This is a genomic window from Acidovorax sp. GW823-FHT05D11 (assembly GCF_058795695.1).
This window is the reverse complement of record NZ_CM179502.1, coordinates 168108-222827: the sequence shown is the minus strand read 5'-3', so window position 1 is coordinate 222827 and position 54720 is coordinate 168108. Positions and strand designations below refer to the sequence as shown.

The 54720-nt window shown below is 69.2% G+C and carries 53 protein-coding genes (2 of these 53 running past the window's edge); 28 read left to right on the top strand and 25 right to left on the bottom strand.

Annotated features, from left to right (window positions below; genetic code table 11):
• The 5 genes from norR to AC3RCE_RS01040 all read left to right on the top strand — a co-directional run.
• On the top strand, nt 1-1517 hold the 3' portion of the coding sequence (gene norR, locus AC3RCE_RS01060; RefSeq protein WP_492254324.1) for a nitric oxide reductase transcriptional regulator NorR. Its footprint begins 49 nt before the window's first position; only the last 1517 of its 1566 coding nucleotides appear in the window; its start codon lies beyond the left edge, outside the window; it ends in the stop codon at nt 1515-1517.
• A gap of 112 nt (nt 1518-1629) precedes the next feature.
• Nucleotides 1630-2853, top strand: coding sequence for a threonine ammonia-lyase (locus AC3RCE_RS01055; protein WP_218296527.1), 1224 nt, complete (start codon nt 1630-1632; stop codon nt 2851-2853).
• Between the two features lie 80 nt (nt 2854-2933).
• On the top strand, nt 2934-3080 hold the full coding sequence (locus AC3RCE_RS01050; RefSeq protein WP_218296526.1) for a hypothetical protein: 147 nt from the start codon (nt 2934-2936) through the stop codon (nt 3078-3080).
• A gap of 81 nt (nt 3081-3161) precedes the next feature.
• On the top strand, nt 3162-3881 hold the full coding sequence (gene queC, locus AC3RCE_RS01045; RefSeq protein ID WP_492254323.1) for a 7-cyano-7-deazaguanine synthase QueC: 720 nt from the start codon (nt 3162-3164) through the stop codon (nt 3879-3881).
• A 306-nt stretch (nt 3882-4187) separates the two neighbouring features.
• Nucleotides 4188-6059: a phosphoenolpyruvate carboxykinase (GTP) gene (locus tag AC3RCE_RS01040; RefSeq protein ID WP_218296524.1), complete on the top strand. Its 1872-nt coding sequence runs from the start codon at nt 4188-4190 to the stop codon at nt 6057-6059.
• A gap of 182 nt (nt 6060-6241) precedes the next feature.
• Here the strand turns inward: AC3RCE_RS01040 and AC3RCE_RS01035 are convergent, their stop codons facing one another.
• The gene (locus AC3RCE_RS01035) at nt 6242-6682 is read right to left on the bottom strand and encodes a hypothetical protein (RefSeq protein WP_218296523.1); all 441 of its coding nucleotides are present in this window, start codon (nt 6680-6682) and stop codon (nt 6242-6244) included.
• Nucleotides 6683-6807: 125 nt separating this feature from the next.
• Here AC3RCE_RS01035 and AC3RCE_RS01030 point away from each other — a divergent pair, with 125 nt between their 5' ends.
• The 3 genes from AC3RCE_RS01030 (at nt 6808) to AC3RCE_RS01020 (ending at nt 9290) form a co-directional block, all read left to right on the top strand.
• Complete coding sequence (locus AC3RCE_RS01030) at nt 6808-7767, top strand: LysR family transcriptional regulator (protein WP_218296522.1); 960 nt, start codon at nt 6808-6810, stop codon at nt 7765-7767.
• 143 nt (nt 7768-7910) lie between these two features.
• Nucleotides 7911-8756 carry a metallophosphoesterase gene (locus tag AC3RCE_RS01025; RefSeq protein WP_492254322.1) on the top strand — a complete coding sequence of 282 codons (846 nt, stop codon included), beginning with the start codon at nt 7911-7913 and terminating at the stop codon, nt 8754-8756.
• 111 nt (nt 8757-8867) lie between these two features.
• Nucleotides 8868-9290, top strand: coding sequence for a universal stress protein (locus AC3RCE_RS01020; RefSeq protein WP_218296520.1), 423 nt, complete (start codon nt 8868-8870; stop codon nt 9288-9290).
• Between the two features lie 117 nt (nt 9291-9407).
• Here the strand turns inward: AC3RCE_RS01020 and AC3RCE_RS01015 are convergent, their stop codons facing one another.
• A complete protein-coding gene (locus tag AC3RCE_RS01015) occupies nt 9408-10031 on the bottom strand; it encodes a TetR/AcrR family transcriptional regulator (RefSeq protein WP_218296519.1) in 624 nt (207 codons plus the stop codon).
• Between the two features lie 153 nt (nt 10032-10184).
• Here AC3RCE_RS01015 and AC3RCE_RS01010 point away from each other — a divergent pair, with 153 nt between their 5' ends.
• Together AC3RCE_RS01010 and AC3RCE_RS01005 are read left to right on the top strand one after the other, a co-directional pair.
• Entirely contained in the window at nt 10185-11240 is a 1056-nt protein-coding gene (locus AC3RCE_RS01010) for a helix-turn-helix domain-containing protein (protein WP_492254321.1), read from the top strand.
• A gap of 297 nt (nt 11241-11537) precedes the next feature.
• Nucleotides 11538-12116: a midcut-by-XrtH protein gene (locus AC3RCE_RS01005; protein ID WP_492254320.1), complete on the top strand. Its 579-nt coding sequence runs from the start codon at nt 11538-11540 to the stop codon at nt 12114-12116.
• 18 nt (nt 12117-12134) lie between these two features.
• Here AC3RCE_RS01005 and AC3RCE_RS01000 read toward each other — a convergent pair whose 3' ends face one another.
• Nucleotides 12135-13055, bottom strand: coding sequence for a LysR family transcriptional regulator ArgP (locus AC3RCE_RS01000; RefSeq protein WP_218296516.1), 921 nt, complete (start codon nt 13053-13055; stop codon nt 12135-12137).
• Between the two features lie 120 nt (nt 13056-13175).
• Between AC3RCE_RS01000 and AC3RCE_RS00995 the strand changes: the two genes are divergently transcribed.
• A complete protein-coding gene (locus AC3RCE_RS00995; protein WP_492254319.1) occupies nt 13176-14513 on the top strand; it encodes a D-amino acid dehydrogenase in 1338 nt (445 codons plus the stop codon).
• A 45-nt stretch (nt 14514-14558) separates the two neighbouring features.
• Nucleotides 14559-15113 carry a flavodoxin family protein gene (locus tag AC3RCE_RS00990; RefSeq protein ID WP_218296514.1) on the top strand — a complete coding sequence of 185 codons (555 nt, stop codon included), beginning with the start codon at nt 14559-14561 and terminating at the stop codon, nt 15111-15113.
• A gap of 98 nt (nt 15114-15211) precedes the next feature.
• On the opposite strand, the gene AC3RCE_RS00985 is transcribed toward AC3RCE_RS00990, so the two are convergent.
• From AC3RCE_RS00985 to AC3RCE_RS00975, 3 genes are all read right to left on the bottom strand, one after another.
• A complete protein-coding gene (locus AC3RCE_RS00985) occupies nt 15212-15421 on the bottom strand; it encodes a helix-hairpin-helix domain-containing protein (protein WP_492254318.1) in 210 nt (69 codons plus the stop codon).
• A 282-nt stretch (nt 15422-15703) separates the two neighbouring features.
• The gene (locus AC3RCE_RS00980; RefSeq protein WP_492254317.1) at nt 15704-16462 is read right to left on the bottom strand and encodes a YdcF family protein; all 759 of its coding nucleotides are present in this window, start codon (nt 16460-16462) and stop codon (nt 15704-15706) included.
• A gap of 129 nt (nt 16463-16591) precedes the next feature.
• Nucleotides 16592-17380 (bottom strand): alpha/beta fold hydrolase, encoded by a 789-nt coding sequence (locus AC3RCE_RS00975; RefSeq protein ID WP_492254316.1) that lies wholly within the window; start codon nt 17378-17380, stop codon nt 16592-16594.
• Between the two features lie 188 nt (nt 17381-17568).
• On the opposite strand from AC3RCE_RS00975, the gene AC3RCE_RS00970 reads away from it, so the two are divergent.
• Nucleotides 17569-18090, top strand: coding sequence for a flavin reductase family protein (locus AC3RCE_RS00970; protein ID WP_029414219.1), 522 nt, complete (start codon nt 17569-17571; stop codon nt 18088-18090).
• Nucleotides 18087-18677 (top strand): MOSC domain-containing protein, encoded by a 591-nt coding sequence (locus tag AC3RCE_RS00965; RefSeq protein WP_218339225.1) that lies wholly within the window; start codon nt 18087-18089, stop codon nt 18675-18677. The genes AC3RCE_RS00970 and AC3RCE_RS00965 overlap by 4 nt, the downstream gene beginning before the upstream one ends.
• Before the next feature lie 87 nt (nt 18678-18764).
• On the opposite strand, the gene minE is transcribed toward AC3RCE_RS00965, so the two are convergent.
• The 3 genes from minE to minC all read right to left on the bottom strand — a co-directional run bounded on the left by minE (nt 18765) and on the right by minC (nt 20825).
• Nucleotides 18765-19031, bottom strand: a complete 267-nt coding sequence (minE, locus tag AC3RCE_RS00960) for a cell division topological specificity factor MinE (protein WP_015011987.1) — start codon at nt 19029-19031, stop codon at nt 18765-18767.
• A 3-nt stretch (nt 19032-19034) separates the two neighbouring features.
• Nucleotides 19035-19853 carry a septum site-determining protein MinD gene (minD, locus tag AC3RCE_RS00955; RefSeq protein ID WP_218296509.1) on the bottom strand — a complete coding sequence of 273 codons (819 nt, stop codon included), beginning with the start codon at nt 19851-19853 and terminating at the stop codon, nt 19035-19037.
• A gap of 204 nt (nt 19854-20057) precedes the next feature.
• Complete coding sequence (minC, locus tag AC3RCE_RS00950; protein ID WP_492254315.1) at nt 20058-20825, bottom strand: septum site-determining protein MinC; 768 nt, start codon at nt 20823-20825, stop codon at nt 20058-20060.
• A 295-nt stretch (nt 20826-21120) separates the two neighbouring features.
• On the opposite strand from minC, the gene AC3RCE_RS00945 reads away from it, so the two are divergent.
• Together AC3RCE_RS00945 and AC3RCE_RS00940 are read left to right on the top strand one after the other, a co-directional pair.
• Nucleotides 21121-22038 carry a DMT family transporter gene (locus AC3RCE_RS00945; RefSeq protein ID WP_492254314.1) on the top strand — a complete coding sequence of 306 codons (918 nt, stop codon included), beginning with the start codon at nt 21121-21123 and terminating at the stop codon, nt 22036-22038.
• Between the two features lie 490 nt (nt 22039-22528).
• Complete coding sequence (locus tag AC3RCE_RS00940) at nt 22529-23689, top strand: hypothetical protein (protein WP_492254313.1); 1161 nt, start codon at nt 22529-22531, stop codon at nt 23687-23689.
• A gap of 602 nt (nt 23690-24291) precedes the next feature.
• Here AC3RCE_RS00940 and pssA read toward each other — a convergent pair.
• Both pssA and AC3RCE_RS00930 read right to left on the bottom strand, forming a co-directional pair.
• The gene (gene pssA / locus AC3RCE_RS00935) at nt 24292-24918 is read right to left on the bottom strand and encodes a CDP-diacylglycerol--serine O-phosphatidyltransferase (protein WP_218296505.1); all 627 of its coding nucleotides are present in this window, start codon (nt 24916-24918) and stop codon (nt 24292-24294) included.
• A 42-nt stretch (nt 24919-24960) separates the two neighbouring features.
• A complete protein-coding gene (locus tag AC3RCE_RS00930; protein WP_492254312.1) occupies nt 24961-25884 on the bottom strand; it encodes a LysR family transcriptional regulator in 924 nt (307 codons plus the stop codon).
• A 113-nt stretch (nt 25885-25997) separates the two neighbouring features.
• On the opposite strand from AC3RCE_RS00930, the gene AC3RCE_RS00925 reads away from it, so the two are divergent.
• Together AC3RCE_RS00925 and AC3RCE_RS00920 are read left to right on the top strand one after the other, a co-directional pair.
• Nucleotides 25998-27935 (top strand): acyl-CoA synthetase, encoded by a 1938-nt coding sequence (locus tag AC3RCE_RS00925; protein ID WP_492254311.1) that lies wholly within the window; start codon nt 25998-26000, stop codon nt 27933-27935.
• A gap of 71 nt (nt 27936-28006) precedes the next feature.
• Complete coding sequence (locus AC3RCE_RS00920) at nt 28007-29011, top strand: Bug family tripartite tricarboxylate transporter substrate binding protein (RefSeq protein ID WP_492254310.1); 1005 nt, start codon at nt 28007-28009, stop codon at nt 29009-29011.
• A 281-nt stretch (nt 29012-29292) separates the two neighbouring features.
• On the opposite strand, the gene AC3RCE_RS00915 is transcribed toward AC3RCE_RS00920, so the two are convergent.
• From AC3RCE_RS00915 to AC3RCE_RS00880, 8 genes are all read right to left on the bottom strand, one after another.
• On the bottom strand, nt 29293-30312 hold the full coding sequence (locus tag AC3RCE_RS00915; protein ID WP_369641023.1) for a Bug family tripartite tricarboxylate transporter substrate binding protein: 1020 nt from the start codon (nt 30310-30312) through the stop codon (nt 29293-29295).
• A 40-nt stretch (nt 30313-30352) separates the two neighbouring features.
• Nucleotides 30353-30868: a MaoC family dehydratase gene (locus tag AC3RCE_RS00910; RefSeq protein ID WP_255590934.1), complete on the bottom strand. Its 516-nt coding sequence runs from the start codon at nt 30866-30868 to the stop codon at nt 30353-30355.
• Nucleotides 30869-30882: 14 nt separating this feature from the next.
• The gene (locus AC3RCE_RS00905) at nt 30883-32073 is read right to left on the bottom strand and encodes a CaiB/BaiF CoA transferase family protein (protein ID WP_492254309.1); all 1191 of its coding nucleotides are present in this window, start codon (nt 32071-32073) and stop codon (nt 30883-30885) included.
• A gap of 39 nt (nt 32074-32112) precedes the next feature.
• Nucleotides 32113-32901 carry a crotonase/enoyl-CoA hydratase family protein gene (locus AC3RCE_RS00900; protein WP_492254308.1) on the bottom strand — a complete coding sequence of 263 codons (789 nt, stop codon included), beginning with the start codon at nt 32899-32901 and terminating at the stop codon, nt 32113-32115.
• 15 nt (nt 32902-32916) lie between these two features.
• Complete coding sequence (locus AC3RCE_RS00895; protein WP_492255448.1) at nt 32917-33963, bottom strand: acyl-CoA dehydrogenase family protein; 1047 nt, start codon at nt 33961-33963, stop codon at nt 32917-32919.
• Nucleotides 33964-34099: 136 nt separating this feature from the next.
• Nucleotides 34100-35257 (bottom strand): acyl-CoA dehydrogenase family protein, encoded by a 1158-nt coding sequence (locus AC3RCE_RS00890; RefSeq protein ID WP_492244813.1) that lies wholly within the window; start codon nt 35255-35257, stop codon nt 34100-34102.
• On the bottom strand, nt 35254-36501 hold the full coding sequence (locus AC3RCE_RS00885) for a CaiB/BaiF CoA transferase family protein (protein ID WP_218296497.1): 1248 nt from the start codon (nt 36499-36501) through the stop codon (nt 35254-35256). Before AC3RCE_RS00885 ends, AC3RCE_RS00890 begins: the two co-directional genes overlap by 4 nt.
• A complete protein-coding gene (locus AC3RCE_RS00880; protein WP_218296496.1) occupies nt 36498-37469 on the bottom strand; it encodes a Bug family tripartite tricarboxylate transporter substrate binding protein in 972 nt (323 codons plus the stop codon). The genes AC3RCE_RS00885 and AC3RCE_RS00880 overlap by 4 nt, the downstream gene beginning before the upstream one ends.
• Nucleotides 37470-37597: 128 nt before the next feature.
• On the opposite strand from AC3RCE_RS00880, the gene AC3RCE_RS00875 reads away from it, so the two are divergent.
• Nucleotides 37598-38527, top strand: coding sequence for a LysR family transcriptional regulator (locus tag AC3RCE_RS00875; protein ID WP_218339232.1), 930 nt, complete (start codon nt 37598-37600; stop codon nt 38525-38527).
• Nucleotides 38528-38551: 24 nt separating this feature from the next.
• Here the strand turns inward: AC3RCE_RS00875 and AC3RCE_RS00870 are convergent, their stop codons facing one another.
• Nucleotides 38552-40627: an acetoacetate--CoA ligase gene (locus AC3RCE_RS00870; RefSeq protein WP_492254307.1), complete on the bottom strand. Its 2076-nt coding sequence runs from the start codon at nt 40625-40627 to the stop codon at nt 38552-38554.
• Nucleotides 40628-40733: 106 nt separating this feature from the next.
• Here AC3RCE_RS00870 and AC3RCE_RS00865 point away from each other — a divergent pair, with 106 nt between their 5' ends.
• The 4 genes from AC3RCE_RS00865 (at nt 40734) to ubiM (ending at nt 44692) form a co-directional block, all read left to right on the top strand.
• Nucleotides 40734-41339, top strand: coding sequence for a TetR/AcrR family transcriptional regulator (locus tag AC3RCE_RS00865; RefSeq protein ID WP_218296493.1), 606 nt, complete (start codon nt 40734-40736; stop codon nt 41337-41339).
• 250 nt (nt 41340-41589) lie between these two features.
• Complete coding sequence (locus tag AC3RCE_RS00860) at nt 41590-42507, top strand: alpha/beta fold hydrolase (RefSeq protein ID WP_218296492.1); 918 nt, start codon at nt 41590-41592, stop codon at nt 42505-42507.
• Between the two features lie 231 nt (nt 42508-42738).
• Nucleotides 42739-43170: a hypothetical protein gene (locus AC3RCE_RS00855; RefSeq protein ID WP_218296491.1), complete on the top strand. Its 432-nt coding sequence runs from the start codon at nt 42739-42741 to the stop codon at nt 43168-43170.
• A gap of 196 nt (nt 43171-43366) precedes the next feature.
• A complete protein-coding gene (ubiM, locus tag AC3RCE_RS00850) occupies nt 43367-44692 on the top strand; it encodes a 5-demethoxyubiquinol-8 5-hydroxylase UbiM (protein ID WP_492254306.1) in 1326 nt (441 codons plus the stop codon).
• 102 nt (nt 44693-44794) lie between these two features.
• Here the strand turns inward: ubiM and AC3RCE_RS00845 are convergent, their stop codons facing one another.
• A complete protein-coding gene (locus AC3RCE_RS00845; protein ID WP_492246182.1) occupies nt 44795-45607 on the bottom strand; it encodes a class I SAM-dependent methyltransferase in 813 nt (270 codons plus the stop codon).
• A 345-nt stretch (nt 45608-45952) separates the two neighbouring features.
• Nucleotides 45953-46675: a hypothetical protein gene (locus AC3RCE_RS00840; protein ID WP_492255447.1), complete on the bottom strand. Its 723-nt coding sequence runs from the start codon at nt 46673-46675 to the stop codon at nt 45953-45955.
• A gap of 198 nt (nt 46676-46873) precedes the next feature.
• Between AC3RCE_RS00840 and AC3RCE_RS00835 the strand changes: the two genes are divergently transcribed.
• The 4 genes from AC3RCE_RS00835 to AC3RCE_RS00820 all read left to right on the top strand — a co-directional run bounded on the left by AC3RCE_RS00835 (nt 46874) and on the right by AC3RCE_RS00820 (nt 51752).
• Complete coding sequence (locus AC3RCE_RS00835) at nt 46874-48163, top strand: solute carrier family 23 protein (RefSeq protein WP_218296487.1); 1290 nt, start codon at nt 46874-46876, stop codon at nt 48161-48163.
• Nucleotides 48164-48305: 142 nt separating this feature from the next.
• Nucleotides 48306-49835: a succinyl-CoA:acetate CoA-transferase ScpC gene (scpC, locus tag AC3RCE_RS00830; protein ID WP_218339235.1), complete on the top strand. Its 1530-nt coding sequence runs from the start codon at nt 48306-48308 to the stop codon at nt 49833-49835.
• Nucleotides 49836-50017: 182 nt separating this feature from the next.
• Nucleotides 50018-51169: an ABC transporter substrate-binding protein gene (locus AC3RCE_RS00825; RefSeq protein ID WP_492254305.1), complete on the top strand. Its 1152-nt coding sequence runs from the start codon at nt 50018-50020 to the stop codon at nt 51167-51169.
• 160 nt (nt 51170-51329) lie between these two features.
• Nucleotides 51330-51752, top strand: coding sequence for a hotdog fold thioesterase (locus AC3RCE_RS00820; RefSeq protein WP_218296484.1), 423 nt, complete (start codon nt 51330-51332; stop codon nt 51750-51752).
• Between the two features lie 196 nt (nt 51753-51948).
• Here AC3RCE_RS00820 and AC3RCE_RS00815 read toward each other — a convergent pair whose 3' ends face one another.
• Nucleotides 51949-52518, bottom strand: coding sequence for a cob(I)yrinic acid a,c-diamide adenosyltransferase (locus tag AC3RCE_RS00815; RefSeq protein WP_218296483.1), 570 nt, complete (start codon nt 52516-52518; stop codon nt 51949-51951).
• A gap of 189 nt (nt 52519-52707) precedes the next feature.
• Entirely contained in the window at nt 52708-53148 is a 441-nt protein-coding gene (locus tag AC3RCE_RS00810) for a hypothetical protein (RefSeq protein ID WP_218339236.1), read from the bottom strand.
• Between the two features lie 322 nt (nt 53149-53470).
• Here AC3RCE_RS00810 and AC3RCE_RS00805 point away from each other — a divergent pair, with 322 nt between their 5' ends.
• The gene (locus AC3RCE_RS00805; protein ID WP_369641013.1) at nt 53471-53833 is read left to right on the top strand and encodes a PLC family EF-hand domain-containing protein; all 363 of its coding nucleotides are present in this window, start codon (nt 53471-53473) and stop codon (nt 53831-53833) included.
• 151 nt (nt 53834-53984) lie between these two features.
• Here the strand turns inward: AC3RCE_RS00805 and AC3RCE_RS00800 are convergent, their stop codons facing one another.
• Nucleotides 53985-54720: the 3' portion of an amino acid ABC transporter ATP-binding protein gene (locus tag AC3RCE_RS00800; RefSeq protein WP_492254304.1), read on the bottom strand. 59 nt of this gene lie beyond the right edge of the window; the window shows 736 of its 795 coding nt (coding positions 60-795); its start codon lies beyond the right edge, outside the window; its stop codon occupies nt 53985-53987.

Genomic DNA, 54720 nt, shown 5'->3' with positions numbered 1-54720 from the left:
CTGTGCGCCTGCAGCGGCTGGCGGACCACCTGCGCACCCGCTTTCACTGCGGCGCCGTGGCCCTGCTGCAGCTGGAAGAAGACCACCTGCGCCCCGTGGCCGTGGAGGGTCTGGTGCGCGAGGCGCTGGGCCGGCGCTTCGTGGTCAGCCAGCACCCCCGGCTCGCGGCCATCCTGGCGCGGCGCGAGGTGACCTGTTTCGACCACGACAGCACCCTGCCCGACCCCTACGACGGCCTGCTCGACACCCTGGTGGGCGAGCCCCTGCCCGTGCACGACTGCATGGGCGTGAGCCTGTGGGTGGACGGCCAGCCCTGGGGCGTGCTGACGCTGGACGCACTGCAGACCGGCACCTTCGGCGAGGCCGCACGCGCCGCGCTGGCCGACTGCAAGGTGCTGGTGGAGGCGGCCGTGCGCATCTCGCGGCTGGAGCGCGAGGTGCAGGCGCTGCGCAGCGCCCCCCACACCCGCAGCGCCGACGACGAGCGCACCACCCGCGCAAGCGATGGCGACATGGAGATCGTTGGCCAGAGCGAGCCCCTGCTGCGCCTGCTGCACGAGCTGGAGGTAGTGGCGGGCTCGGACCTGCCGGTGCTGCTGCTGGGCGAAACCGGCGTGGGCAAGGAGCTGTTCGCGCGCCTGCTGCACCGCCAGTCCACGCGCCGCACCAAGCCCCTGGTGCACGTGAACTGCGCGGCGCTGCCCGAGTCTCTGGCCGAGAGCGAACTCTTCGGCCACGTGCGCGGCGCGTTCTCCGGCGCAGTGGCCGATCGGCCCGGGCGCTTCGAGGCCGCCGAGGGCGGCACGCTGTTCCTGGATGAGGTGGGCGAGCTGCCGCTGGCCGTGCAGGCCAAGCTGCTGCGCACGCTGCAGAACGGCGAGATCCAGCGCCTGGGCGCCGACCGCCCGCGCCGCGTGGACGTGCGCGTGATCGCCGCCACCAACCGCAACCTGCGCGAGCAGGTGCGCGACGGCGCGTTCCGCGCCGACCTGTACCACCGGCTGTCGGTGTACCCCGTGCCCATCCCGCCGCTGCGCGAACGGGGCAACGATGTGCTGCTGCTGGCGGGCCGCTTTCTGGAACTGAACCGCGCGCGCCTGGGCCTGCGCAGCCTGCGGCTGTCGGCCAGCGCACAGGACGCCCTGCGCCGCTACCCCTGGCCCGGCAACATCCGCGAGCTGGAGCACGTGGTCAGCCGCGCGGCGCTCAAGGCCCTGAGCCGGGGCGTGAGCCGCGCGGACATCGTGACGCTGGAGCCCGCGCTGCTCGACCTGGACGCCAACGCCGCCAGCGTGGCCCACGCCCCCCTGGATGCCGGTGCCCCCGCTGTGGCCACCACGCCGCCCACCCCCACCACCGCCGAAGGCCCGCTGCGCGACGCCGTGGATGCCTGCCAGCGGCACGCCATCACGCAGGCCCTGGCGCGCCACCAGGGCAACTGGGCCCAGGCGGCGCGTGCGCTGGAGGTGGACGCGAGCAACCTGCACAAGCTGGCGCGCAGGCTGGGCATCAAGTAGAGCTTCCATTTTGATAGCATTCAGCGCTTATCCCTCAAGCGCTGGCGGCCATTTTCTTCCCATGTCCATGCCGGGGGGCCTGCGGCACGCGGGCCTGCGCCACAATGGCGCCATGCTGACCCTCCAAGACATCCGAGACGCCGCCACCCGCCTGCAGGGCCAGGTGCTGGACACCCCCTGTGTGGAATCCAAGACGCTCTCGCAGATCGTGGGCGCGCAGGTATTCCTCAAGTTCGAGAACCTGCAGTTCACGGCCTCGTTCAAGGAGCGGGGCGCCTGCAACCGGCTCACCTTGCTGGTCGACGCGGAACGTGCCCGCGGCGCGGCGCCCGGAACGACGCCGGGTGTGGTGGCCATGAGCGCGGGCAACCATGCCCAGGGCGTGGCCTACCACGCGCAGCGCCTGGGCCTGCGCGCGGTGATCGTGATGCCGCGCTTCACGCCCGGCGTGAAGGTGGAGCGCACCCGCGGCTTCGGCGCCGAGGTGGTGCTGCACGGCGACACGCTCGAAGAAGCCCGGGCCCACGCCTACGGGCTGGCCGATGCGCAGGGGCTGACGTTCGTGCACCCCTACGACGACGAAGCCATTGCCGCGGGCCAGGGCACGGTCGCGCTGGAGATGCTCGCCGCCCAGCCCGATCTGGACATGCTGGTCGTCGCCATCGGCGGGGGCGGGCTGATCGCCGGCATGGCTACGGCGGCCAAGGCGCTCAAGCCCGGCATCGAGATCGTGGGCGTGCAGGCGGCGCGCTTTCCGTCGATGGTCAACGCCGTGCGGCACACGCAGCACCCCATGGGCACCTCGACCATCGCCGAGGGCATTGCCGTGGGCACCCCGGGCAAGATCACCCAGGAGGTGGTGCAGCGCCTGGTGGACGACCTGGTGCTGGTGGACGAAGGCGATATCGAGCAGGCCGTGCTGATGCTGCTGGAGATCGAAAAGACCCTGGTCGAGGGCGCGGGCGCCGCGGCCCTGGCGGCGCTGGTGCGCCACCCCGCCCGCTTCAGGGGCAAGCGCGTGGGGCTGGTGCTCTCGGGGGGCAACATCGATCCGCTGCTGCTGGCCGCCATCATCGAGCGCGGCATGGTGCGCTCGGGCCGGCTGGCGCGCATCAAGGTCAGCGCGCGCGACGTGCCGGGCGTGCTCGCGCGCATCACCGCCACCGTGGCCGACGCGGGCGCGAACATCGAGGAAGTGCACCACCAGCGCGCGTTCACCATGCTGGCCGCGCAGAACGTGGAGATCGAGCTGGTCCTGCAGACAAGGAGCAAGGCGCACGTGGACGAGGTGCTGGGCAAGCTGCGTTCGGCGGGCATGGAGGCCGACCTGATCTGACCCCCGGCACGGGGTTTTCAGCCCCGTGCACGCCGGCGCGGCTAGAATTGCGCAAGTTTTAAGCATCTGGAGCCCACACCATGTCCGACCACCACACTACGCACGCCCCCGAATCGCTCCCGCACGATCCTGTGGAAAACGTGGTTCACGTGATTCCCGTGGTGCTGCCCGTGGTCGGCGGCATCATGATGTTCCTGCTGGCCTTCATCGCCGTGTACATGGCCTGATCGATTGCCCTGGCACCGCCACAAGCCCCGCTGCGCGGGGCTTTTTTTCGCCTTGCACCACCCCCGTCACCAGGAGACCCCATGAGACCCGGACACGCCCTCGTCCTTTTTTCCGGTGGCCAGGACTCCACCACCTGCCTGGCCTGGGCGCTCACGCAGTTCGAGCGCGTGGAAACCATCGGCTTCGATTACGGCCAGCGCCACCATGTGGAGCTGCAGGCCCGGCAGGCCGTGCTGGCGGCCCTGCGGTCCCGCTTCGGGCCATGGCGTGACCGGCTCGGCGACGACCACATGATCGACCTGGCCGTGCTGGGCCGCATCAGCGACACGGCGCTGACCAGCGACGCCGAGATCCAGATGACCGCCGCCGGCCTGCCCAACACCTTCGTGCCGGGGCGCAACCTGCTGTTCTTCAACCTGGCCGCCGCCGTGGGCTACCGGCGCCGGCTGCACACGCTGGTGGGCGGCATGTGCGAAACCGACTTCTCGGGCTACCCCGACTGCCGCGACGACACGCTCAAGGCGCTGCAGGTCGCCGTGTCGCTGGGCATGGGACAGCGCTTCACGTTCGAGACGCCGCTCATGTGGCTGGACAAGGCCGCCACCTGGGAGCTGGCCCGCACCCTGGGCGGCGACGCGCTGGTGGATCTCATCATCACCGAGTCGCACACCTGCTACCACGGGGTGCGCGACACGCTGCATGCCTGGGGCTACGGCTGCGGCACCTGCCCGGCGTGCGAGTTGCGCAAGGCGGGCCATGCGCGGTGGCAGGCCGGCCAGACAGGCCAGCCCAGCACCTGAAGGGCGGGACAGAGCGGGACTGGGCGGATTGTGATGCATAACCTCATGCATCTTTTGCATGGTTTTAGCCCCAGTCTGACAGACAAGCGGTCGGCAGATTCATAAAATTGACACCCCAGCCGACCCGCGGAATCCGTGGAAATAGCCTCCACCCCGTGGGGCTGATCCACGCTCCCGCCCGCCGACTGAGCACGAAAGCCGTTTTTTCAAAGGCAGCGCTCAGCATCGCAACTGCGCCAGGCCTTGCCGCGATCCACCGGGTCCGCTTCCTTTGAAAAAACTGTTTTTCAACTTAGGAAGCTCCCGATGAACGCACCCACCATGCAGGGCCTGAATCTCAACGCCCCCGCTTACGTCAAGAACGCCCGGCTGCTCGCCTGGGTGGCCGACATGGCCGCCCTGTGCAAGCCCGACACCATCTACTGGTGCGACGGCAGCAAGGAAGAGTACGACCGCCTGTGCCAGCAACTGGTCGACGCCGGCACCTTCAAGAAGCTCAACCCCGCCAAGCGCCCCGGCAGCTTCCTGGCCTGGTCCGACCCGTCGGACGTGGCCCGCGTGGAAGACCGCACCTACATCTGCTCGGCCGCCAAGGAAGACGCAGGCCCCACCAACAACTGGATGGCCCCCGCTGAAATGCGTGCCACGCTGCAGCCCCTGTTCGACGGCTGCATGAAGGGCCGCACCATGTACGTGGTGCCCTTCAGCATGGGCCCCCTGGGCAGCCACATCGCCCACATCGGCGTGGAGCTGACCGACAGCGCCTACGTGGCCGTGAACCAGCGCCTCATGACCCGCATGGGCAAGGCCGTGTACGACGTGCTGGGCGTGGAAGGCGAGTTCGTGCCCTGCATGCACACCGTGGGCGCCCCCCTGGCCGAAGGTGAAAAGGACACGACCAGCTGGCCCTGCAATCCCAAGGTCAAGTACATCGTGCACTACCCCGAAACGCGCGAGATCTGGTCGTACGGCTCGGGCTACGGCGGCAACGCGCTGCTGGGCAAGAAGTGCCTGGCCCTGCGCATCGCGTCGACCATGGGCCGCGACCAGGGCTGGCTGGCCGAGCACATGCTCATCCTGGGCGTGACCAACCCCGCCGGCAAGAAGTACCACGTGGCCGCCGCCTTCCCCAGCGCCTGCGGCAAGACCAACTTCTCGATGCTGGTGCCGCCCGAAGCAGGCTTTGCCGGCTGGAAGGTCACCACCATCGGTGACGACATCGCCTGGATCAAGCCCCATGCCGACGGCAAGATGTATGCCATCAACCCTGAAGCCGGCTACTTTGGCGTGGCCCCCGGCACCAACATGCACACCAACCCCAACTGCATGAAGAGCCTGGACAAGGACGTGATCTTCACCAACGTGGCCCTGACCGACGACGGCGACGTGTGGTGGGAAGGCATGGAAAAGGACACCGGCAAGCTCCCGGACCACCTGATCGACTGGCAAGGCAAGGACTGGACGCCCCAGATCGCCAAGGAAACCGGCGCCAAGGCGGCCCACCCCAACTCGCGCTTCACGGTGGCCGCCACCAACAACCCGGCGCTCGATGCGCAGTGGGACGACGCCAACGGCGTGGCGATCGACGCCTTCATCTTCGGCGGCCGCCGCTCCACTACCGTGCCCTTGGTGACGGAAGCCCGCACCTGGACGGAAGGCGTGTACATGGCCGCGACCATGGGCTCGGAGACCACCGCCGCCGCCTTCGGCGCCCAGGGCGTGGTGCGCCGCGACCCCTTCGCCATGCTGCCGTTCTGCGGCTACAACATGAGCGACTACTTCCAGCACTGGCTGAACATGGAAGGCAAGATCGCCGCCACCGGCAAGGCGGTGCCCAAGGTCTTCTGCGTGAACTGGTTCCGCAAGGACGAGGCCGGCAAGTTCGTCTGGCCCGGCTACGGCGACAACATGCGCGTGCTCAAGTGGATGATCGACCGCATCGAAGGCCAGGCCCAAGGCCAGGAAACCATGTTCGGCGTGGCGCCCCAGTACGCCGAGATCAACTGGACGGGCCTGGATTTCAGCGCCCAGAAGTTCGACGCCGTGACCAGCATCGACAAGGCGGCCTGGGCCGATGAGTTCAAGCTGCACGATGCCCACTTCGAGCAACTGGCCTACCACCTGCCCACGGCCCTGCTGGATACCAAGGCCCTGCTGGAAAAACGCCTGGCTGCATAAAACCCTGTTCTTCCCAGTCCGAGAAACCGCCCCTTCTGCCGAACGGGCGGTTTTTTCATGGGCCGGCGCCAGGGGGAAGACAGGCCAGGCGCAGGACAGCCGGCCCATGAAAAAAGCCGTGGCGAGCGTTCGCCACGGCTTCAAGGGGATCGGGACGGCCGCGCCGGCCGCGCAGCGCGGTCTCAGTAGTACGTGCGGATATCGTTCACCGTGGGGATGCCCATTGCATGGTTCAGTTCAGCCATGATGCGGGGATCCTTCATGGCGACTTGCCAGGTGCGCTCGTCGTCCGCGGCGCGGCGGCGGTTTTCCGCCCAGGCGCGGCCTGCCACGCGCAGAGCGGCGCCAGCACGGCGTGCCGGGGCGGTCAGCAGGGCCAGGGCGGCGAACGCCACCAGCCACAGCACCATCCACGCGGCCAGCAGGTGGCCTTCGCTCCAGGTGTCGATGACCTGGTTGGCCACGACCAGCAGTGCCGACACGACGGCCGCGAGCAGCAGGGTGGCGGCACCACGGGCGCCGTCAAAGTTGGCGGCCACGCTCTTCAGAGCGGCGGCGGCGTTTTCGGCGCGGACCACGCCGGGGTGTTCAGTGGGGTAGTCAACGTGTGCAAAGCTGGTCATTTCGGTTTCCCTTTTCTAACGCTTGTGGCGAGATTGCCGGGCGATGGGGTGATATTAGGGTTTACCCTTTGCATGTTCAAGTTTATATTTTGAATCATTGATATTCATAATGGTGATGAATTGCCATGACACCCTTGAACTTCCGCTCGCTGGACCTGAATCTGTTGCGCGTCTTCGACGAGGTGATGGCCGAGCGCAGCCTCACGCGCGCGGCGCACAAGCTGTCCATCACCCAGCCCGCCGTGAGCAATGCCATGCGCCGGCTGCGCGACGTGCTGGGGGATGAACTGGTGGTGCGCAGCGGCCAGGGGGTCGAGCCCACGCCCCGCGCCTTGGCGCTGTGGCCCCCCGTGCGCGAGGCCCTGGCCCATCTGCAGGACTCCCTGGCGCCGGGGCGCTTCGAGCCCGCCACGGCCGAGTCCACCTTTGTGCTGGCCATGGCCGATGCCACGGCGGCCACGCTGGTTCCCGCCCTCGTGGAGATCATCGAGCGCGAGGCCCCCGGCATTTCGATCCGGGTGCTGCCCCTGACCACCCGCGACCCCCGACGCCTGCTCGACGAGGAAGCCGCCGACATGGCGGTGGGCTACTTTCCGGCCGTGCTGGCGGACCTCACGGCACGCGCGCAGTCGGGCGGGGCGGTCGCGTTCGAGAGCCGCCGCCTCTACGACGGGGAATACGTGTGCGTGATGCGCCAGGGCCACCCGCTGGCGGACGCGCCGCTCACCCTGGACGCCTATTGCGCTGCCCGGCACATGCTGGTGAGCTTTTCCGGCCGCCCTTTCGGTTTCATCGACGAGGCGCTGGCCTCCCTGGGCCGCGAGCGCAAGGTGGTGATCACGGTCAACCAGTTCTTCACCGCCGGGCGCGTGGTGTCGGGTTCGGACCTGCTGACGGTGCTGCCGCGCCACTTCGTGCCCGTCACGGGCATCTCCGACGCGCTGGTGCAACGGGCCCTGCCGCTGGACGTCCCGCCCGTGCACGTCGATGCCCTGTGGCGCCGCCGCGGCCCGCAGCAGGCGGCGATGACCTGGCTGCTGCACGCCCTGGCGCGCTCGGCGCGCCGCACCTTTCCCGAACCGTGAGGCCCGGGCGCGGGCATCCCGCCCACCCACCCCAGCGCGGCCTGCCGCGGCAGTGCCTTGCGGCGGGATCTGGCGCATTTCGGGGTGCCGCCAGGGCATTCGCTTCGCCCCTTCCCACCCCGAGCCCGTAGACTGCGCGCTCCATGAACATCCAGCTGCTGTCCGATCTGCACCTTGAGGCGCACCCCCATTTCATCCCCGAACCGGCCCCCGGCGCCGATGTGCTGGTGCTTGCGGGGGACGTGGGCTCCTACCAGCAGGGCTCGCTGCTGCAGGACGATGACTTCGGCCTCGCCCGGTTCTCGCCCCTGGCCCCGTACGCGGGCTGGCCCACGCCGGTGCTCTTCGTGCCCGGCAACCACGAATACGACGCGCAGGATTTCGATGCGGCCCACCAGCGGCTGCGCAGGACCTGCGAACGGCTGGGGATCACCTGGCTGGAGCGGGAGGTGGTCACTCTTCAAGGTGTCCGCTTCGTGGGCACCACGCTCTGGAGCGATTTCGACGCTTTGGCGGACCACGAAGGCACCACCGACCTGGTCAGGCGCCTGAAGCTGCGCGACAAGGCTTTCCGGGCGGCGAATTTCTATCTGCGCAAGACGGGCGGCACCCGCCATGCGCAGCCATTCCTCGCGGAGGCCGTGCGCGACCAGGCCCTGGCCTGCCAGCAGTGGCTGGCCGACGCGCTCGCGGTCCCGTTCGACGGGCCCACGGTCGTGGCCACGCACTTCGCGCCCAGCCTGCGCAGTGCCGACCCGCGCTACGGCATGGTGCCGGGCACGGCGGGCTTCTGCAACGCGCTGGACGCCCTGCTGCCCCGCGCGCAGCTGTGGCTGCACGGGCACCTGCATGCCCCGAGCGACTACACGGCACGGGGCCTGCGCGAGGACGGCACGCCGTGGCAGTGCCGCGTCGTGGCCAATCCGCTGGGTTATGCGCGCAAGGGCGAGCAGGCGGCGTTCCAGGCGCAGTGCTGCATCACCTTATGATCGGTGCACGGGGCCCTGCCGCCCCGCAGTGCAGAGGAAAAAACATGACCCAGGTCAAGACAACAGAAGTCCGCGCACGTTAGTCTGACCCATTCCTTTTCGGAGAACACCATGAACATCCTGCTTGCTGTCGACGGCAGCGCCTACACCAAGAAAATGCTGGCTTACCTGGCCACCCACGAAGAACTGCTGGGGGGCAACCACCAGTACACGGTGCTCACCGTGCAGGCCCCGCTGCCCGCGCGTGCCCGCGCGGCCCTGGGCAAGGAAGTCGTGGAGAACTACCACGCCGAAGAAGCCGAGAAAATCCTGGCGCCCGTGTGCAAGTTTCTCGCGCGCCACGGTGTGGAGGCCAAGCGCAGCGTCAAGGTCGGCACGGTGGGCGAGAACATCGCCAAGGTGGCCGACAGCGGCAAGTTCGACCTGCTGGTGATGGGCTCCCACGGCCACGGGGCCCTGGCCACCCTGGTCATGGGTTCGGTCACCACGCAGGTGCTGGCCCACAGCAAGGTGCCCGTACTGCTCGTGCGCTGAGCCCCGCCGCCCGGCGCAGGCCGCGCCCTGCCTCGGCAGGGTTTTTCGCCCGCAAGACAAGAAAGCCCGGCATGCCGGGCTTTCTTGCGAGGTGCGAAACGCCGGAACGGGCTGCCGCTACCGCGCAGCCAGCCCGTCGAAACAGGTGCGCACCACCAGATCCACGATCTGCGCATCCGAATACTGGCCGCCTTCCTTGAGGAAGCTCACCACCGGGTCACAGGCCCGCGCATACAAGGTGTACAGCACCACCAGCGGTGGCAGCGTGGGGTTGATCACGCCCTCGGCCTGGGCCTGGGTGATCCATTCGCCGATCTGGTCGCTCACCGCCACCAGGCCGTTGAGATAGTCCTTGTTGGCCATGAGCACCGCGCGCAGCGTGGAGTTGCGGCTGGGCAGCAGCGGCATTTCATTGCTCAGCAGGCGCTCCAGCGACCAGCGCACCAGCGCATGGAGCTTTTCGAGGGGTGGCGTTTCGGCGGGCAAGTCCGCCAGATAGGCCCGCACCCGCGCCAGGATCTGCACCATGGCGGCGCTGCACAGCTCTTCCTTGCTGCAAAAGTGCTTGTACAGGCTGGCCTTGGCAATGCCCACGGCGTTGGCCACATCGTCCATGGTCATGGCGTCGAAGGCCTTTTCGCCCAGGAGCTGGCAGGTGGACTGGAGGATGGCATCCTCGCGCGCCTGGTGCATCTGCTCCTTGAACGAGGCTTTGGGGGGCTGCGTTTGCATGGCGTCCATTTTATACATCACAGTAAAAAAATAAATGACCAAGTTGCAATGCAACTACGTCGTTCACGTTTTCTCCAGCAGGAATCGTGCCGCGGGCCTGGGCGCGAGGGCGGGCAATCTGCGCTGGTGCACTGCAGCACCCGCCCCCATAATCGCGCCGCCATGTCCACGCCGCACGCCCTGCCATCGACAGTTTTCACCACCGACCAGGGTTCCGGCGAAGAGCGCTTCGAGGCCTGGCGCAGCAGCATTTCGGTGGTCTTCGATGTCGCGCCGCTGGACCGCGATCCGCTGGAGAGCTTCAGTGCATCGGTCACCGCCAGCCACCTGGGCGCCCTGCTGGTGGGCGACCTGCGCTTTGGCCGGCAGCAGTTCTCGCGCGGTACGCCGCGCGTGGCGCGCGACGGGGTCAACCACTACCTGGTGCAGTGGTACCGCAGCGGCGGGTTCGTGGGCCAGCACGACGACGGCGTGGACATGCAGGTGCGCGCGGGCGACATCACCGTGTTCGACCTCGGCCGCACGCAGCGCACCTACGCCAGCCCCTCGCACGTCCTGTCCATCGTCGTGCCCCGCGAGATCGCCGACGAGGCCTTTTGCAGCCCCTCGGCCGACCTGCACGGCACGGTGCTGCGCGGCCACACGGCGCTGGGCGGGCTGCTCAGCGACTACCTGCAGTCGCTGCATCGGCGGCTGCCCACCGTCACCCTCCCCGAGGCGCCCGCCGTGGTGCAGGCCACCACGCAGATGCTGGCGGCCTGCCTGCGCCCGGGCCGCGACACCCTCGCCCAGGCGGAACCACAGATCCAGGGTGTCACCCTCGGACGCATCCAGCAATACATCGCGCAGCACCTGGGGGCCCCGCTCAGCCCCGAGCTGCTGAGCCGCACGTTCGGCGTCTCGCGCAGCATGCTGTACCGGCTGTTCGAGCCGCTGGGCGGCGTGGCGCACTACGTGCAGCAGCAGCGCCTGGCCCGGGCGTTCCACGCGCTGGCCAACCCGGCCAACCGCCGGCTGCGGGTGGGCGAGATCGCCACGCGCGCCGGGTTCACCAGCGAGGCGCATTTCAGCCGCGCCTTTCGCACGACCTTTGGCCTCACGCCCAGCGACGTGCGTGCCATGGGGCGCGGCTGGCAAGCGCCCCGCAAGGGCCCGGACGGCGCCAGCGGGCAGACCACCGCCGAATACGCGGACTGGCTGCGCGGCTTGAGGGTGTAGCACCCGCTTTTGCCGATCCCTCGGCGGCACGGGCAGTCAAGCGCCCTGAAACGCACAGTCAAGCCGCGGCGTGAATGCTGCCTAGCATGCGCGGCAGCCCTCCTTCGCTTCTTCTCCGTGCGCGCCACCATGTTCCTTGTCCGCGGCATCGCCGCCGCCCTTTTCGCGGCCAACCAACCGGCGCAGCGTGGGCTTGGCCTTGACCGACGGCGGCCCGGGTCCCGTCGCAGGGCTCGCGCGTCACTCCCAAAACAATAGCTACTCACCCTTTTAAAACAAGCGCTACAAGGCAATTTCATGCAAAAAAACCATCCCTCCCGTCACCCCGCAACCGCCCCACGCATCGCCCTGCTGTGGGCCGCCGCCGCTGCAGCCCCCGCCGCCTGGGCCCAGGGCGCGCCCGTGGGCGCGGTGGCCTATGCCCCGCTGGCGGCCCCGGCCGCCGTGCCCACGCTGTCGCAATGGGGGCTGCTGGTGCTGGTGCTGCTCCTGGCCGCCGCGGCCCGCCACCTGCTGCGCCACGCGGGGCACGGCGTGGTCCGCGCCATCGTGCCGGGGCTGCTGACCTGCGCGGCGCTGCTGTGCATGCCGTGGGGCGGACAGGCGATCGCGGTGCCCTCCAGCGATGTCCCGCTGGACAACCCGGCGGGGGGCGTGGCCGACATTCCCGACCACCCCGACCTGGAACGTGCATTCGCCGACTACCTGCACGCCTACGAGGTGCGCAACACCACGGACCGCCCCCAGCGGATCACCGCCGTGGGCGTGACCGCCGCGCACCGCATCCAGGGCCCGGGTGATGAGACCCGATGCACCGTGGGGCAGACGCTGGCACCCATGGCCTCGTGCCATCTCGTGGTGGGCCGGCCGCACTGAACGCAGCCGCCGCCCCGGCTAGGCCGCCGGCGCCTCGAGCGTGCGGGCGGCCGTGGCCGTGAGCGCGGCCGTGAGCGCGTCCAGCACCGCCGACTCCAGGTTCCAGCAGTGCCAGTACAGCTGGATCGGCAGCCTGCGGCCGGGCGCCAGGTCCACCATGCTGCCGTCGGCGATGGGCCCGCGCGCCAGCAGCTCGGGCACCACGCCCACCGCCCAGCCGGCGGCCACGGCGCGCATCTGCGCCTCCGACCCGGGCACGAACAGGTGGTTGAGCGCCACGCGCTTGAGGCCGAAGGCACGGGCCACGAATTCGGCGGCCATGTCGTCCTTGCGGTTGAACGACAGGAACGGCACTTCGCGGAAGTTGTGCGGCGTGAGCCCCTGGGGCAGGTGCTGCTGCGCATAGGGCGCAGACGCCACCGCCACGTAGTGCATGGCGCCCAGAGGCACCATCTTGCAGCCGCGCAGGGCCTGCTTGAGCGTGGTCACGCAGCCCAGCACCTGGCCGGAGCGCAGCCATTCCTGGGTGAAGTCCTGGTCGTCCACGATGATTTCGAGCGGCAGGCGCTGGCGCACCAGGTCGTGCAGCGCGCCCATGGCCCAGGTGGCGATGCTGTCGGCATTGATGGCGATCGAGATGCGTTCGTCCTCACGCGTGCCGCCGGGGGCGCTGGGCGCGAGTTCGTGCAGGTCGCGCTCCAGGTCGGCGCGCAGCAGTCGCAGCTGCTTGGTGTGCTTGAGCAGCAACTGCCCCGCCGAGGTGGGCCGCAGCGGACGGCTGCGCACGATGAGCACCGAGCCCACCTGCGCCTCCAGCGCGCGCAGGCGCTGCGACACCGCCGACTGCGTGACATTCAGGCGCTGTGCGGCGCGTTCGAAGCCGCCTTCCTCGACGATGGCGGCAAGGCATTCCAGGGCTGCGGGGTCGTAGGTGCTCATGGGGTCTTCCGGGGGGCTGAAAAGGGCGTGGCCAGGGTTGCTTTATTAGGTGGACTGATGTTTTTGCATCAAGTTTAATTTTGCTTTTAGTCCAACGCAATGTCGCGCACACTGCGCCCCATGAAAACCATCATCCTGGGCGCCGGCATCATCGGCATCAGCACCGCGTGGCACCTGCTCGAACGCGGCCACGAGGTCATCGTGGTCGACCGCCAGCCCGATGCGGCGCTCGAAACCAGCTTTGCCAACGCGGCGCAGATCTCGGTGAGCTACTGCGAGCCCTGGGCCAACCGCGAGGCACCGCTCAAGGCGCTCAAGTGGATGTTCGACAAAGAGGCGCCGCTGCTGTTCCGCCCCCAGATGGACTGGCAGCAATGGCGCTGGGGCCTGCAGTTCCTGGCGCAGTGCAACGACGCGGCGTTCGAGCGCAACGTGCAGCAGATCGTGGCGCTGGGCGCCTACAGCCATGCCGCGCTCAAGGACCTTGTGACCACCACGGGCATTGAGTACAACCGGCTCGAACGCGGCATCGCCCACTTCTACACCGACCAGAAGTCCTTCGACGCCGCGGGCCATGCGGTGGAGCTCATGCGCAAGCACGGCGTGCAACGGCGCCTGGTGAGCCGCGACGAACTGCTGCAGATCGAGCCCGCGTTCAAGGCCTACGGCGACAAGATCACCGGCGGCACCTACACCAGCACCGACGAGAGCGGCGACGCGCGCGTGTTCACGCAGGAACTCGCCCGCCGCTGCATGGCGCGCGGCGCGCAGTTCCTCTATGGCCACGACGTGCTGCGCCTGAACAAGATCGGCAACGCTATTGATTCGGTAGCTGTCATGGCACGCCAGTCCAGCGGCGGGGGCAAAAAAGACTTCATCCTGAAGGCCGACGCCGTGGTCGTGGCCTGCGGCTCCTACAGCGCGCCGCTGTTGCGCAGCGTGGGCGTGGACCTGCCGATCTACCCTGGCAAGGGCTACAGCGCCACGTTCCCGCTGCTCAAGCCCGAGGGCGCGCCCATGGTCTCCACCATCGACGACGGCAAGAAGATCGCCATGAGCCGCCTGGGCAACCACCTGCGCGTGGCGGGCACCATCGAACTCAACGGCTGGGACCTGACGCTGGACAGCACACTGGCCCGCGCACGCTGCCACATGCTGTCGCGCCGCATCGAGGCCATCCTGCCCGGCGTGTGCGACACCCGCACGCCCGAAGAAGGCGGCGACCCGCAGTACTGGACCGGCCTGCGCCCGGCCACGCCCACCAACATCCCGTTCATCGGGCAGACCCGCGTGGGCAAGCTGTGGGTGAATGCGGGCCACGGCACGCTGGGCTGGACGCACGGCGCGGGCTCGGGCAAGGCGCTGGCCGAGCTCATCAGCGGCGAACAGCCCGCGATGAACTTCGGCTTCCTGGGCGACGAACGCGTGCGCGCGCCCCGGGCCGTCGCCACGGCCTGAAGCCACTGCCAGCAGACACGGGCCGGGGCCGTTACGATCCCGTCCATGCCTGCACCGCACTACCTCTTTCTCACCACGTCCACCCGCGAGCCGGGCCACACCGGCAACACCGAGTGGCTCGCGCGCCAGGCGGCCGCCGCGCTGCCCCCGGGCACCGCGCAAACCTGGCACCACCTGGCCCGCATGGACCTGCCGCCCTTCGTGGACCAGCGCCACACCTCGGGCACCTATGCGCCGCCCGAAGGCGACATGAAGACGCTGCTGGACGCCACGCTGGCGGCCACGCACATCGTGTTCGTGGCGCCGGTCTACTGGTACAGCATTCCCTCGCCGCTCAAGACCTACCTGGACCACTGGAGCGCCTGGATGCGCGTGCCCGGCCTGGCCTTCAAGGAGCCCATGGGCGCGAAGACCCTGGCGCTCATCACCACCAGCGGCGACCGCGCCAAGGCCCAGCCCATGATCGACTCCGTGGAGCTGTGCGCCCGGTTCCTGTCGATGGCCTGGGGCGGCGCGCTCTGGGGCAAGGGCGGGCCGCCGGGGGCGGTGCAGGCCGACGCGCAGGCGCTGGCTGCGGCGCCGGACTTCTTGCTGGCGTAGCTAACCACAACGCCGTGCCGGCACGGCCCAGGGTGAGGCTGCTGCGGTCGCGGTGGGTGTGGCTTTCGCCACAGGGGCCGGGCCGCCGGCGAGAACAGCTAGGGCTGCCGGCTCCGGGCCAGCGCCACGATGGCGCCAATGGCGCCGCGCGCCTGGGGGCTGTTGTGCCAGCAGGTGGACCTCATCATCTCCGAGATGGTTCTGGTCACCGCGGCCACATCCGCGTCGACCAGTTCGGCCAGCGCCGAAAACCCGACCTGCTCCAGGCGCGCAATCACGGTGGCCCCCACGTCGTGCAGGGCCAGCATTTGCTCTTTTTCAGCGGCAGAAAAACCCATGTCACCCCACTGTGGGCATTGCAACGAGGGAGACTGTATCCGCCTGCCCGAGCGCCATCAGGTTCGCCAGGCTCTGGCGGCCCGCAGATCCATCCGGCACCGGGGCGTGCGCGGCGTCTCCCATGGCTGGGGCGCCGGCGCCCGGCGCGCCTTTCCACTTCGCTGTGCCGGCGGCATTGGCCTGCATCATGGGCAGCTCCCTCTCAAGAATGATGCACACGAGGCTATTGCCGGGCTGCTGACAACGTCGTGTCAGGAGCCCAGCCCCATCCGCTGCACCAGAATCCCCAGCCATTCGTGCAGCGCCAGGCTGCTGTCGGCCAGCGCGGAGGCGCGCGGCAACACCCGGTACAGCTTGCGGGCCTGCCCGCCCTTGAAGCCCATGGGCGCGGGCAGCACCTGCAGCCCCGCGCGCTCAAAGGCCCCGGCCGCGCGCACCATGTGCCAGCCGTGGGTGACCAGGGCTATGCGCTCGATGCCCGCGGCCTTGAGCAGCGCGGCGGATTTCTCGGCATTGCTGCGGGTGTCGAGCGACTCCACCTCCGTCCAGCGCACCCGCCCTTTGAACTCGCGCTCCACCACGTCCTTCATGACCAGCGCCTCGGCCCGCGTGCCGCCGGTGGAGCCGCCCGTCGCCAGGATGGGCAAGCCCGCCTGCTGCTGCAAGTACACGGCGTAGCGCACCCGCTCACGCGCGCCCCGGCTGAGCACGTCCACGCCGTATTCAGGCGCCACCGTGTCGGCGCCGCCGCCCAGCACTACGATGACCTGCACTTTTAACGAAGGCAACTCCTTGGGGACGACCGCCGGATAGCGCTCTAGGCTGCGCACCAGCGCGTCCGACACCGGTGGCCAGGACAGCACCAGCACCGACAGCAGCGACAGCACCACCACCGTGATGCCCGTGCGGCGGTGGTAGCGCGCGATCCACAGCCCCACCAGCGCCAGCAGGATGCTGGACACCGGGGGCAACAGCAGCGCAGACAGTATTTTCTTCAGGGCAAACCACATGGCAACAGAAGGAGAAAGGGAAGGAGCAATCAGGCCTGCACGAGCCCGCCCGGCGGCGCCAGGGCATGGCGGGGGAAAAAATGCACCGCTTGGACGGCCGAACCATCGGCCCTGCGGGATGGGGCAAGCTCAGTGCAGCACCCGCCGCTGCGCCAGAAAGTCCAGCAGCGCGGCATCGAAACCCTCGGGGTCCTCCAGCTGGGGCCAGTGCCCGACATGGGGCAGCATCAGGGTCTGCGCATCGGGCAGCACCTGGGCCAGCGCCTCCAGGGCCACGGGGGGTGTGCAGCGGTCCAGCGCGCCCCCCACCAGCAGCGTGGGCATGGCCAGGTGGGCCAGCGCGGCAGCCCCGCGATCAAACGTGGGCAAGGCCTCCAGCGCGCGCCGGTAGGCCCCCGGGTACACCTGGGCCAGCGCATGGCTGGCCAGCCGCACCCCTTCGGGCAGGGCGCCGGTACCGATGAACTGGGGTACCAGCGTCTGCGCCAGCGCCTCCATGCCGCCACCGCCATCCAGCGCTTTCAGGGCGCGCAGCCGGGGCGCCACCCAGTCTTCCACCGCCTGCGCATCGAGCGCCGGCCCGCCCGCGCACAGCACGAGGCGCCGCACCTGCGATGGGCCGCGCACGGCGGCCTCCAGCGCCACCATGGCGCCCATGCCGTGCCCCACCAGCGTGACCGGGCCACCCCGCAGGGCGTCGATCAGGGCCAGGCAGCTCTGCGCCAGCGCCTTGAAGGTGTAGGGCTCCACGGGCGCGCTGCGGCCATAGCCCGGCATGTTCCAGGCCACGGCGCGGTAGCCGACCGTGGCCAGCGTTTCCACCTGGGGGGCAAAGGTGAGGTGGTCGCCATCGGCGTCGTGCAGCATGAGCACGGTGGGGCCGGAGCCCAGGGCGGTGAAGGTAGGAAGAACGGCCATGCGGTGGAAAACGGAACAGGAATGACTTACGCAAAACAGGGCTCAGGCAGATAGCTCCCCCCCACGCCAGGTGGTGGTTGCATCCCGATTTGCGCAAGTCTTACGGAAGTAAACCCCGCAACAGCGCGGTGGTGGGTGGCGCCTGATAATAGTTGCTCCCCCCTGCTGCCACCGCTGGCACCGCTTTTGTGAACCCTTCGCCCCCCCGCCCCGCCCTCGCCCTGCCACCGAGCTTCTCCACACGCGAGTTTCGCGATGCACTGGGCATGTTTGCCACGGGCGTGACCATCGTCACGGCCCGCACGGCAGCGGGTGACCTGGTGGGCCTCACGGCCAGTTCGTTCAATTCGGTGTCGCTGGCGCCCCCGCTGGTGCTGTGGAGCCTGTCGCACGGCGCCAGCACCCTGCCCACCTTTGCCGACGGCTCGCACTACGCCATCCACGTGCTGGCCGCGGACCAGAAGGCGCTGGCCGAGCGTTTTGCCACGCGCGGCATCGATCGCTGGGCAGGCCTGGAACACCGGCCCGGCATCAGCGGCGCCCCGTTGCTGGCCGGGGCGGCTGCCACGTTCGAATGCTTCAACCGCAGCCAGTACAAGGAGGGCGACCACACCATCTTTGTGGGCGAGGTCGAGCGCTGCGAGCACCGCGAAGGCATCTCGCCCCTGCTGTACCACGGGGGCAAGTTCTACACCGAGCACCCGCTGTGACGACCCCCACCGTGGCCGTGCGCCACGTGAACATCGGCCTGGCCCGGCGCCTGAAGGTGGGCGAACGTTCGGTGCTCACCGCCATCGGCAAGGCGCCCGTCACCGGCCCGGTGGCCGTGGGCCCGCTGGGCCTGGCGGGGGACGAGCAGGCCGACCCGAGCGTGCACGGCGGCCTGGGCAAGGCCGTATACGCCTACCCCGCCGCCCATTACGCGTTCTGGCAGGCACAGCGCCGCGAACGCGGCGTGAGCCTGTTCGATGAAACCTTGCCGCCGGGTTTCATGGGGGAGAACCTCACCATCGACGGGCCGCTGGAAGCGGAGGTGTTTGTGGGCGACGAATGGCATTTCCCCCACTGCGTGCTGCGGGTGAGCGCCCCGCGCGAGCCATGCTTCAAGTTCAACGCCGTCATGGGGTTTGCGCAGGCGGGCCGCACCATGGCCCTGGCCGGATGCTGCGGCTACTACCTGGCGGTGGACCAGCCCGGCACCATCGCCGCCGGAGAGACCGCCACGCTGGTGCCCGGGCAGCGCGGGCTGAGCATCGCGCAGGCGCTGGCCGGCAAGTGGGCAAAGCACGCGCGCTAACCAGGCCCCACTGGATTCATCAATATTGATAGCTACTAGCGCTTACCAGATAAGCGTCAGAGCCCAATTTTGCTCGAAACCGAGCCTTCAACGCACCGTGTCGGGCAGCTCGATCTTGACCTCCAGCACCTCCAGGTTATCCTGGCGCTCCAGGTGCACCTTGAGGTCGTCGGGGTTGATCTTCACGTACTTGGAGATCACCGCCACCAGTTCGCGCTGCAGCGCGGGCAGGTAGTCGGGCTCCGAGGCATTGCGGCCGTTGCGCTCGTGCGCCAGGATGATCTGCAGCCGCTCCTTGGCGACGCTGGCGGTTTTCTTCTTCTCGCCGAGCAGGAAGGACAGGAAAGAAGCCATGGCTTATTTGCTCCCGAACAGGCGTTTGAAGAAGCCTGGCTTTTCCGCGTCGATGAAACGCAGCGGCTTGTCGGTGGCGCCCAGGAAGCGGTCGATCACGTCCTTGTAGGCCTCGGACACATCCGAGTCCTTGGCGTGGATCGCGGGCGTGCCCTGGTTGGACGACTGCAGCACCACTTCCGACTCGGGGATCACGCCGATCAGCTTGATGCGCAGGATGTCCTGGATGTCTTCCAGGCTCAGCATCTGGCCGTCCTGCACGCGGCTGGGGTTGTAGCGCGTGATGAGCAGGTGCTCCTTGATCGGCTCGCCGCCTTCGATCGCGCGCTTGGTCTTGCTGCCCAGCATGCCCAGGATGCGGTCCGAGTCGCGCACCGACGACACCTCGGGGTTGGTCACCAGCAGCGCCTCGTCGGCGAAGTGCATGGCCATCAGCGCGCCGCTTTCAATGCCGGCGGGCGAGTCGCAGACGATGTACTCGAAGTCCATCGCGGCCAGGTCCTTGAGCACTTTCTCGACGCCGTCCTGCGTGAGCGCGTCCTTGTCGCGCGTCTGGCTGGCGGCCAGCACGAACAGGTTGTCGCACTGCTTGTCCTTGATGAGGGCCTGGTTCAGGTTGGCCTCGCCCTGAATCACGTTGATCAGGTCGTACACCACGCGGCGTTCGCAGCCCATGATGAGATCGAGGTTGCGCAGGCCGACATCAAAGTCGATCACGGCGGTCTTGTGGCCGCGCAGGGCGAGGCCGGTGGCAAAGCTGGCACTGGTGGTGGTCTTGCCCACGCCACCCTTGCCGGAGGTCACGACGACGATTTTGGCCATGTGTTGGGGTCTCTTGAGGGGTTTGATGATGAATGAAGTATCAATTTTCGTGGCGCATGCACCGGGGCGACGCTTGACGCGGGCGTGGCCCACACCAGGGCTCCCGCGCAAGGGCCGCCCCGCCGCGCTGGGAGCGTCCCCCTGCCCGCTGCGCGCAGCGCTGCGAGAGCGGGGGGAAGGAGCGAAGCGACATAGGGGGGTGTTTCACTTGAGAGCTTCGATGATGAGCTTCTCGCCGTCGAGCCGGACCTGGGCCGGCTTGCCGTGCACATCGGCGGGCAACTCGGTCTCGGTGGTGCGGTAGATGCCCGCGATGGACACCAGCTGGGGCTCCAGGCAGGTCGAAAAGATGCGCGCTTCGGTGTTGCCGCGCGCACCGGCAATCGCGCGGCCGCGCAGCGGGGCATAGACGTGGATGTTGCCGTCGGCGATCACCTCGGCGCCAAAGCTCACCACGGCCATCACCACCAGGTCGGCGCCACGGGCATACACCTGCTGGCCCGAGCGCAGGGGCTTGTCCACCACCACGGTGCCGGGGCCCGGCATGGGCACTTCGCGCACCACTTCGACCTCGACCTCGCGGATCACCTCGCGCACCACTTCCTGCACCGGGGTGGCAGGGGCCTCGGCGCGAACGGGCGGTGCATCGGGCGCCGCGGCCAGCCCGGCCGCGCGCGCGGCATCCATCTGGGCAGGGCTGCCGCCGCGGACCGCCACGGGCAGGGTGCTGTGGCTGCGCAGCAAGGCCGTGATGGCCGCGAAATCGATGGGTTCCTGCGCTTCGCGCACAGGGGCCAGATCGATCAGCACCGGGTCATTGTCGAAGAAGCCCGGGGCGTCGGCCACGCGCTCGGCCAGGTCGGCGGCAAACAGCGCGGCGTCGGTGGTCTTGAGCACCACGGCCACCACGGGCAAAGAGGCGCTCTTGAGGTCAAAGCTGGTGCGGGACTGCGCCGCCGTCGTAAGGGCCATGAATGAGGGGTGGAAAAGACGCTCGGGAACGGGTTTCAGAAGGCGCAAAGTGTACCGTGGGCCCGTGTAAGAACCTGTTCGCGCTCCCCGGGCGCCCTGCGCGGGAACACAAGGGGAAACGCGCGGCGCCTCGCGCGTGGCGCCGTGCCCCTCCCTGGGGAGCCCGTGCCTTCATCGGAAACCGGGCCAATGGCCGCCAGGGTCGCGAGGGGCCGTGAAGCCTTCCGCCCGCGCTCCGGGGCGCCTGGATGCATGGGCGACGGGCCGCCGGGCAAGGGTCTTTGATAATCGACCGATGTCTGCTCCCCGCAAAACCCACATCGATTCCCTGGCCATCGCCCTGCTGCTGGCCTGCTGCATGTTCTGGGGCTTCCAGCAGGTGCTGGTGAAAGCCACCGTGGGCGAGGTGGCTCCCGTGTACCAGGCCTTTCTGCGCTTCGTGCTGGCCACCGTGGCGGTCGCCGCCTGGTGCGCGTGGCGCGGCGTGCCGCTGTCGGGCGCGGCCGAGCCGGCCGGGGCACCGCGCGCGGGCCTGCTCGCCGGGGCGCTGTTCGCAGGAGAGTTTGCCTGCATCTACCTGGGGCTGCAGTACACCACGGCGTCGCGCCTCACGGTGTTCCTCTATGCCGCCCCGTTCTGGGTGGCCCTGCTGCTGCCGCGCTTCATCCCCGGGGAGCGCCTGCAGGGCTGGCAGTGGCTGGGACTGGCCGCTGCCTTTGTGGGCGTGGGGCTGGCGCTGGGCGACGGTCTGCTGGGCCCCGCCAACGCCGCCCTGCCCCGTGCCTGGCTGGGCGACCTGCTGGGCCTGGCCGCGGGCCTGATGTGGGCGCTGACCACGGTGGTGATCCGCACCACGCCGCTCGCGCGCGTGGCGCCCGCCAAGCAGCTGCTCTACCAGGTGGGCGTGAGCGCCGCCGCACTGCCCTGGCTGTCGCTGGCCCTGGGCGAAAGCTGGACCTTGCAGTTCAGCACCTTCGCCTGGGGTTCGCTGCTGGTGCAGGCACTCGTGGGTGCATTCGTGAGCTATCTGGCCTGGATGTGGATGCTGGCGCACTACCCGGCCACGAAGATCTCGGTGTTCGTGTTCCTCACGCCCGTGTTCGCGCTGCTGTTTGGCACCTGGTGGCTGGGCGAGCCCGTGACGCCCGGACTGGTGGCGGCGCTGGTGCTGGTAGCGGCGGGGATCGTGCTGGTGAACCGGCGCGCGAGCTGATCATTTGTATCAAATGGTGCTACTGCGCCTACTCACTTGGCACTGGCAGCTATCATTTTCATGGCACTTGTTGTCGAAGGTGCCCAGTCCAACCAGGCATGTGGGAAGAACACATGGGGACGATTTGAATCACCGCTGCAAAGTACCACCACAGGTACGCGAGCACCGTTTACCGCTTCCTGAAAAAGCACCCATGCATCACAACACAATGACTTTTGCACCCGAAGCTGCCCACCAATGGGCCCCACGTGCCTTGCCGACCTTGCGAGCCGCACTGGCCTTGAGCTGTGCCGCACTGGCCTTGGCAGGCTGCGGTGGCGGCTCAGGCTCCGCAGAGCCAGGCCAGCCTCCCGTCACCGGCGCGCTGGCCGCCCCAGAGAACTTTGAGAACGGTGGGGCCCTGAGTTTTTCGTGGAGCGCCACGCCGGGCGCCACCCGCTATGAGCTCTTTGCCGACACGGATGGCCCAGGGCCTCAAACGGAAGTGCAGATGGGCGAGGCGCAAGGCCTCAGTTTCTACTCCACGACTCAACGACAGTTCGGCTACCTGAATCTCGCCCGGCTGCCTGACTTCATCAACGCCACCTTCCGTCTGCGGGCTTGCAACACCGATGGCTGTGGAGCCTTCACCGCAGCGAAGGCGCTGGACATTCCCAAAAGCATCAGCCATGAATTCCCATCGGGGCGTGCGCCCCTCAAATCATCAGCGAGCAATTTCGATCCCATATCCCAGGACGGCCTGACTTTGGTCCTGCGCGGTGCCAGCGGTTCGACAAGCACCTTGTTGGTGTTCGCGCGCACGGCCATCGACCAGCCATGGCAGCAGCAAGCCGAGTTCCCCACGCGCGCGTCCCGGATCGCGCTGTCTTCGGACGGCACCACCCTGGCGGGGGCTGAAGACGACAAGATACAGATCTACCACCGCGGCGGCGCAACCTGGGGCCTGCAAGCCACGATTACATCGACCCAGACGCCTGCCGCATGCCCCCAGCCCTGCCAGTTGGCCTCCGTCCCCGGCAAGCTGGCACTGTCGGCCAACGGCAACCTGCTGGCCGTCACGGGGATCTATGGCGCTGCCACTAACACCCCCAACGCTGTTTTCACCTACGTGCGCACCGGCACGACCTGGGCACCCCAAAGCCATCTGGCGCCGGGAGGCAGCGTCGTGGGAACGGCCCTGGCCCTGTCCGGCGATGGCAGCACGCTGGCGTTGAACAGCGGCGCCATCACCCGCAGCGAGAGCTTCGCACCACCACACCTGCATGTTTACGCGCAAAGCGGAGGCGGGACGTGGAGCGAGCAAGCGCGGCTGCCCGTGGGCATCGTGAATTTCCTGGACATTGCGGCATCGCGGTACAGCGCCTTGGCGCTCTCCAACGAGGGCGCCACGCTGGCCGTCGAAGCCCTGAACGCACCCAACTCGTTGCCGGCAGAGTTCCACATCACTGGTGCAGACCTCACATGCGCAGGCACGGGGAGTGCGGCGCCCGGGTGGCACATCGCCTTGTTCGCCCGCGAGGGTGCTACATGGCGCAGGCAGGCCGTCATAGCGCGCGACGCAGCGTCCTGGGCCCTGGCAAACGACGGCAACGCCCTCTTCTTCGGTGGCGAGCTGTTCAACCGCCGCAGCGGCGCCTGGACGTGCCCTTAGGGTTACGCGCCGCCGGGGGCCTGAAGCCCCGCGAGGATGGCCACCTCCAGCCCCCCTACGGACCGTGCCCCGCGGCAATGAAGCCGGGAAAAACAAGGCCTACCGCCATATAGCAAGCGTATGTAGCTTCTATTTTTATAGCAAAATGCAGGTCAACCGGGGGCATGGCCTCATGGCGCCAGGGATGCGCGCACCCAGCGCAGCACCTTCATCGTCGTCCAGGCGCGTGAACTGCCGGGACCAGGTTTCGGACTGCGCAAGTTTCGAATACTGGGGCGGTTCGCCCACAACCAGTCCGGGTGGGTGGCCCAGGGCTTCGCACGAAAGCATGCAGGTGTACCCTGTAGTACAAGGCAGTGCGGGGGTTTTGGTCCCCGGGGATGGGCCAGCGGGTTTAGCGCGTCGTTGCCCGCATCGCAGTCTTTGAGGCAGTCACCGGCGAGCTGTCGAGCAGGGCCCGGCCCGTGGTGGTCGCCAGGCACGACCAACGCGCCAGCTCTTCGGGCGTCAGCTCGCTGCGTTCCCAGACGGGCACATGACCGCCGTCGCTGCGGTGGTTCATAGGCCGCACGAGCAGGTCGACCGTACCGCCAGCCAGTGGCTCAGAGCTTGGGAATGCGGATCCGGCTGATCATCAGCGAACCCGACAGCGCGAACAGCAGCACCAGCGGGTGCAGCGTGAAGCCGCCGATGAGCACCTTGCCGAACCACAGGCTCTCGCGCACCGCGCCCAGGTAGGCCGCCAGGGCCAGCAGGCCCACGAGCACGATGGAGGTGGGGATGGGCGTGCCCTCGAAGTACTTCACCTTGCCGTCGTCGCCCGAGAGGGTTTCGGCCGTGACGTTGTAGCGCGCCAGGCGCGAGACGCCGCAGGCCACGAAGTAGGCCAGCACGATGCGGTCGTACAGGCCCTGCATGCCACAGCCATAGGCGATGATGGCCGGAGCCACGCCGAACGAGATCACGTCGGCCAGCGAATCGAGCTCCCGGCCCATGGCCGAACTCTTCTGGCGCCAGCGCGCGATGCGGCCGTCCAGCACGTCGAAGATGAGCGCGGCCAGCACGAGGGCGGCGGCGAAGTAGACGTGCACCACGGCGCCGGTTTCCAGGTAGGTCATCGACGAGAACAATGCGCCCACGCCGCAGACCGCGTTGCCCAGCGTGAACCAGTCGGCCAGGTGGAATTCGCGGATCATCGAGAAACGCTTGGGATGTCGGGGAGTGTTCATGTCAGGAGCTCCGGTCGCGCCATGGTGGATGAGAACGCCCCATTATGGGTGGCCAGGTGCCGGGCTTCTTGTAGGCACACCGCCCGCCCGCTCGAGGATGAAATCAATGAGCGTGCGCACCGAACTGGTCTGGTAGCGGTTGGGCATGTACAGGAGGAACATCTGCGTGCCAAAGACGCTCAGGCTGTAGTCGTCGAGCGCGGTGACGATGCGCCCCTCGCGCACCGGGTCCGCCACCACGTAGTCGGGCAGCAGGCCCACGCCCAGGCCCGCCAGGACCGCGTCGCGCAGGAAGGGAAAATGCTCGGACAGCAGGGTGGGCCGGGGCAGCACTTCCTCGCGCTGGCCGTCGGGCCGGTAGGCGGCCACGCGCAGCTCGCGCCCGATGAAGCCCGAGGTGAAGAGCGGCACCGTGGCCAGGTGCTCCAGGCGCGTGGGCAGGCCGTGCTCCTGCGCGTACGCGCGGGCGGCGCACACCACGTAGCGCACGGGCCCCAGGGCCCGCGACACCAGGGCCGGCGGCGGCTCGGTCATGATGCGGATGGCGATGTCCACGTCCTCGCGCACGAGGTCGCTCACGCGGTTCTCGAACATCACTTCGAGCACGATCCCCGGGTACAGACGCTTGAATTCGATGAGCCAGCCGGCCATGACCATCTGGCCGTAGCCCAGGGGCATGCTCAGCCCCACGCGCCCCTGCAGGCTCTGGCCCAGCGTGGCGATGGTTTCGCGCGCCGCCAGCATCTCGTTCATGATGCTGCGGCCGTGCTCGTACAGGCGCAGCCCGACCTCGGTGGGCTCCACGCGCCGCGTGGTGCGGCGCACCAGCTGCACGCCCACCGACTTCTCCAGCTGGTGCAGGTGGTAGCTCACGTTGGCGCGGCTCATCTTGAGCTTGCGCGCGGCCAGGCTGAGGTTGCCGGCGTCCAGGATCTCCACCAGCAGGGTCAGTGCCGAGAGGTCCACGTGGCGCGCTCCGCTTGTTTGTCAAAAATATTCATACAGAGTGTCAATCCTTCATGTAATTGTCAAGAAATCCTGTCGGCACAACAATCCCGGGTCTGCCCGCACTTCCGTCCATGACCGCTCCCGCACTCCATCCGCCCTTTGCCCGCACCGCCACCACCCTCCGCGGCCTGCGGGATGTCGAACAGCTGGAAGCCACGCCCCTGGCCGAGGCGCTGCCGGTGCGAAGCACCTATGAAATCCTGCGCAATGCCGCCCATGCGTTCGGCGGCAAGACCGCGCTGACCTTCCTGCCCACGGCCGATCCGGCGGACGCGCCCATCCGCTGGTCGTACGCGCAGCTGCTGGCCGGCATCCACCAGACGGCCAACCTGCTGCACACACTGGGCGTGGGCCCCCGGGACGCCGTGGCCGTGCTGCTGCCCGGCTGCCTGGAATACCACCTGGCCCTGTGGGGCGGCGAGGCGGCGGGCATCGTGCAGCCCCTGAACCCCATGCTCACCGACGAGAAGCTCGCGGCCATGATGGCGCTGGCGGGCGCCAAGGTGCTGATCGCCTACGGCGCGGAAGGCGACGCGGGCTACTGGAGCAAGGCCCTGCGCCTGCGCAGCCAGGTGCCCACGCTCGCCACCGTGCTGCGCGTGGCCCCGCACGATGAGGCGCCCTGCGCCGCCGGCGCGCTGCCCGAGGGCGTGGTGGACTTCGCGGCGCGCCTGCGCCAGCCCGCCGGCCAGCTGGTGAGCGGCCGGCGCATCGCGCCCGGCGACATCGCAGCGTACTTTCACACCGGCGGCACCACGGGCGCGCCCAAGATCGCGCGCCACAGCCATGGCGCGCAGGTGTTCACCGCCTGGGCCAGCGTGCAGATGCAGGGCATCACGCCGCAGGACGTGGGCATCAACGGCTACCCGCTGTTCCATGTGGCGGGCGTGCTGCCCGGTTCGCTCGCGGCGCTCTCGGCGGGGGTGGAGACCATCATCCCGACGGCGGGCCTGTTCCGCAACCGCGAGGTCATCGCCAGCTACTGGCGGCTGGTCGAGCGCCACCGCTGCACCTACCTGTCGGCCGTGCCCACGGTGCTGGCCGCGCTGGCCAACGTGCCGCTCGATGGCGCGGACATCTCGTCGCTGCGCTACTGCCGCACGGGCGCGGCCATCCTCGCGCCGGAGCTGGCGGCGCGCTTTGAGCGCCTGTTCGGCCTGCATGTGCACGAAAGCCTGGGCATGACGGAGATGGCGGGCATCTCCACCATCACGCCACCGGGCGTGCACGCGCCCGCCGGCTGCGTGGGCTGGCGCCTGCCGTACGCGCGGCTGCGCATCGTGGCGCTGGACGCGCACGGCAACGCGTCCGGCCAGGACATGCCGCCTGGGCAGCCGGGCATGGTGCTGTTCCAGTCGCCCAACCTGTTCTCGGGGTTTCTGGATGCGGCGGACACGGCCAAGGCCTTCACGGCCGACGGCTGGCTGGCCACCGGAGACCTGGGTTTCGTGGACGCCGAAGGGCGCCTGCACCTGAGCGGCCGCTCCAAGGACCTCATCATCCGCAGCGGCCACAACATCGATCCCAAGGTGATCGAGGACGCGCTGGGCGCCCACCCCGCCGTGCAGCTCGCCGCCGCCGTGGGCGCGCCCGACGCCTATGCGGGCGAGCTGCCCGTGGCCTTTGCCACGCTGGTGCCCGGCGCGCAGGCGACCGAGGCCGAGCTGCTCGCCTTCACCGCAGAGCGCGTGGACGAGGCCGTGGCCCGCCCGCGCTGGGTGCGGGTCCTGGGCACCATGCCCGTGACCAACGTGGGCAAGATCTACAAGCCCGCGCTGCGCCTGCAGGCCGCCTGCCACACGGTGCAGGCGCTGGCCGACGGCGTGTGGGCCGAGACCCCCGGCCTTCCCCGCCCGCAGGTGCAGCCCGAAGGCGAGAGCGCCGTGCGCGTGACCCTGGAGCCCGGCCCGGGCGCGGCCGCGCTGCAGGCCCGGCTGCGCGAGGTGCTCGCGCCCCTGCCGCTTGCCGTCACCATCGCCCCGGCGCCAGGAAGTCCCCAGCCCGCCTGAACGAGCCCCGGCCCGCCACCGCGCAGGGCCGGGCCAGCCTGATTTGCAATACCCATGACAGGAGACGACACATGCCCCACCACCCCCCGTCGATGACCCGCCGCCACTGGCTGGGCGCCGCCGCCCTGGCCGCCGCCGCCGCGTGCACCGGCCCCGCCGCCCTGGCGCAGGCCTACCCCAGCAAGCCCATCAAGGTGGTCGTGCCCTTTGCCGCAGGCGGCGCCACCGACGTGCTCGCGCGCGTGCTGGCCGAGAAGATGGCCGCGGGCCTGGGCCAGCCCATGGTCATCGACAACAAGCCCGGCGCGGCCGGCATCATCGGCACCGACGCGGTGGCCAAGGCCGCGCCCGACGGCTACACGCTGCTGCTGGCCTTGAGCAACTCCATGCTCACCAACCAGTTCCTGTACACCAAGCTGCCCTACAGCCCCGAGCGCGACATCGCGCCCATCTACCAGATCGCCATCGCGCCGCTGGTGCTGGTGGCCCACCCCGGCGTACCCGTGGCCACGGGCCCCGAGCTGCTCAAGTACGTGGTGGCGAACAAGGGCAAGGTGGCCTACGGCTCCTACGGCACGGGCGCCTACCCGCATCTGGCCGGCGCCTACATGAGCCTCACGCAGAACGCCGACATGAGCCACGTGGCCTACCGCGGCGAGGCGCCCATGGTGCAGGACCTGCTGGGCGGCCAGATCCAGATCGCGTTCGCCAGCGCGCTGCAGGCCAAGCCGCACATCGACGCGGGCAAGCTCAAGGCCATCGGCGTGAGCGGCGAGCGCCGCATGGGCGCGCTGCCGGGCGTGCCCACGCTGGCCGAACAGGGCCTGAACGACGAGGCCTACCGCGTGGCGGGCTGGCTGGCCTTTGGCGCACCGGCCGGCACGCCAGCACCCATCCTGGAGCGCATTGCCGCCGAGGTGCGCAAGGCCACGCAGTTGCCCGACGTGGCGCAGCGCATCGCGGCCATGGGGTTCGATGTGCAGAACAGCTCGCCCGCGCTGTTCACGGCCGCGATCGCCAAGGAGCGGCCGGTGTGGGAGCGATTGATCAGGGCCTCAGGCGCGAAGCTTGACTGACCCCCTGAGCGGTTGCCAGAAACAGCTGCTCTTCGGTCATGTCCAGGCCTGCGCAAGCAGGCTTGGAGCCGCAGCCCTCAGCCCCTGAAGGGGGCCGTCGCCAGCGCGGCGGGGCGGCCCTGGCATGGCGGCGCGCCGGTCACAACAGGTGGCAGGAAGCAAAAAGGCCCGCGAGGGCCTTTGAGGCCAAAATGGGCCCCAGCGCCTGTCCATCAAGCGCAAGCAGCTATCATTTTTGAAGCACTGTGGCGCCGCACCACGGTGCAGGGGCCCCGCCGCGTTCAATCGAGGGTCACGCCGGTCGATTTCACCACCCCGGCCCAGCGCTGGAGTTCCTTGCCGACATAGGCGCGGTACTCTTCGGGCGTGGAGCCCAGCGGCTCGGCGCCCTGCACCGCCAGCCTGGCACGCACCTCATCGCTTTGCAGCGCCTTGTTGATCTCGGCGTTGAGGCGCTGCACCAGCGCCGCCGGCGTCCTGGCGGGCACCATCACGCCCTGCCAGGCGCCCGCCTCAAAACCGGGCATCACGGTTTCCCCCAGCGTGGGCACGTCGGGGTACAGGGACATGCGCCTGGCGGTGGTGACCGCCAGCAGCTTCAGGCGCCTGTCCTTCACGAAAGGCATCACGGAATTGATGGTGTCCGTCATGAACTGGATCTGCCCCGCCACGAGGTCGACATCCGCGGGGGCGCTGCCCCGGTAGGACACGTGCGTGGCCTCGATGCCCAGGCTCCTGGTGAACTGGAAAGCCGCCAGGTGGGTCACATTGCCATTGCCTGCCGAGCCATAGGAGAGCTTGCCCGGGTTGGCCTTGGCGTAGTCGACGAACTCGCGCACATTGTTGACGGGAAGGCTCGGGTGCACGACCAGGGCCAGCGGCACCACGGCGGTGAGGGCCACGGGCGCCAGGTCTTTCTGCACGTCATAGCTCAGGTTCTTGTAGAGCGCCGGGCTCAGGGTGATGGACGAGGTGTTGTAGAGCAGCGTGTACCCGTCACCCGCCGCCTTGCTGACCTGGGTGCCGCCGATGTTGCCGTTGGCGCCGGGCTTGTTGTCCACGATCACGGACTGCCCCATCTGCTCCGTCAGCTTCTGCGCCAGCACGCGCGCCACCTGGTCGGTGGGCCCGCCTGGCGGAAAGGGCACCACGAGGGTGATCGGTTTGGAAGGGTAGGCCTGCGCATGTGCCAAGCCCATGGGGGCGATGGCCGCCACGCCGGCCGCGCAGCCGAGCATGGCCAGGCATACACGCCGGACGCCGCTGGGTCGCGAAGACGTGCGGGAAGTGCTTTTTTTCATGGTGCTTGTCTCCTGGGTGGTTGTAGTTGGGGAAATCTGTTCACGAACGCCCGGCGAGCAAGCGGGTGGCCGTGTAGGTCATGACCGGTACCCCCTGCTGGTTGAAGACGTCGATGCGCGAGGTCACGACCGCGCGGCCACTCCTGGAGGTGGGCCGGATCTCCGTCACCTCCACCACCGCCTCGATGGTGTCGCCCACCCGCACGGGCGCGAGGATCTTCTGGTGCAGCTCCAGCATCGCAAGGCCCGTGCCCTGGATCATGGTCTGCAGGATGAAGCCCTCGATGAGCGCATAGGTCAGCGCCCCCGGCACGGGCCGCCCCGCCATGGCGCCGCCCTCGTAGCCGTCTTCGATGAAGATCGCCTCCAGCATGCCGGTCACGCCGATGAAGCTGACCAGGTCCGTCTCGGTGACCGTGCGCCGGAAGGTGCGAAAGCGTTGTCCCACGCTCAGGTCCTGCCACACGAACCCCTGTCCAAGGCGCGGCAAATGGCGGTCCACGCCAGCGGGGGCGGCAGGGCGGAGGGTGTCCGCAGAAGGCGTCTGGGGGATCATGGAAGGTGTCCTTGTCAAGAAGAGGGGCCCACGGCTGCGCGGGTGCCCAGCAGTGCCTGGATCTGTGCGCCGCCGAGCCCGGCCTGGGCCAGCAGCGTCTCGGTGTGTTCGCCCAGCCGGGGGGGCATGGCGATGGCGGGGCGCTGCCCGTCAAAGCGCACCGGCACGCCCGGAAAGCGCACCTCGCCCAGGGCGGGGTCGGAGAGGGTTTCGAAGAAATCCGTGGCCACGAGGTGTGGATCCAGGGGCAGGTCTTGCAGCCTGGCCACGGGCGCGGCGGGGATTTCCAGCCGCTCGCACACCGCGATCCAGTGGGCCGTGGTGTGGCGCCCGGTGAAGCCCGACGCAAGCTCCAGCAGTTCGGCGATGTGCCGCGTGCGGCTGGCGATGCCGGCGAAGCGCGCATCGCGCGCAAGGTCCGGGGCACCCACCTCGGTGAAGAAGCGCTGCCAGTGCAGGTTGGTGTACGGCATCATGGCCACCGCCCCGTCGGCCGTGCGGTAGGGCCGGCGCCAGGGGGCCAGCACACGCGGGTAGCCCGGTGGGGACAGCGGCGGCTCGAAGTGCTGGCCGTAGTAGTGCTCGACCAGGTTGAAACCCACCATGGACTCGAACATGGGGATTTCCACGAAGGCCCCCCGGCCCGTGCGCTCGCGCTGCCACAGCGCGGCCAGGATGGCATGCGCGGCCACATGGGCGCAGGTCTTGTCGGCGGCGATGGTGGGCAGGTAGCGCATCTCCCCGCCCTGCCGTTCCATCAGGTCGGCGAGCCCCGACATGCCCTGGATCACGTCGTCATACGCGGGTTTGCCGGCATAGGGGCCAGGCAAGAAGCCCACCAGGCTGGCGTACACCAGGCGCGGAAAACGCTCGCGCAGCGCCTCGGGCGCGAGGCCCAGGGCCGCCAGCTTCTGCGGCCGCATGCTGTGCATCAGCACATCGGCCGTGGCGATCAGTGCGCCCAGCGCCTCCTGCGCACCGGCCTGCTTGAGGTCCAGCGCCACGCTCTTCTTGCTGCGGTTGGCGCCCAGGAACATCGCCGCCATGCCCGCCTCCCGGGCGGGGCCGGTATGGCGCGTCGAGTCGCCCTCGGGCGGTTCGATCTTGACCACCTCGGCACCGTAGTCGGCCAGGACCTGGCTGGCCAGGGGGCCGAAAATCACGCTGGACAGATCCAGCACGCGAAGGCCTTGCAAAGGCGTCATCTCACATCCTTCCGAAGGCGGGTGGGCGGGCACGGTGCCTCACTGGAACTTCGGCGCGCGTTTTTCAATGAAGGCGGTCACCGCTTCCCGGTGGTCTGCCGTCTTGTGCGCGATGGCCTGGTAGCCCGCCGAAGTCTCCAGCAGCGAGGCCAGCGAGGCGTTTTCGCCCTCGCGCAGCAGGCGTTTTGTCATCCGCATCACGGCGCCGGGGTTGGCCGCGATCCTGGCGGCCAGCGCCCGCGCGGCGGGCAGCAACTGGTCCGCCGCCACCACGCGACTCACCAGGCCGCAGGCCAACGCCTCCTGCGCGCCGATGGCCTCGCCGGTGAACGCCATCTCGGACGCCTTGGCCCTGCCGACCGCGCGCGGCAGCAGCCAGGCACCACCGTCGCCGGGCACGATGCCCACGCGCACAAAACTCTCGGCGAAGGTGGCCGCCTCGCTGGCGATGCGGATGTCGCACATGCAGGCCAGGTCCAGCCCCGCGCCGATGGCCGGGCCGTTGACGGCGCAGATCACGGGAACATCGAGCTGGTACAGCGCCTGGGGGATGCGCTGGATGCCCTGGCGGTACTCCTCGCGGATCAGGTCGGGCGTGCACGCATCATCAAAGAAACGCTTCATGTCCTTGACGTTGCCGCCCGAGCTGAAGATGGGGCCCGCGCCCGTGAGGATCAGCACCTTGACGCCGGCATCCCGGCGCACGTCCTCGCAGAGCTGCACGAACTCGTCCACCGCGGTGTTGCCGGTGAGCGCGTTGCGCGTTTCGGGCTGGTTCATGGTGGCGGTGAGGATGCCGCCGTCGCGTTCAATGGTCAGAAAGGCCATGGCAAATGTCTCCAGTCAGCGAAGTGGCACTCGGGCCGGGAATTCGACGTCGGTGATGCGGCGCACCAGGTCGAGCGTGATGCCGCTGTGCTGCAGCAGCGCCTCGCCGGCCACGGTGTGCCAGTACCCCTCGCTGCCGGCCGTCTGGCGCCAGGCATGCAGGCGCCGGGTGAAGAGCTGCAGGTCATGCTCCTCGGTGAAGCCGATGGCGCCGTGGATGGCGTGGGCGGCTTCCGACACGGCCAGCGCGGCCTCGCTGCAGCGCGCCTTGGCGGTCGCCACGCGCAGTCGGTCGGGCTGGACGCCCACGCCGCCGCTGCAGCCGAGCTGCGCGGCCATGCGCGCGGCAAACACGTGTTCGCTCATCACGGCCAGCTGGTGCTGGACGGCCTGGAACTTGCCGATGGGGCGGCCGAATTGCTGGCGTTCGTTGGCGTACCGCAGGGTGCGCTGGAACACGCTGCTGAGGGCGCCGGCCATCTGCGCTGCCACCACCGCGGCCTGCAGGGTGCGCACGTCCAGCGCGGCATCCACGCCCACCGTGGGGGCGGCATCGCACTGCGCGGCCGACCAGGTCAGCGCCGCGTCCAGCGCCAGTGCATGCGCATGGGCGTGGGCGCCATCGACGGGAAGCAGGTGCCAGGCGCCGCCGGCCTGCACCAGCACCGCATCGGCCACCTGGCCGCCGCGCACCAGCGCGCAGTGCAGACCGCCGCCGGCGCCACGCTGGCCGCGTGCCAGGGCGATGCTGCCCTGCGGGCGCACCAGCCCTGCCTGGGCCAGCAAGGCCCGCGCGACCATGGTCTCGGCCAGGGGCAGCGGCAGTGCGTGGGCACCGCATTGCTCCAGCACGCCAAAGGCCTGGTCCAGTTCCAGGCCCGCCCCCCCCTCTTCTTCGCCCAGCAGGGCGTCGGCCAGGCCGGTGGATTCCAGCTGCTCCCACAGGCCCCGCGCGGCATCCGCCGCGCGCCCGCCGCACTCGATGGCGCGCACCACGGCGGGGGTGCACCGGTCCGCCAGCACGTCGTGCGCGGCATCGGCGAACAGGTCGTTGTCATTCATGCTCATGTCGGTCATCCATTGCGTTGCACACACTGCCCCCCGGCCCCTGGCCGAAGCGCGGCCCGGTCGGAGGCGCCAGGCACGGTCCCCACGCAGCGCGCGCGCGAGAGATGCCGCGCAGCAGCCCAGGGGTGTCTCATCTCAAGCCCAGGCCGCGGGCGATCATTCCGCGCAGGATGTCGCGCGTGCCGCCGCGCAGCGAGAAGGAGGGCGAGGCCTCGGTCACGTACTTGAGCGTCATCAGGAGCTCCACGGGCACGTCCTCGGCCTCGCGCGCGAACAGGTCCTCGGCAATGGCCGCTGGAATCATCTGCTCGAGGGTGGTTCCAAGCTCCTTCACCAGCGCCGCCTCGACGATGGGGCTCGCGCCCTGCGTGAGTTTTTCCTGCACCGACACGGACATGGCGCGCAGCGGCGCCAGCTGCGTGAGCACCTTGCCCGCCAGCCGCACGGCCGAGTCGGTGCGTCCCTGGGGCGTGCGCACGTAGCCGAGCCACTGGTCGAACAGCACGATGGAGGAGAACAGGCGCTCGGGCCCGCTGCGCTCGAACGCCAGCTCCGCGGTGACCTGCTCCCAGCCCTGGCCCTCGGCGCCAATGAGCGCATCCAGCCCCAGCTGCACGTTGTCGAAGAACACCTCGCAAAAATGGCTGTCGCCAGAGAGGTCTTCGATGGGGCGCACCGTGACCCCCGGCAGCGACAGGTCCACGATGACCTGCGACAGGCCCTGGTGGCGGTCCTCGGAGGTGCCCGAGGTGCGTACCAGCGCGATCATGTACTGGCAGTGGTGGGCGTTGGTGGTCCAGATCTTCTGGCCGTTGAGCACAAAGCCTTGCGCATTGGGCACGGCGCGCGTCTTCACGCTGGCCAGGTCCGAACCCGCGTTGGGTTCGCTCATGCCGATGCAGAAGAACGCCTCGCCCTTGCACACGCGCGGAATGTAGAACTGCTTTTGCGCCTCGGTGCCGTACTTCAGGATCAGGGGCGCGCTCTGGCGGTCGGCGATCCAGTGCGAACCCACGGGGGCGCCGCAGGCCAGGTATTCCTCCACCAACACGTAGCGCGTGAACGCGCTGCGCCCGCCCCCGCCGTACGCCCTGGGCAGCGTGATGCCGATCCAGCCCTTGTCTCCCAGCCGGCGGCTCAGAGCGCTGCTGTAGCCGCCCCAGGAGCGCGCGCGGATGTGCGCGGGCAGGTCGGCAATGGCCTCCTGCAGGAAGGCGCGCACCTCGGCGCGCAGTGCCTCGTCTTCAGCGGGAATGCGCGTGAGCGCCAGTGAATCCAGGGTGCTCATCCCAAAACTCCGTCGTCCTTGTAGGCCTGCAATTGCGCGGGCGAAAAACCCAGGTAGCGGGCCAGCACCTCGTCGGTGTGCTGGCCCAGCTGCGGGGGCGTGTGGCGGTAAGTGACGGGCGTGTCCGACAGGCGGATGGGGCTGGCCACCAGAGGCACCTCGCCCGCCTGCGGGTGCGGCATCGCGATCCGCAGGCCCCGGGCCTGGACCTGTGGGTCCTCGAACACGTCGCGCACGGTGTTGATGGGGCCGCAGGGCACGGCGTGCCGCTCCAGCAGAGCGATCCAGTCGCGCGTGGTGCGCGCCACCGTGGCGGCGCGGATGCGGCCGACCAGTTCCTCCCGGTGGGCCAGGCGGCCGGCGTTGCACACGAAGCGTTCGTCCTGCGCCCAGTCCGGTTCGCCGATGGCATGGCAAAAGCGTGCAAACTGTCCGTCGTTGCCAATGGCCAGGATCATGTGGCCGTCCTGCGTGGGGAAGTCCTGGTAGGGCACGGTGTTCGGGTGCGCATTGCCCATGCGCTGCGGCACCTTGTCGCCGTACAGGTAATTCATGCCCTGGTTGGCCAGGCAGGCCACGCCCACGTCGAGCAGCGCCAGGTCGATGTGCTGACCCCGGCCCGTGTGCTCGCGCGCCTGCAGCGCAGCGAGGATGGCCGTGCTCGCATACAGCCCGGTGAGGATGTCGGTGAGCGCCACGCCCACCTTCATGGGACCGCCGCCGGGTGCCCCGTCGGGGTGGCCGCTGATGCTCATGAGCCCACCCATGCCCTGGATCAGGAAGTCGTAGCCCGCGCGGTGCGCGTAGGGGCCGTCCTGGCCAAAGCCGGTCACGGAGCAGTACACCAGGCGCGGGTTCAGCGCGCTCAGGCTCGCATGGTCGAGCCCGTACTGCGCCAGGCCGCCGGTCTTGAAATTCTCGATGAGCACGTCGCACCGCGCCGCGAGCTCGCGCACGATCCGCTGACCCTCGGGCCGGGTGAAGTCCACCGTCACCGACTGCTTGTTGCGGTTGGTGCACATGTAATAGGCCGACTCGCCGGTGGGCTGGCCCGCCGCGTCCGTCACATGGGGAGGGCCCCAGGCGCGGGTGTCGTCGCCGGTGCCCGGGCGCTCGACCTTGATCACTTCGGCCCCCAGGTCGCCCAGGGTCTGCGCGGCCCAGGGTCCGGCCAGCACGCGGGACAGATCGAGCACCTTCACATGCTGCAGCGCACCCGGCTGCACGGCGGGAGCACCGCTCATTGCAGCGGCACCTTGGCCTGGGTGACGATGCGCTTCCACAGCACGATCTCGTTTTTCTGGAACTCGTGCATCTGCGCGGGCCCACCGGTCATGGCGGTGGCTCCGATGCGCTCGTAGAAGGCACGGGTCTCGTCCATCCTGGAGATGGCGGTGAACAGCTCGGCCAGCCGGGCGGTTTCGGCGGCGGGGGTCTGGGCGCTGACCATGGCGCCCACCCACGTGTAGGCCTCGAAGCCCGGCAGGCCCGCTTCCGTGGCGGTGGGCACGTCCGGCGCCGCGGCCACGCGCTTGTCGGACGCCACGGCCAGCACCTTCACGCGGCCGCCCTTGGCTAGCTCCTGCACGGCGGTCACCTCGGCGAAGGTGTAGTCGACGGTGCCCGAGGCCACGGCCGTCATGGTCTCGCCGGCGCCCTTGAAGGGCACGTGCACGGTGTGGATGCCCGCCGTGTCGTTGAGCAACTCGCCCATGAGCTGGTAGCCGGCCGAGCCCGCGCCGAAGTTCACCTTGCCCGGGCTGGCCTTGGCATAGGCGATCAGGCCCTTGAGGTCGCTGTACGCCGCCTTGGGCATGGCCGCGATCATGGCGGGCGAACGCATCATCATGGTCAGCGGCGAGAAGTCCTTCACCGGGTCGTACGGCAGCTCCTTGAACAGCGCGGCGTTCACCGCCAGCGTGGAGTTGCTGCCGATGAAGACGGTGTAGCCGTCGGCCGGCGCCGACAGCACTTGCTTGACGGCGATGAAGCCGTTGGCGCCGGGCTTGTTTTCCACCACCACGGCCTGGCCCGTGAGGTCCTGCAGCTTGCGCGCGAAGTAGCGCGCCGAGGTGTCGGTGCCGCTGCCGGGGCCGAAGGGCACGACGAACTTGATGGTTTTGGCAGGGAATGCCTGGGCTTGCACGGCGGGGGCCAGGGCCGTGGCGGCAAGCGCCAGCAGCGCGCCGGCCACGGTTCTACGGGATTGCATCACGGTGTCTCCTTCATGGAATTTTTTTGATCGTCAGGCCCTGCCCAGGCCTGCAGGCGAATGTAGGCAGCGGGCACCCATGCTGTCTAATATTAAAAATTCACAAACCGATATTTGTTTGGTATCCCATGAACCTGCGCCAGCTGCGCCAATTCGTCACCCTGGCGGAAACCGGCAACTTCCACCGCACCGCCGAGCTGCTGCACATGGCCCAGCCGCCGCTGTCGGTGTCCGTGCGCAAACTGGAGGAGGAACTGGGCAGCCGCCTGTTCGAGCGCCACAGCACTGGCGTGCGCCTGACGGCCGAGGGCCAGGCCATGCTGCCCGAGGCGCACCTGGCGCTGTTTCATGCGGAGCGCTGCCGCCAGGCCGTGGCGGACGCGCGCGAGGGGCTGGGCGGCCTGCTGCGCCTGGGCATCATCGGATCGGCCACCTATGCCCTGCTGCCGGAGCTGATCCCGTCCGTGCGGGCGCGCTACCCGCAGATCGAGCTGGAGCTGTCGGAGGCCACATCGACCGAAATCCTCGACGGGCTGCTGGCGCGCCGCTTCGACGTGGGATTCGTTCGCTACCCGGTTCTGCACCCCGAGCCGTTCGAGCTCCTGCCCATGGACCGCGACGATTTCGTGCTCGCCGTGTCCGCGCACGGCCCGCTGGCGAAGCGCGACGCGATCGCGCTCTCGGAAGCGGCGGGCGAGCCCTTCATCATGTACCCGCAGGACAAAGTGCCCGGGCTGTCCGCCCTGGCGCTTCTGCGCTGCCAGCTGTCGGGCTTTTCACCCCGCGTGGCACAGGAGGCCATGCAGGTGCAGACCATCATGAGCCTGGTGGCCGCGGGCCTGGGCGTGGGACTGGTGGCCGGCGTCGCGCGGCTGGTGGTGCCGCCCGGCGTGAAGTGCCTGGCGCTCACCGACAACCCGCCGGGCTTCAAGGTGGGCATCGCGCTCGCGCGGCGCGCGGGAGAGGCCAGCCGGCTCGTGGAGCGCTTCATCGAGCATGCGATGGGCTTTTCCAGCGTGCCCCGACCCGGCCCGGATATGGATCAAACCGGGCTGTAGCGTACAGCCCGCAAGCGCGGGCAGCTATGTATTTTGCACTTCTGCCGCGCGCTCGGCGGCAAACGCCACATACCAGTCCAGGCAGCCCGGGTTGGCCATGGCGTCCTTGTTCACCACCTTTTCGATGGGCTGGCCCAGCAGCAGTTTCTTGATGGGCAGCTCCTGTTTCTTGCCGCTCAAGGTGCGCGGCACCTCGGCCACCGCGAAGACGTCGTCGGGCACGAAACGCGGGCTCAGCGCCGTGCGCACCGCGCCGTTGATGCGGGCGCGCAGGGCCTCGTCCAGCGCGTGGCCGGGGCGCAGCACCACGAACAGCGGCATGTAGCTTTCGCGGCCCAGGTATTCCAGGTCCACCACCAGGCTGTCGAGCACCTCGGGCAGGGCTTCGACGGCGCTGTAGATCTCGCTCGTGCCCATGCGCAGGCCATGGCGGTTGATCGTGGCGTCGCTGCGGCCGTAGATGACACAGCCGCCGTTGGCGCCGATCTTGAGCCAATCGCCGTGGCGCCACACCGCGCCCATGCGCGCGGGGCCATCGCCGCCGCCGGGCTGGCGGCCGTGGCCAGGCGGGTACATGTCGAAGTAGCTCGACAGGTAGCGTGAACCGTCCTTGTCCCCCCACAGGTACAGCGGCATCGACGGGATGGGCTGCGCGCACACCAGCTCGCCCACCTCGTCCATCACCGGCACGCCCTCGGCATTCCAGGACTCCACGGCCGCGCCCAGCATGCGGCATTGCATCTCGCCGGGCACCTGGGGCATCTCGCGGTTGCCGCCGATGAAGGCGCCGCAAAAGTCGGTGCCGCCCGAGATGTTGTTCCACCAGATGTCGTGCGTGCCCAGGGCCTCGAACTGCGCCGTGCCCCATTCCTGCACCTCGGGCGACAGCGGCGAGCCGGTGGTACCCAAGGCGCGGATGCGCGTGAGGTCGCCGTATTCGGCCAGCGTGATGCCCGCCTTCATGCAGTTGGCAAAAAACGCCGCGCCCGCGCCGAAGAAGGTCACGCCCGTCTCGGCCGCGAAGCGCCACAGCACGCCCCAGTCGGGGTGGTCCTTGCTGCCGCCGGGGTTGCCGTCGTAGATCACGCAGGTGGTGCCCGACAGCAGGCCCGAGAGCTGTGCGTTCCACATCACCCAGCCCGTGGAGCTGTACCAGTGGTAGCGCTCGCCGAAGCTGTTGGGCTCGTAGCTGCAGCCGATGTCGTTGTGCAGCACCTTGAGCTGCAGCGCCACCAGCACCGTGCCGCCGTGGCCGTGCACGATGGGCTTGGGCAGGCCCGTGGTACCGCTGGAATACACGATCCACAGCGGGTGGTCGAACGGCAGCCACATCGGCTCGAAAGCTTCAGTTGCAGCATCATTTCGGGCTGTAGCGCTCGTCCAGCTTGCGTAACCAGCTATCGAAACAGAAGCATCCAGATTGCCCAGCAACACCGCGTGCCGCACGCTGGGCAGCGCCGCGCGCAGCTCGGCCAGCACGCCGGTGCGGTCGTGGTCGCGCCCGCCGTAGGTCACGCCGTCCACGCCGATCAGCACCTTGGGTTCGATCTGGCGGAACCGGTCGAGCACCGCATGGGTGCCCATGTCGGGCGCGCAGATGCTCCACACGCCGCCGACGCTCACCGTGGCGAGGAAGGCCACCATCGCCTCGGGCACGTTGGGCAGGTAGGCGGCCACGCGGTCGCCCGGCTCCACGCCCTGGGCCTTCAGGTGCAACGCCAGCGACGCGACCTGGCGGCGCAGCTCGGGCCAGCTCATTTCGCGGTGGTGGCCCTTTTCGTTGCGGCTGATGATGGCCGGCAGGCCAGCGGCATGCGCCGCATCCACATGCCGCAGCGCCTGCCGCGCGTAGTTGACCTGGGCGCCCGGGAACCACAACGCGCCGGGCATGGTGTTCTGGCCCAGCACGGCGGTGTGCGGCGTGGGCGACTCCAGCTTGAAGTAGTCCCACACGCTTTGCCAGAAGGCATCGAGCTCGGTGGTGGACCAGCGCCACAGGGCGTCGTAGCTGTCGAACTGCAGTCCGCGCTGGTCGCGCAGCCAGTCCTGGTACAGGCGGATCTGGGGAATGAAAGGCGGGGTGTTGTGTGTTGTCTCCATGGCGACGCAGCGTACCAGCGGCACGGGGCGCAGGCCAGCCATCCCCGTCACCCGCTTGACAGCAGGGGGAATTCCGCATTTCGCACAATCGTGCTAAATTAGCGCCATGGATGCAAAAACCCAGAAATCGGAACTCACCCGCGCGGCCATCGTGGGCGCGGCGCTGGACCTGGCCGCGGCCGAGGGGCTGGAGTCGATCACCCTGCAGGCGGTGGCCGACCGCGTGGGCCTGTCCAAGAGTGGCGTCTTCTCGCGCGCCGGCTCGCGCGAGGCGCTGCAGAAGGCGGTGATCGAGGAGTTTGGCCGCCGCTTCCTGGCCGATGTGTTCGTGCCCGCCATGCAGCACCCCAAGGGCCTGCCGCGCCTCAACGAGATCGTGCGCCGCTGGATTGCCCGCACGCGCGACGTGGAGGCCTTCACCGGCTGCATCTATACGGCGGGCGCCTTCGAGCTGGACGACCGCGACGGCGAGCTGCGCGACCTGCTGCACGCCGAGATCACCCGCTGGCGCGCGGCCCTGCGCCGCACGGTGATCCAGTCCATCGAGGCCGGGCACCTGCCCCCCGACACCCCGCCCGACCAGCTGGTGGGCGAGATCTATGCGATGGCCATGGGCCTGTTGCACGACGTTCGCTTCCTGCGCGATCCGCAGGCAGTGCAGCGCACCGAGGCGTCCTGGGCGCGCCTCGTCAAGAGTTATCAGACCGCCTGATCCTCCCCCTCCGCTTGTTCTTGCGCGATGGATGCCTCTTGTTTTTCTTTGCCCCAATTTCGCACAACCGTGCGAAGAAAGGAACCACCATGCTGATCATCTTGGGTATCGCCGCCATCGTGGCCGCGGCGGGCGCCGTCCGGGCGCTGCGCCAGACACTCGCCCGCCTTCCGCGCAGCAACCGGGACTGGATCTTCTACTGACCGTCCACCGCGTCCGCCCCCCATTCCCTCCCTTTCCGGAGCCCCCCATGAACGCCTCCCCTTCCTCCTCCACCGCCTTGCAGGCCACGTCCAGCTTCTACGGCGAACACCCCGGCATGCGCCTGCTGCGCGTGGCGCTGGGCACCACCGAGCGCCTGTGGCCCGCGCTGGCCGTGCGCGCGGCCTACCGCCTTTTCGGCACGCCCCTGCCCCTGCGCAAACCGGGCCGCAGCGCCGTGCCGCCCGGCCACTGGCGCACGGAACGCTGGCCGTTCGAAGACGCCGAGATCACGCTTTACCTGCCCCAGGCCCAGCCGCACGGCCCCACGGTGCTGCTGCTGCACGGCTGGGGCGGCCACGCGCGCCAGATGCTGCCGCTGGCCGGCGCCCTGGCCGCGCGGGGCCTGCGCCCGGTGCTGGTGGACCTGCCCGCGCACGGCGGCAGCCGGGGCCGCGTGAGCAACCTGCCGCAGTTCGCGCGCGCCATCGAATACGCCACCGCCCGCCTGCATGCGCAGGATTCGGCGCCCAGCGCCGTGGTAGCCCATTCGCTCGCGGCCAACGCGGCGGCCCATGCGGCCAGCCGGGGCCTGGCCACCGGGCGGCTGGTGCTGCTGGCGCCGCCCGCGTCGCCCCACGAATACACGCGCCTGTTCGCGCAGGTGTTCGGCCTGTCGGAGCGCACGCGCGCTTCCATGCAGCGGCGCATCGAGGCGCGCGAGGGCATCCTGATGCGCCAGTTCGAGCCCCCGGCCGTGGGTCCGCGCATCGCGCTGCCCACCCTGGTGGTGCACGACCGGGGCGACCGCATCAACCGCTTTGCCGATGGCGAGGCCTACCGCGACCACATTCCGGGCGCCACGCTGCTGGCCACCGAAGGGCTGGGCCACCGCAAGATCCTGCAGCAGGATGGCGTGCTGGCGGCCGTGGCCGATTTCGTGGCGGGCCCGGGCCATCCACGCTGACGGGCCCGGGAGCCAGGGGGCCCGGCGGGGGGCCGCGCGGCGCAGCGGGCGGTGCGGGGTGGCTCGGCGCACCGCCGCGCGGTGTCGCCAACAGTTACAGCCGCAAGGCGAACAGGACGCGGCCAGCGCCTATCATCCGCAGTCGTGCGTGCCCCCAGGGCCGCTCTTGCCGATGATTCACCGGTGTGCTGCCTGCCACCGGTGGCCCCACGCTGCTACCTGTTGTCTCCGATGCACGCTCTCCTGTCCGCCTGGCCCGCCCTGGCCCTGCTGTTGCCCGCGCTGGTGCTGGTGTCGGCCTTCTATTTCCTGGCCAAGGGCGACCGCCGCGCGTTCTCGCACCTGCTGGCCCTGCTGGCGTGTTTCCTGATCGGCGCGCTGCTGATGGAGTTCTTCATCTTCATGGCGGCGCGCATGGCCCGTTCGGGCAGCCGCGAGGCCGTGCTGGGCGCCGGCACCCGCCAGCTGCTGGAAACCATGGCCAATCCGCGCTCCATCACCGCCCCGCCCCTGTCGCTGGCGGCCGTGGCGGCCTACAGCGTGCTGGCGTCGTACCTGTGGCTGCTGGTCACCTGGGGGCTGCACCTGCGCGGCAAGCCTGCCGGCGGCGCCGGAAAGAAGAAAGCGGCCAAGCGCCCGCCGCGCAAGCCGGCCCGGGCCTGATCCACGGGCCTTGGGGCCTTTGGGGCCCCTAGCGCTGGATACATCAGCGCCGACAGCTATATATTTAATAGCATATCCTGCGCGCACACTTGACGCAGGGCAACCCCCGGCGCGCGGAGCGCATCCACAATGGCAGGCGATCCCCTCCGGCCGCGGGGGTGCATACCAGGCTGTCCACCTCCTGCCTTTTCCTGCCATGACTTCCTCCTCCTTCTCCTCCTCCCACAGCGATGTCCTCATCGTCGGCGCGGGGCCCGCGGGCCTGTCGCTGGCCATTTCCCTGGCCCACGCCGGTTTCACGGCCACGGTGGTCGAGCAGCAGCCCCAGGCCGCGCTGGCCGCCCCCGCGCCCGACGGCCGCGAGATCGCGCTGACCCACCCCAGCCGCACCACGCTCCAGCGGCTGGGCACCTGGGCGCAACTGGCGCCGCACGAGACCGGCGCCATCCGCGAGGCCCAGGTGCATGACGGGCCGCTCGGCCAGCGCAGCGCGCTGCAGCTCGACGCCCAGCGCTCGGGCCACGGGGCGCTGGGCTTCATCGTCCCCAACCACGCGCTGCGCCGCACCGCCTATGCGGTGGCCGCGCAAACGCCCGGCGTGCGCATCGTCACCGGCGCCCAGGTGACGCGCGTGGCCACCCTGGCCACGCATGCCGAGCTGGAGTACCGCCTGCTTACCCCCACAGACACGGCCCCGGACGCGGAGGCCCCTTCACCCCAGCGCCTGCAGGCCCCCTTGCTGGTCGCGGCGGACAGCCGCTTCTCGGCCACGCGGCGCCAGCTGGGCATTGGCGCGCGCATGGCGGACTTCGGCCGCACCGTGATCGTCTGCCGCATGCGCCATGCCCGGCCCCATGGCGGCGTGGCGCACGAGTGTTTCGGCTACGAACGCACGCTGGCCATCCTGCCCCTGCCGGATGCGGTGGATGCCGCAGACGCGGCCGACACGGCCGGCAGCCCGCACCTGTGCTCGGTCGTGGTCACCGCAGGCGCTGCGGATGCCGCCACGCTGATGGCGTTGCCTGCCGACGCCTTTGCCGCCCAGGTGCAGGCGCAGTTCGACAACCGCCTGGGGCCCATGCAGCTCGACGGAGAACGCCACGCCTACCCGCTGGTGGCCGTGTACGCGGAACGCTTTGCCGCCCACCGCTGCGCGCTGCTGGGCGACGCGGCCGTGGGCATGCACCCGGTGACGGCCCACGGCTACAACCTGGGCCTGGCCGGGGTGGAGCGCCTGACCGCCGCCCTGCTGGCCGCGCGCGGCCAGGGCCGCGATATCGGAGACAGCGCAATCCTGTCCGGCTATGGACGCGCGCACCACCACCACGCATGGCCGATCTACGAAGGCACGAACGCCATCGTGCGGCTGTACACCGATGCCCGCCCCCTGCCCCGCCTGCTGCGCCAGCTGGTGCTGCAGGGCGCCCGGCGCCTGCCACCGCTGCAGGCGGCCATCGTGGGGCAGCTCACCGGCAAGCCGCCCGCGTGGACCGAGCTGCTGGGGCGCCTGGCACGGCAGTGACACGTCCGCCCCCGGCCAGCCCGCCGGCCGCCACCGGGTGCCGCCCCCTTTCCACGCGCGGAAGGGAAGAAGTGGCAGCGCCCGCGCCCACGCCACGGGCGCTCAGGGGGTGGTGACTTCCAGCTCCACCATGCCGTACAGCGGCGCGCCCAGCCAGGGCCACCACAGGGTCTCCAGCGCCAGGCCCGCCCAGCCATAGCATTCCGCCACGCTGTGCGCGTGCCGCAGCGCCAGGCGCGGGTGCGCGGCGGACAGGTCGGCCAGGCGTGCCAGGCCCCAGCGGAACTCGGCCCCCGTGGGCCCCACGCTCGCGTGCCGGCCGGCCGTGCCCACGGCCCGGTGGGTGAGCACGTCCAGCACCAGGCGCGAGCCCGGGGGCGCGCACTGCGCGAACTCGTGCAGCACGGCCTGCACCTGGCCTGGCTCCAGGTACATGAGCACACCCTCGCACACCACCAGCACGGGCGCCGCTGCCGCCCCGCTCCCCGCCGCGCGCGGTGGCAGGCCCAGCCGGCGCCACCAGCCGGGCTGGGTGATGTCCGCCTCGGCCAGCCGCGTGCGCGGGCACCGCGCGGGCAGCAGTTGCCGGCGCAGCGCCATCACCTCGGGCAGGTCGGCGTCGAGCCAGTGGTTGGCGCCGGTGTCCAGCCACTGGAAATGGTGCGACAGGCCGCAGCCCAGGTTCACGCCCTGGCCCCCGGGGTGCCTGAGGAAGAAGCCCTGCGCGGTGTCCCGGATGATCCGGGTGCGCCACAGCACGTTCAGCACGGTGGGCAGGTCGTTGAGGTAGGGCTCCACATCGGTGCCCAGCCGCTCCAGCAGCCCGGCGGCCACCGCATCGCCGCAGGCCAGCCAGGGAAAGTAATGGTTGCCCCGCGCCCGCGCCGCCAGCGGGATGAGCAGGGTGCTGGGCACGGCGGGCAAGGGCGCGTGCCGCAGCGGGGCCGGTGCCGCGGCGCTGCGTGGCGCGGGCACCCGCCCGGCGGATGCCCGGGGACGGCGTCGGCTTCGGTGCGGCTGCAGCGGCAAGATCGTCTCCTCCTGTGGTCGCAGGGGCGCCCCGTTTGGCGGAATGGATGGACGGGAGCAGGCAGTACGGCGGCCACGCGCACAGGCTGCTGGCCGCCACGGGAGACTGCGGCGACGGACTGGGGTCGCCGGGAAGTCTGCGAACGCCATTGTGGTCCGAACCCGGTCCGGTGTGCCCATTTCGCAGGGCCGCGCAAGGGTATATGCAAACGCGGGAAATGGCCGGCGCGGCTACACCCGCTTGGTCAACACCTCCCAGACCAGCGAGACGCCCGCGGCCAGCAGGTCGCCGGTGAAGGAGTCGCCATCGCCATCCCGCGCGCCGCTGAAGGCACTCTTTTGCCGCTCGCGCTCGGCCCGGCTGCGGTCGCGCTCCAGCGCCACCAGGGCATCGCCAATGTCCACGGTCGCCGCCGGCGTGCCGTGCGCGGCCTGGGCCGGGCGGGCGCCAGCCCGGGCGTAGCCCTCCATCGCGCGCACCACCGCGTCGGGGTCGATGAGCGAGAACGCCGCGCGGCAGTAGGGGCAGGCGTGGTCCTTGCGGATGTCCACGGGCGCGCCGCAGCTGGTGCAGTAGATGGCGCCCACGCGCCGGGCCAGGTCGTCGATCTCGGGGCGCGTCATGTGGCGCACGAAGCCCTTTTCGACCATGAAGGAGGAAAAGGTGCTGAACCGCCCGTGCTGGCGCGCACAGCGGTAGGTCATGTAGCGGCCGCTGCGCACCACGTCGAAGCCCTGGTCCAGCGCGCAGCTGCAGCGCGGGCAGGCCATGCGCGCCTGCAGCGGGTGGTGTTCATGGGTGCGGTGTTCGTGCAGCAGGCGGAACAGGTCCACCACCGCCTGGGGCGAGAGCTTGAGGTTCTCGTGCCGGTCCAGCCAGAGGCCCTGGCAGGCGTAGCAGATGTCCAGCTCCAGCGTGTGCCCGGTGTTGCTGGTGAACGAATGGGCCTCCATGGGCTGGCGGCACGACGGGCAGGATGGGGCGGATGGCGGCATGGTGGACGTCGGGTGAGGGCCGGCCCTCTTGCCCGCCGCTGTGAGGCAGCCATCCTACCGTTCCCGCCGCCTCGCACCTTCGCCTGGCGAAGTTCATCGTCCGCGTGCGCATTCATCCACTAGCATTCGCGCCTCGAACTACAAGGAACAACACACATGGGATTCATGAACTGGCAAGAAAAAAGCGCGGCCGTGCTGCAGCAGGGCGGAGTGATCGCGCCCGACGAACGGCTGCCCTGGCCGCAGACGGCGGCGATGGGCGTGCAGCACGTGATCGCGATGTTCGGCGCCACGGTGCTGGCGCCCATCCTCATGGGGTTCGACCCCAACGTGGCCATCCTGATGAGCGGCGTGGGCACGCTGATCTTCTTCCTGGTGACGGGCGGCAGGGTGCCCAGCTACCTGGGTTCGAGCTTTGCCTTCATCGGGGTGGTGATCGCGGCCACGGGCTATGCGGGCAAGGGGGCCAACGGCAACATCGCCGTCGCCCTGGGCGGCATCATCGCCTGCGGCCTGCTCTACACGCTGATCGGCGCGCTGGTGCAGGCCATCGGCACGGGCTGGATCGAGCGCTTCATGCCGCCCGTGGTCACGGGCTCGGTCGTCGCGGTGATCGGGCTGAACCTGGCGGGCATTCCGATCAAGAACATGGCGGCGAGCAATTTCGACAGCTGGATGCAGGTCGTGACCTTCGTGAGCGTGGGCCTGGTGGCCGTGCTCACGCGCGGCATGGTGCAGCGCCTCCTGATCCTGGTGGGGCTGATCGTGGCGAGCATCATCTACGCGGTGCTCACCAACGGCCTGGGCCTGGGCAAGCCCATCGACCTGTCGATCCTGGCGAACGCGGCATGGGTGGGCATGCCCAACTTCGCCGCGCCGGTGTTCGACGGCAACGCGATGCTGCTGATCGCCCCGGTGGCCATCATCCTGGTGGCGGAGAACCTGGGCCACATCAAGGCCGTGACGGCCATGACCGGCCGCGACCTGGACCGCTACATGGGCCGTGCGTTCATCGGCGACGGCGTGGCCACCATGGTGAGCGGCGGCGTGGGCGGCACGGGCGTGACGACCTATGCCGAGAACATCGGCGTGATGGCCGCGACCAAGATCTACTCCACCGCCGTGTTCCTGCTGGCGGGCGTGTTCGCGCTGGTGCTGGGCTTTTCCCCCAAGTTCGGCGCGCTGATCCAGACCATTCCGCTGCCGGTGATGGGGGGCGTCTCCATCGTGGTGTTCGGCCTGATCGCGGTGGCCGGGGCCAAGATCTGGGTGGACAACAAGGTGGACTTCTCGCAGAACAAGAACCTGATCGTCGCGGCCATCACGCTCATCCTGGGCACGGGCGACTTCACGCTCAAGTTCGGCCAGTTCGCGCTGGGCGGCATCGGCACGGCCACGTTCGGCGCCATCCTGCTGTATGCCTTGCTCAACCGCAAAGCGGCGTAATCTGTGGGCGTGAGCGGACGTACCACATTTGCAAGGGTTAACCCTTAATTTGTAAGGAACGACGGCTAGCATCCTGGGTTTTGTCCACGGGGCCATCCGCTCACCGGGCGGGTGGCCTCTTTTCTTTTCGCGGAGTTTGTTCATGTCCCTGGCCGATCGGGTGCTGTACCCCGACTTTCTCTCCCGCACCATGTCCGCCGACGAGGCGGCCGCCCTGATCCCTGCCGGTGCCCATGTGGGCATGAGCGGCTTCACCGGCGCGGGCTACCCCAAGGCCGTGCCCGGCGCGCTGGCGCGGCGCATCGAAAGCCTGAACGCGCAAGGCCATGGTTTCAAGATCGGGCTGTGGACGGGAGCCAGCACCGCGCCTGAGCTGGACGGCGCGCTGGCCCAGGTGGACGGCATCGAGATGCGACTGCCCTACCAGTCCGACCCCACGGTGCGCCGCCAGATCAATGCGGGCCACATGCAGTACGTGGACATCCACCTGTCGCACGTGGCGCAGTTCGTGTGGTTCGGCTTCCTGGGCAAGCTCGACGTGGCCGTGGTCGAGGTGGCGGGCGTGCTGCCCGACGGCCGGCTGATTCCCTCGTCCTCGGTGGGCAACAACAAGACCTGGCTGGACCAGGCCGACAAGGTCATCCTGGAAGTGAATGCCTGGCACAACCCGGGCCTGGAAGGGATGCACGACATCTACTACGGCACCGACGTGCCGCCACACCGCAGGCCCATCCCGATGACGCGGCCCGACGAGCGCATCGGCGAGCCCTACCTGCGCTGCGACCCGTCCAAGGTGATCGCGGTGGTGGTGACGGACCAGCCCGACCGCAACAGCGTCTACGCCGCGCCCGACGACACCTCGAACCGCATCGCGGGCCACATCATCGAGTTCCTGCAGCACGAGGTGAAGAAGGGCCGGCTGCCCCGGGACCTGCTGCCGCTGCAGTCGGGCGTGGGCAACATCGCCAACGCGGTGCTGGCGGGGCTGAACAACGGCCCGTTCGAGAACCTCACGGCCTACACCGAGGTGCTGCAGGACGGCATGCTGGACATGCTGCGCTCGGGCAAGCTCGCCAGCGCCTCGGCCACCGCCCTGTCGCTCAGCCCGGCGGCGATGCAGGACTTCAACGAGCGCATCGAGTACTACAAGCAGCGCATCGTGCTGCGCCCGCAGGAGATCAGCAACCACCCCGAGCTGATCCGACGCATGGGCCTGATCGCGATGAACGGCATGATCGAGGCCGACATCTACGGCAACGTGAACTCCACCCACATCATGGGCTCGGCCATCATGAACGGCATCGGCGGCTCGGGCGACTTCGCGCGCAATGCGTACCTGTCGATCTTCATGACGCCCTCGCTGGCCAAGAACGGCTCGATCTCGTGCATCGTGCCCATGGCCTCGCACGTGGACCACACCGAGCACGACGTGCAGATCCTCGTCACCGAACAGGGCCTGGCCGACCTGCGCGGCCACTCGCCCACGCAGCGGGCCGAGCTCATCATCGACCGCTGCGCGCACCCCGACTTCCGCCCGGCCCTGCACGACTATGTGGCCCGCGCCAAGCGCGGCGCCGTGGGCCAGCACACGCCGCACCTGCTGGGCGAGGCACTGTCCTGGCACCAGCGCTACGTGGAGACGGGCAGCATGCGGCAGAGCGCGCCCGCCTGACCAGGCCCCGGCCGAATCCCCCGGCCCGGCAGGGAGAACATGGTCTTGTCACAGGCCCTGGGTAGAATCAGGGTTAACCCTTGGTCGTCGGACCACCAGGCCTCCCCCCGTTTTCCTTTTTCTTCACCGGCCATCAGCCCTTCGCGGGGCTGGTGGCCTTCTTGTCCGTGAGTTTTCCTGCCATGCAACGTCGCCAGTTCACCCAGTCCCTTGCCGCTGCCAGCGCCGGCCTGCTTTTTGCCAACCCGTCGCGCGCCGTGGGCGTGCAGGACCCGATGGACGCCAGGAGCGTGGCCATTGGCTGCTCCGTCGGCCTGACCGGTGCCCTGGCCAGCCTGGGCAAGGAACTCAAGCAGGGCCTGGACGCGGGCATCGCCCAGGCGAACGTGCGCGGCATCCATGGCCGGGAGCTGAAGCTGCTGGCGCTGGACGACGGCTATGACGCCGCCCGCTCGGAGGAGAACGCGCGCAAGCTGATCGCCGACGGCGGCGTGGTGGCGCTGCTGTCGTGCATGGGCACGGCCAACAACCAGCGCATCCTGCCGCTGGTGGACGAGGCGCAGATCCCCTACGTGGCCCCGCAAAGCGGCGCCACGTCGCTGCGCAAGACCGAATACCGCTCGGTGTTCCACGTGCGCGCCAGCTACTCCGACGAGGCCCAGCGCCTCACGCAGAAGCTGGTGGCCATGGGCATCACCGACCTGGCCATCGTCTACCAGGACACCGCCTTCGGCCGCGAATTCCTGGCCGATGTGAACAACGCCATGAAGGCGGCCCAGCAGCCCGCGCCCAAGGCGTTCAAGCTCGACGCACAGGGCGCGCAGGTGGCCGACGTGGTCAGGCAGGCCGTGGCGGCCAAGCCCACGACGGTGCTGCTGGGGACGGCGGGCGACGTGTCGGCCGCGCTGGTCAGCGAATTCAAGAAGGTGTCGCCCAGCACCCCGCTGGCAGCGACCAGCGTGGCCCTGTCCGGCGACAACCTGCGCCAGCTCGGCGGCAAGGCGGCGGGCATCGCGCTGTCGATGGTGCTGCCCGACGCGGGCCGCACCAGCGTTGCCCTGGTGCGCGACTACCAGCGCGCCATGAAGGCGGTGGGCTTTCAGGAATTCTCGAGCCGCAGCTTCGAGGGCTATGTGAACGCCCGCGTGCTCGCCGAAGGCCTGGAGCGCGCCGGCCGCGAGCTGACCCGCGCCAGGCTGCGCAACGCGCTGGCCGGCATCCGCAGCAACGACCTGGGCGGCCTCACGATCGACTACGCCGGCAGCGCCCCCTATGTGGGCTCGCGTTTCCTGGACCTGGGCGTGATGGGCTCCAACGGCAAATTCATCGGGTAACTCCCTGGGGCGCTGCGCGCCATTCCACAAGGGGGACGCCTCCGGTGGACCGGCAGGGCCGGATCCACGGTGGCGCCAGGCCGGGTCTGCGCCCATGAGAGCAAGATGGGCACAATGGCCGGTCCGAAAAAATTCATCCCTCTGTCCGACCGAAGCCACCATGCCCATCTGGAAAAAGCCCGTCGACCTGGCTCGACTCAACGCCGACCACCACAACACCGCTGCCTCGCACCTGGGCATCGAGATCATCGAACTGGGTGACGACTTCCTGCGCGGCCGCGTGCCGGTGGACCAGCGCACCAAACAGCCCTTCGGGCTGCTGCACGGCGGCGTGAGCGTGGTGCTGGCCGAGTCGCTGGGCTCGGTGGGCGCCTACTACGCCAGCCCCGAGGGCCACAACGCCGTGGGCCTGGACATCAACGCCAACCACCTGCGCTCCGCCACCAGCGGCTGGGTGACGGCCACCGCCCGGCCCATCCACCTGGGCCGCACCACGCACGTGTGGCACATCGACATGGTCAACGACGCGGGCGAGCTCACCTGCGTGTCGCGGCTGACCATGGCGATCCTGGCGCCGAGATAAGGTGCATCCCCCTGAGGCACTTCGTGCCCTCCCCCTTCTCTCGAATCGCTAACGCGACTCGGGAAGGGGGACGCAGCCCTCGCTGCGGGGCGGCCCTTGCTTGGCTGCCCTGTTGGGCAGCGCCACCCGCAGCGGGCAGGGTTGAATTTATAGAAAATTACTCTCCAGCGCTTACTGGGTAAGCGCCAAAAGCTATCTATTCAGTAGCATTCTGCTGCGCCAAGCGCTCGCTTTTCCAGTACACGTCATCCCCGCCATCCATGCGGTTGAGCACGCGGGCCAGGACGAACATCAGGTCGGAGAGGCGGTTGAGGTACTGGCGCGGCGCGTCGTTCAGCGCCTCTTCGTTGCCCAGGGCGACCACGGCGCGTTCGGCGCGGCGCGCCACGGTGCGGCAGACATGGGCTTGCGCGGCGGCGCGGGTGCCGGCGGGCAGGATGAATTCCTGCAGGCGCGGCAGCGCCGCGTTGTGGTGGGCCAGGGCGTCATCCAGTGCCAGCACCGCTTGCGGCTTGAGCAGTTCGAAGCCCGGGATCGACAGCTCGCCCCCCAGGTTGAACAGCTGGTGCTGCACCTCGACGAGCAGGCCGCGCACGTCCTCCGGCACGCGCTCGCACAGCAGCAGGCCGATGTGGGAGTTGAGCTCATCCACGTCACCGAGCGCATGGATGCGCAGGCTGTCCTTGGAGACGCGTTCGTTGTTGCCCAGGCCGGTGGTGCCGGCGTCGCCGGTGCGCGTGGCGATCTGTGTGAGTCGGTTGCCCATGGGTGCCTTGCTTGGTCGGTGGGGGATGCGGCGCAGGGCCGCGCGGGGAATCTGCACCCGCGATTTTCCGCCACCGCGCCCGCCGGGCCGGTATTCAAAAAAAAGCCCCTTGCACACGCACCCGGTGCAAGGGGCGGGCGGGCAGCCCCTATCGCGCTGCCGCCCACCGGCTGCCGCCGGCCACCAGGGTCACTGGGTCGCCGTCGAGCGGTTGAGCTTGTCGATGTCCGCCGTGGAGACACCCGTGTTCGAGGGCTTGAGGTTGTTCCACGCATTGGCGTGGTACGTGTCCCACTCCTGGCGCGACACCATGCCGTCGCCGTTGGAGTCCATGAGGCGGGCGTTCACCCGCGTTTCCGCCTTGGCGGCGGCCTTGCCCCCGGAGGCGCTGGGGTTGATTTCTGCCACCGGGGCGCCACGGCCATCGCCCTTGGCAGGGTTGGCGGGCGCCGCCGTGCTCTGGCTGGCACGGTTGTCGGCCTTGTTCTGCGCATTCGCGGCGGCGGGGCCGCCCGAAGCGGCGGGATTCACCTCGGAAGGGGGGCGGGCGGTGTTGGTGGCGGGCGCCTGCGCGAGGGCGGCGGTGCAGGCCAGGGCGGCGAGGGCGGCCACAACGGTTTGCTTTTGCATGAGAGGCTCCTTGGGATAAAACAACAAAAAAACATCCATCCAGCGGGATGCTGAAGTGCATTGTTTTGGGCCGGCGGGAACGCCGATGTAGGACATGCCCCGGCCTGCCAGTCATCCGGCAACCGGCCCGCGGCGTCGGGCGGGCGTCCGTGGCGCCCTACGTTTGGGTACATCCCCTCCGCATTGCCCTACAAGGCAGCCGCTGCCGGTTACACCGCGCTGGGAAATGTTGGCCCGGGCAACAGCAGGCAAGAGTGCTGGCCTTGGCCGGCCTGCTGCGGTGCAATGAAACCCTGTTCAACTTCGAAGGAGCCTAGCTTCCATGAAAGCACTGCAACGACGCACCTATTCGTTCGATACGCGCAGCGTGATGCTCTTCGCCGCCCTCTCCCTGGGTGGCGTGGGCGCATTGCAGGCACAGTCCACCTCCACTTCGCCCCAGCCTGCGCCGGCCAGCAAGGCCGCAGCCCCGGGAGACCCCAAATACTCCTACGGCCCTGGCACCGGAAACCCCTCCATGGCCGCCACCAACGCTTTCAATCGCGCCGACACCGACAAGGACGGCAAGCTGAGCGAGAAGGAAGCCACCAAGCTGCCGGCCATCAGCCAGCGCTTCAAGGAGCTGGATGCCGACCAGAGCGGCTCCCTGTCTCCAGCCGAATTCGAGAAGGGCCTTCTTTCCTGATCCTCCATCCCGGATGCCCTGGCTCTTGGCCACGGAGCCAAACCCGGGGTGACCACCGCGTGTAGCGGACCATTGGCGTCCGCGAGCCCGCCCGCTCTGGAGCGTTCCAGACCGTGGGCGGGCTTTTGCGCCTGCGCGCCGAGGGCCGCCGTCAGTCGTGCAGCGAGGACAGGAATTGCTGCAGTTCAGGCGTGCGCGGGTGGCCGAACAGCTCGGCGGGCGTGCCCGTCTCGTGCACACGGCCCTGGTGCATGAAGATCACGCGGTCGCTGACCTTGCGCGCGAATGCCATCTCGTGCGTGACCATCATCAGTGTCATGCCTTCCAGCGCGAGCGACTCCACCACGCGCAGCACCTCGCCCACCAATTCAGGGTCGAGCGCCGAGGTGATCTCGTCGCACAGCAGCACCTGTGGCTCCATGGCCAGGGCGCGTGCAATGGCCACGCGCTGCTGCTGCCCGCCCGAGAGCTGGTCGGGCATGGCGTCGAATTTTTCTGCCAGGCCCACGCGCTCGAGCAGCTTGCGCGCCTGCGCGGCCGCCGTGGCGGCGTCGCGCGACTTCACCAGCGTGGGGGCCAGCATGATGTTGCGGCCCACCGAAAGGTGCGGGAACAGGTTGAAGTTCTGAAAAATCATGCCCACCTGCTGGCGCAGCTCACGCATGGCCGTGGAGCTGTCGTGCATGAGCTTCTTGCCGTTGACGCTGAGGGCACCCTCCTGAAAGACCTCCAGCCCGTTCACGCAGCGCAGCAGCGTGCTCTTGCCCGAGCCGCTCTTGCCGATGATGGCGATCACCTCGCCCTTTTGCACCTTGAGGTCGATGCCCTTGAGCACCTCGTTCGTGCCATAGGACTTGCGCAGGGCCGTGATGTCCACGATGGGCGGG

Bases quoted from the DNA above. Each gene is read 5' to 3' on its own strand.
- AC3RCE_RS01055 (WP_218296527.1), top strand. From the start codon at position 1,630: ATGCTGACCCTCCAAGACATCCGAGACGCCGCCACCCGCCTGCAGGGC.
- AC3RCE_RS01050 (WP_218296526.1), top strand. From the start codon at position 2,934: ATGTCCGACCACCACACTACGCACGCCCCCGAATCGCTCCCGCACGAT.
- queC (WP_492254323.1), top strand. From the start codon at position 3,162: ATGAGACCCGGACACGCCCTCGTCCTTTTTTCCGGTGGCCAGGACTCC.
- AC3RCE_RS01040 (WP_218296524.1), top strand. From the start codon at position 4,188: ATGAACGCACCCACCATGCAGGGCCTGAATCTCAACGCCCCCGCTTAC.
- AC3RCE_RS01035 (WP_218296523.1), bottom strand. From the start codon at position 6,682: ATGACCAGCTTTGCACACGTTGACTACCCCACTGAACACCCCGGCGTG.
- AC3RCE_RS01030 (WP_218296522.1), top strand. From the start codon at position 6,808: ATGACACCCTTGAACTTCCGCTCGCTGGACCTGAATCTGTTGCGCGTC.
- AC3RCE_RS01025 (WP_492254322.1), top strand. From the start codon at position 7,911: ATGAACATCCAGCTGCTGTCCGATCTGCACCTTGAGGCGCACCCCCAT.
- AC3RCE_RS01020 (WP_218296520.1), top strand. From the start codon at position 8,868: ATGAACATCCTGCTTGCTGTCGACGGCAGCGCCTACACCAAGAAAATG.
- AC3RCE_RS01015 (WP_218296519.1), bottom strand. From the start codon at position 10,031: ATGGACGCCATGCAAACGCAGCCCCCCAAAGCCTCGTTCAAGGAGCAG.
- AC3RCE_RS01010 (WP_492254321.1), top strand. From the start codon at position 10,185: ATGTCCACGCCGCACGCCCTGCCATCGACAGTTTTCACCACCGACCAG.
- AC3RCE_RS01005 (WP_492254320.1), top strand. From the start codon at position 11,538: ATGCAAAAAAACCATCCCTCCCGTCACCCCGCAACCGCCCCACGCATC.
- AC3RCE_RS01000 (WP_218296516.1), bottom strand. From the start codon at position 13,055: ATGAGCACCTACGACCCCGCAGCCCTGGAATGCCTTGCCGCCATCGTC.
- AC3RCE_RS00995 (WP_492254319.1), top strand. From the start codon at position 13,176: ATGAAAACCATCATCCTGGGCGCCGGCATCATCGGCATCAGCACCGCG.
- AC3RCE_RS00990 (WP_218296514.1), top strand. From the start codon at position 14,559: ATGCCTGCACCGCACTACCTCTTTCTCACCACGTCCACCCGCGAGCCG.
- AC3RCE_RS00985 (WP_492254318.1), bottom strand. From the start codon at position 15,421: ATGCTGGCCCTGCACGACGTGGGGGCCACCGTGATTGCGCGCCTGGAG.
- AC3RCE_RS00980 (WP_492254317.1), bottom strand. From the start codon at position 16,462: ATGTGGTTTGCCCTGAAGAAAATACTGTCTGCGCTGCTGTTGCCCCCG.
- AC3RCE_RS00975 (WP_492254316.1), bottom strand. From the start codon at position 17,380: ATGGCCGTTCTTCCTACCTTCACCGCCCTGGGCTCCGGCCCCACCGTG.
- minE (WP_015011987.1), bottom strand. From the start codon at position 19,031: ATGGCTTCTTTCCTGTCCTTCCTGCTCGGCGAGAAGAAGAAAACCGCC.
- minD (WP_218296509.1), bottom strand. From the start codon at position 19,853: ATGGCCAAAATCGTCGTCGTGACCTCCGGCAAGGGTGGCGTGGGCAAG.
- minC (WP_492254315.1), bottom strand. From the start codon at position 20,825: ATGGCCCTTACGACGGCGGCGCAGTCCCGCACCAGCTTTGACCTCAAG.
- AC3RCE_RS00945 (WP_492254314.1), top strand. From the start codon at position 21,121: ATGTCTGCTCCCCGCAAAACCCACATCGATTCCCTGGCCATCGCCCTG.
- AC3RCE_RS00940 (WP_492254313.1), top strand. From the start codon at position 22,529: ATGGGCGAGGCGCAAGGCCTCAGTTTCTACTCCACGACTCAACGACAG.
- pssA (WP_218296505.1), bottom strand. From the start codon at position 24,918: ATGAACACTCCCCGACATCCCAAGCGTTTCTCGATGATCCGCGAATTC.
- AC3RCE_RS00925 (WP_492254311.1), top strand. From the start codon at position 25,998: ATGACCGCTCCCGCACTCCATCCGCCCTTTGCCCGCACCGCCACCACC.
- AC3RCE_RS00920 (WP_492254310.1), top strand. From the start codon at position 28,007: ATGCCCCACCACCCCCCGTCGATGACCCGCCGCCACTGGCTGGGCGCC.
- AC3RCE_RS00915 (WP_369641023.1), bottom strand. From the start codon at position 30,312: ATGAAAAAAAGCACTTCCCGCACGTCTTCGCGACCCAGCGGCGTCCGG.
- AC3RCE_RS00910 (WP_255590934.1), bottom strand. From the start codon at position 30,868: ATGATCCCCCAGACGCCTTCTGCGGACACCCTCCGCCCTGCCGCCCCC.
- AC3RCE_RS00905 (WP_492254309.1), bottom strand. From the start codon at position 32,073: ATGACGCCTTTGCAAGGCCTTCGCGTGCTGGATCTGTCCAGCGTGATT.
- AC3RCE_RS00900 (WP_492254308.1), bottom strand. From the start codon at position 32,901: ATGGCCTTTCTGACCATTGAACGCGACGGCGGCATCCTCACCGCCACC.
- AC3RCE_RS00895 (WP_492255448.1), bottom strand. From the start codon at position 33,963: ATGAATGACAACGACCTGTTCGCCGATGCCGCGCACGACGTGCTGGCG.
- AC3RCE_RS00890 (WP_492244813.1), bottom strand. From the start codon at position 35,257: ATGAGCACCCTGGATTCACTGGCGCTCACGCGCATTCCCGCTGAAGAC.
- AC3RCE_RS00885 (WP_218296497.1), bottom strand. From the start codon at position 36,501: ATGAGCGGTGCTCCCGCCGTGCAGCCGGGTGCGCTGCAGCATGTGAAG.
- AC3RCE_RS00880 (WP_218296496.1), bottom strand. From the start codon at position 37,469: ATGCAATCCCGTAGAACCGTGGCCGGCGCGCTGCTGGCGCTTGCCGCC.
- AC3RCE_RS00875 (WP_218339232.1), top strand. From the start codon at position 37,598: ATGAACCTGCGCCAGCTGCGCCAATTCGTCACCCTGGCGGAAACCGGC.
- AC3RCE_RS00870 (WP_492254307.1), bottom strand. From the start codon at position 40,627: ATGGAGACAACACACAACACCCCGCCTTTCATTCCCCAGATCCGCCTG.
- AC3RCE_RS00865 (WP_218296493.1), top strand. From the start codon at position 40,734: ATGGATGCAAAAACCCAGAAATCGGAACTCACCCGCGCGGCCATCGTG.
- AC3RCE_RS00860 (WP_218296492.1), top strand. From the start codon at position 41,590: ATGAACGCCTCCCCTTCCTCCTCCACCGCCTTGCAGGCCACGTCCAGC.
- AC3RCE_RS00855 (WP_218296491.1), top strand. From the start codon at position 42,739: ATGCACGCTCTCCTGTCCGCCTGGCCCGCCCTGGCCCTGCTGTTGCCC.
- ubiM (WP_492254306.1), top strand. From the start codon at position 43,367: ATGACTTCCTCCTCCTTCTCCTCCTCCCACAGCGATGTCCTCATCGTC.
- AC3RCE_RS00840 (WP_492255447.1), bottom strand. From the start codon at position 46,675: ATGGAGGCCCATTCGTTCACCAGCAACACCGGGCACACGCTGGAGCTG.
- AC3RCE_RS00835 (WP_218296487.1), top strand. From the start codon at position 46,874: ATGGGATTCATGAACTGGCAAGAAAAAAGCGCGGCCGTGCTGCAGCAG.
- scpC (WP_218339235.1), top strand. From the start codon at position 48,306: ATGTCCCTGGCCGATCGGGTGCTGTACCCCGACTTTCTCTCCCGCACC.
- AC3RCE_RS00825 (WP_492254305.1), top strand. From the start codon at position 50,018: ATGCAACGTCGCCAGTTCACCCAGTCCCTTGCCGCTGCCAGCGCCGGC.
- AC3RCE_RS00820 (WP_218296484.1), top strand. From the start codon at position 51,330: ATGCCCATCTGGAAAAAGCCCGTCGACCTGGCTCGACTCAACGCCGAC.
- AC3RCE_RS00815 (WP_218296483.1), bottom strand. From the start codon at position 52,518: ATGGGCAACCGACTCACACAGATCGCCACGCGCACCGGCGACGCCGGC.
- AC3RCE_RS00810 (WP_218339236.1), bottom strand. From the start codon at position 53,148: ATGCAAAAGCAAACCGTTGTGGCCGCCCTCGCCGCCCTGGCCTGCACC.
- AC3RCE_RS00805 (WP_369641013.1), top strand. From the start codon at position 53,471: ATGAAAGCACTGCAACGACGCACCTATTCGTTCGATACGCGCAGCGTG.